Source organism: Mesorhizobium vachelliae, assembly GCF_033977325.1.
Lineage (GTDB): Bacteria > Pseudomonadota > Alphaproteobacteria > Rhizobiales > Rhizobiaceae > Mesorhizobium > Mesorhizobium vachelliae.
Window position 1 is genome coordinate 168,807 of the sequence record NZ_JAVIIR010000006.1, and the last position, 57,671, is coordinate 226,477.

Annotated in this window: 47 protein-coding genes (2 of these 47 cut by a window edge); 28 read left to right on the forward strand and 19 right to left on the reverse strand. The window is 60.8% G+C overall.

The window, feature by feature from the left end; translation table 11 throughout:
- The 14 genes from RFM41_RS15060 to RFM41_RS15125 form a co-directional block, all read left to right on the forward strand.
- On the forward strand, positions 1-274 hold the final stretch of the coding sequence (locus tag RFM41_RS15060) for a basic amino acid/polyamine antiporter (protein ID WP_430708736.1). 1,094 nt of this gene lie to the left of the window's left edge; the window shows 274 of its 1,368 coding nt (coding positions 1,095-1,368); its start codon lies beyond the left edge, outside the window; it ends in the stop codon at positions 272-274.
- A 559-nt stretch (positions 275-833) separates the two neighbouring features.
- Entirely contained in the window at positions 834-2,033 is a 1,200-nt protein-coding gene (locus RFM41_RS15065; RefSeq protein WP_320249856.1) for a M14 family metallopeptidase, read from the forward strand.
- A 36-nt stretch (positions 2,034-2,069) separates the two neighbouring features.
- The gene (locus RFM41_RS15070) at positions 2,070-3,512 is read left to right on the forward strand and encodes a metal-dependent hydrolase family protein (protein ID WP_320250154.1); all 1,443 of its coding nucleotides are present in this window, start codon (positions 2,070-2,072) and stop codon (positions 3,510-3,512) included.
- A 267-nt stretch (positions 3,513-3,779) separates the two neighbouring features.
- Positions 3,780-4,361 carry an HdeD family acid-resistance protein gene (locus tag RFM41_RS15075; protein ID WP_320249857.1) on the forward strand — a complete coding sequence of 194 codons (582 nt, stop codon included), beginning with the start codon at positions 3,780-3,782 and terminating at the stop codon, positions 4,359-4,361.
- Between the two features lie 54 nt (positions 4,362-4,415).
- Entirely contained in the window at positions 4,416-5,519 is a 1,104-nt protein-coding gene (locus tag RFM41_RS15080; protein ID WP_320249859.1) for an efflux RND transporter periplasmic adaptor subunit, read from the forward strand.
- Entirely contained in the window at positions 5,516-8,677 is a 3,162-nt protein-coding gene (locus RFM41_RS15085) for an efflux RND transporter permease subunit (protein ID WP_320249861.1), read from the forward strand. The genes RFM41_RS15080 and RFM41_RS15085 overlap by 4 nt, the downstream gene beginning before the upstream one ends.
- 236 nt (positions 8,678-8,913) lie before the next feature.
- The gene (locus tag RFM41_RS15090; protein WP_320249863.1) at positions 8,914-9,621 is read left to right on the forward strand and encodes an META domain-containing protein; all 708 of its coding nucleotides are present in this window, start codon (positions 8,914-8,916) and stop codon (positions 9,619-9,621) included.
- A gap of 18 nt (positions 9,622-9,639) precedes the next feature.
- Positions 9,640-10,818, forward strand: a complete 1,179-nt coding sequence (locus tag RFM41_RS15095) for an alpha/beta hydrolase (protein WP_320249864.1) — start codon at positions 9,640-9,642, stop codon at positions 10,816-10,818.
- Between the two features lie 38 nt (positions 10,819-10,856).
- Positions 10,857-11,564 carry an MgtC/SapB family protein gene (locus RFM41_RS15100; protein WP_320249865.1) on the forward strand — a complete coding sequence of 236 codons (708 nt, stop codon included), beginning with the start codon at positions 10,857-10,859 and terminating at the stop codon, positions 11,562-11,564.
- A gap of 61 nt (positions 11,565-11,625) precedes the next feature.
- Positions 11,626-11,826, forward strand: a complete 201-nt coding sequence (locus RFM41_RS15105; RefSeq protein WP_320249866.1) for a hypothetical protein — start codon at positions 11,626-11,628, stop codon at positions 11,824-11,826.
- Positions 11,827-11,937: 111 nt separating this feature from the next.
- A complete protein-coding gene (locus tag RFM41_RS15110) occupies positions 11,938-12,177 on the forward strand; it encodes a hypothetical protein (RefSeq protein WP_320249867.1) in 240 nt (79 codons plus the stop codon).
- A gap of 152 nt (positions 12,178-12,329) precedes the next feature.
- On the forward strand, positions 12,330-13,400 hold the full coding sequence (locus RFM41_RS15115) for a helix-turn-helix domain-containing protein (protein ID WP_320249868.1): 1,071 nt from the start codon (positions 12,330-12,332) through the stop codon (positions 13,398-13,400).
- Positions 13,401-13,936: 536 nt separating this feature from the next.
- Positions 13,937-14,995 (forward strand): helix-turn-helix domain-containing protein, encoded by a 1,059-nt coding sequence (locus RFM41_RS15120; RefSeq protein ID WP_320249869.1) that lies wholly within the window; start codon positions 13,937-13,939, stop codon positions 14,993-14,995.
- A gap of 78 nt (positions 14,996-15,073) precedes the next feature.
- Complete coding sequence (locus RFM41_RS15125) at positions 15,074-15,439, forward strand: L,D-transpeptidase (protein WP_320249871.1); 366 nt, start codon at positions 15,074-15,076, stop codon at positions 15,437-15,439.
- A 62-nt stretch (positions 15,440-15,501) separates the two neighbouring features.
- Here RFM41_RS15125 and RFM41_RS15130 read toward each other — a convergent pair whose 3' ends face one another.
- Entirely contained in the window at positions 15,502-15,954 is a 453-nt protein-coding gene (locus RFM41_RS15130; protein ID WP_320250156.1) for a universal stress protein, read from the reverse strand.
- Between the two features lie 849 nt (positions 15,955-16,803).
- Here RFM41_RS15130 and RFM41_RS15135 point away from each other — a divergent pair.
- From RFM41_RS15135 to RFM41_RS15170, 8 genes are all read left to right on the forward strand, one after another.
- Positions 16,804-17,811, forward strand: a complete 1,008-nt coding sequence (locus RFM41_RS15135) for a helix-turn-helix domain-containing protein (protein WP_320249872.1) — start codon at positions 16,804-16,806, stop codon at positions 17,809-17,811.
- Positions 17,812-18,458: 647 nt separating this feature from the next.
- The gene (locus RFM41_RS15140) at positions 18,459-23,462 is read left to right on the forward strand and encodes an AAA domain-containing protein (RefSeq protein ID WP_320249874.1); all 5,004 of its coding nucleotides are present in this window, start codon (positions 18,459-18,461) and stop codon (positions 23,460-23,462) included.
- On the forward strand, positions 23,449-24,888 hold the full coding sequence (locus RFM41_RS15145; protein WP_320249876.1) for a hypothetical protein: 1,440 nt from the start codon (positions 23,449-23,451) through the stop codon (positions 24,886-24,888). The genes RFM41_RS15140 and RFM41_RS15145 overlap by 14 nt, the downstream gene beginning before the upstream one ends.
- Positions 24,889-25,330: 442 nt before the next feature.
- Positions 25,331-26,857 (forward strand): Wadjet anti-phage system protein JetA family protein, encoded by a 1,527-nt coding sequence (locus RFM41_RS15150; protein WP_320249877.1) that lies wholly within the window; start codon positions 25,331-25,333, stop codon positions 26,855-26,857.
- The gene (locus tag RFM41_RS15155; protein ID WP_320249878.1) at positions 26,847-27,497 is read left to right on the forward strand and encodes a DUF4194 domain-containing protein; all 651 of its coding nucleotides are present in this window, start codon (positions 26,847-26,849) and stop codon (positions 27,495-27,497) included. Before RFM41_RS15150 ends, RFM41_RS15155 begins: the two co-directional genes overlap by 11 nt.
- Entirely contained in the window at positions 27,494-30,958 is a 3,465-nt protein-coding gene (locus RFM41_RS15160) for an SbcC/MukB-like Walker B domain-containing protein (RefSeq protein ID WP_320249880.1), read from the forward strand. The genes RFM41_RS15155 and RFM41_RS15160 overlap by 4 nt, the downstream gene beginning before the upstream one ends.
- Positions 30,955-32,136 carry a Wadjet anti-phage system protein JetD domain-containing protein gene (locus tag RFM41_RS15165; RefSeq protein WP_320249881.1) on the forward strand — a complete coding sequence of 394 codons (1,182 nt, stop codon included), beginning with the start codon at positions 30,955-30,957 and terminating at the stop codon, positions 32,134-32,136. The genes RFM41_RS15160 and RFM41_RS15165 overlap by 4 nt, the downstream gene beginning before the upstream one ends.
- Positions 32,137-32,504: 368 nt before the next feature.
- On the forward strand, positions 32,505-32,759 hold the full coding sequence (locus tag RFM41_RS15170; protein ID WP_083354661.1) for a helix-turn-helix transcriptional regulator: 255 nt from the start codon (positions 32,505-32,507) through the stop codon (positions 32,757-32,759).
- Here RFM41_RS15170 and RFM41_RS15175 read toward each other — a convergent pair.
- From RFM41_RS15175 to RFM41_RS15195, 5 genes are all read right to left on the reverse strand, one after another.
- Positions 32,740-33,993 (reverse strand): tyrosine-type recombinase/integrase, encoded by a 1,254-nt coding sequence (locus tag RFM41_RS15175; RefSeq protein ID WP_320249882.1) that lies wholly within the window; start codon positions 33,991-33,993, stop codon positions 32,740-32,742. The two genes, RFM41_RS15170 and RFM41_RS15175, sit on opposite strands and share 20 nt — an antisense overlap.
- A 316-nt stretch (positions 33,994-34,309) precedes the next feature.
- On the reverse strand, positions 34,310-35,875 hold the full coding sequence (gene guaA, locus RFM41_RS15180; protein WP_320249883.1) for a glutamine-hydrolyzing GMP synthase: 1,566 nt from the start codon (positions 35,873-35,875) through the stop codon (positions 34,310-34,312).
- A 173-nt stretch (positions 35,876-36,048) separates the two neighbouring features.
- Positions 36,049-36,690: a 5'-methylthioadenosine/S-adenosylhomocysteine nucleosidase gene (locus tag RFM41_RS15185; RefSeq protein WP_320249884.1), complete on the reverse strand. Its 642-nt coding sequence runs from the start codon at positions 36,688-36,690 to the stop codon at positions 36,049-36,051.
- 140 nt (positions 36,691-36,830) lie between these two features.
- Positions 36,831-37,289, reverse strand: a complete 459-nt coding sequence (locus tag RFM41_RS15190) for a PaaI family thioesterase (protein WP_040990706.1) — start codon at positions 37,287-37,289, stop codon at positions 36,831-36,833.
- A gap of 93 nt (positions 37,290-37,382) precedes the next feature.
- Positions 37,383-38,672 carry an RsmB/NOP family class I SAM-dependent RNA methyltransferase gene (locus tag RFM41_RS15195; RefSeq protein WP_320249885.1) on the reverse strand — a complete coding sequence of 430 codons (1,290 nt, stop codon included), beginning with the start codon at positions 38,670-38,672 and terminating at the stop codon, positions 37,383-37,385.
- Between the two features lie 331 nt (positions 38,673-39,003).
- On the opposite strand from RFM41_RS15195, the gene RFM41_RS15200 reads away from it, so the two are divergent.
- A complete protein-coding gene (locus RFM41_RS15200) occupies positions 39,004-39,681 on the forward strand; it encodes an MIP family channel protein (protein ID WP_040997556.1) in 678 nt (225 codons plus the stop codon).
- Positions 39,682-39,747: 66 nt separating this feature from the next.
- Here the strand turns inward: RFM41_RS15200 and katG are convergent, their stop codons facing one another.
- A complete protein-coding gene (katG, locus tag RFM41_RS15205) occupies positions 39,748-41,958 on the reverse strand; it encodes a catalase/peroxidase HPI (RefSeq protein ID WP_320249886.1) in 2,211 nt (736 codons plus the stop codon).
- 161 nt (positions 41,959-42,119) lie between these two features.
- Between katG and RFM41_RS15210 the strand changes: the two genes are divergently transcribed.
- Positions 42,120-43,028 carry a hydrogen peroxide-inducible genes activator gene (locus RFM41_RS15210; protein ID WP_320249888.1) on the forward strand — a complete coding sequence of 303 codons (909 nt, stop codon included), beginning with the start codon at positions 42,120-42,122 and terminating at the stop codon, positions 43,026-43,028.
- A gap of 32 nt (positions 43,029-43,060) precedes the next feature.
- On the opposite strand, the gene RFM41_RS15215 is transcribed toward RFM41_RS15210, so the two are convergent.
- From RFM41_RS15215 to hisS, 6 genes are all read right to left on the reverse strand, one after another.
- A complete protein-coding gene (locus tag RFM41_RS15215; RefSeq protein WP_320319275.1) occupies positions 43,061-44,017 on the reverse strand; it encodes a calcium:cation antiporter in 957 nt (318 codons plus the stop codon).
- Between the two features lie 241 nt (positions 44,018-44,258).
- On the reverse strand, positions 44,259-44,882 hold the full coding sequence (locus RFM41_RS15220; protein WP_320249892.1) for a poly-gamma-glutamate hydrolase family protein: 624 nt from the start codon (positions 44,880-44,882) through the stop codon (positions 44,259-44,261).
- A gap of 10 nt (positions 44,883-44,892) precedes the next feature.
- Positions 44,893-46,659 carry an AMP-binding protein gene (locus RFM41_RS15225; RefSeq protein ID WP_320249894.1) on the reverse strand — a complete coding sequence of 589 codons (1,767 nt, stop codon included), beginning with the start codon at positions 46,657-46,659 and terminating at the stop codon, positions 44,893-44,895.
- Between the two features lie 71 nt (positions 46,660-46,730).
- Complete coding sequence (gene hisG, locus RFM41_RS15230) at positions 46,731-47,429, reverse strand: ATP phosphoribosyltransferase (RefSeq protein WP_320249896.1); 699 nt, start codon at positions 47,427-47,429, stop codon at positions 46,731-46,733.
- Positions 47,426-48,544 (reverse strand): ATP phosphoribosyltransferase regulatory subunit, encoded by a 1,119-nt coding sequence (locus RFM41_RS15235; RefSeq protein WP_320249898.1) that lies wholly within the window; start codon positions 48,542-48,544, stop codon positions 47,426-47,428. The genes hisG and RFM41_RS15235 overlap by 4 nt, the downstream gene beginning before the upstream one ends.
- A 279-nt stretch (positions 48,545-48,823) precedes the next feature.
- Positions 48,824-50,389 (reverse strand): histidine--tRNA ligase, encoded by a 1,566-nt coding sequence (hisS, locus tag RFM41_RS15240; protein ID WP_320249900.1) that lies wholly within the window; start codon positions 50,387-50,389, stop codon positions 48,824-48,826.
- Between the two features lie 212 nt (positions 50,390-50,601).
- Between hisS and RFM41_RS15245 the strand changes: the two genes are divergently transcribed.
- A complete protein-coding gene (locus tag RFM41_RS15245; RefSeq protein ID WP_320249902.1) occupies positions 50,602-50,829 on the forward strand; it encodes a hypothetical protein in 228 nt (75 codons plus the stop codon).
- Between the two features lie 27 nt (positions 50,830-50,856).
- The gene (locus RFM41_RS15250; protein WP_320249903.1) at positions 50,857-51,240 is read left to right on the forward strand and encodes a hypothetical protein; all 384 of its coding nucleotides are present in this window, start codon (positions 50,857-50,859) and stop codon (positions 51,238-51,240) included.
- A gap of 124 nt (positions 51,241-51,364) precedes the next feature.
- Here the strand turns inward: RFM41_RS15250 and RFM41_RS15255 are convergent, their stop codons facing one another.
- Together RFM41_RS15255 and RFM41_RS15260 are read right to left on the reverse strand one after the other, a co-directional pair.
- A complete protein-coding gene (locus RFM41_RS15255; RefSeq protein ID WP_320249905.1) occupies positions 51,365-52,003 on the reverse strand; it encodes a DNA-3-methyladenine glycosylase I in 639 nt (212 codons plus the stop codon).
- A 39-nt stretch (positions 52,004-52,042) separates the two neighbouring features.
- The gene (locus tag RFM41_RS15260; RefSeq protein WP_320249907.1) at positions 52,043-52,204 is read right to left on the reverse strand and encodes a hypothetical protein; all 162 of its coding nucleotides are present in this window, start codon (positions 52,202-52,204) and stop codon (positions 52,043-52,045) included.
- An 11-nt stretch (positions 52,205-52,215) separates the two neighbouring features.
- Between RFM41_RS15260 and RFM41_RS15265 the strand changes: the two genes are divergently transcribed.
- Positions 52,216-52,956 carry a L,D-transpeptidase gene (locus tag RFM41_RS15265; RefSeq protein ID WP_320249908.1) on the forward strand — a complete coding sequence of 247 codons (741 nt, stop codon included), beginning with the start codon at positions 52,216-52,218 and terminating at the stop codon, positions 52,954-52,956.
- 366 nt (positions 52,957-53,322) lie between these two features.
- Positions 53,323-54,243, forward strand: a complete 921-nt coding sequence (locus RFM41_RS15270; RefSeq protein WP_320249909.1) for a bifunctional 5,10-methylenetetrahydrofolate dehydrogenase/5,10-methenyltetrahydrofolate cyclohydrolase — start codon at positions 53,323-53,325, stop codon at positions 54,241-54,243.
- A gap of 142 nt (positions 54,244-54,385) precedes the next feature.
- Here the strand turns inward: RFM41_RS15270 and glcF are convergent, their stop codons facing one another.
- From glcF to RFM41_RS15290, 4 genes are all read right to left on the reverse strand, one after another.
- Positions 54,386-55,711, reverse strand: coding sequence for a glycolate oxidase subunit GlcF (gene glcF / locus RFM41_RS15275; protein WP_320249910.1), 1,326 nt, complete (start codon positions 55,709-55,711; stop codon positions 54,386-54,388).
- 9 nt (positions 55,712-55,720) lie between these two features.
- Positions 55,721-56,926 carry an FAD-binding protein gene (locus RFM41_RS15280; protein ID WP_320249912.1) on the reverse strand — a complete coding sequence of 402 codons (1,206 nt, stop codon included), beginning with the start codon at positions 56,924-56,926 and terminating at the stop codon, positions 55,721-55,723.
- A 223-nt stretch (positions 56,927-57,149) separates the two neighbouring features.
- Positions 57,150-57,662 (reverse strand): endonuclease domain-containing protein, encoded by a 513-nt coding sequence (locus tag RFM41_RS15285; RefSeq protein WP_320249914.1) that lies wholly within the window; start codon positions 57,660-57,662, stop codon positions 57,150-57,152.
- Positions 57,662-57,671, reverse strand: partial view of an FAD-linked oxidase C-terminal domain-containing protein gene (locus RFM41_RS15290; protein WP_320249916.1) — the end only. 1,487 nt of this gene lie beyond the right edge of the window; the window shows 10 of its 1,497 coding nt (coding positions 1,488-1,497); the start codon falls outside the window, past its right edge; it ends in the stop codon at positions 57,662-57,664. The genes RFM41_RS15285 and RFM41_RS15290 overlap by 1 nt, the downstream gene beginning before the upstream one ends.

Genomic DNA, 57,671 nt, shown 5'->3' on the forward strand with positions numbered 1-57,671 from the left:
AAGCTATGAGAACGACACCTCGTCCCGTCGTGCCGACTTTGCGATAGCGGCGATAGCACTGGTCTACACGGCTGGCCTCATCCTGGCCGCCGGCACCAAGCATCTGCTGCTCTCAGCCGCGCTTTACGGGCCAAGCACCATCCTGTTTTTCATGGCGAGAAGGGAGCAAGGGCAAGAGACGTTCATGCCTGCTGAAAAGGTGGTGTTCTTCGTTGTCGCACTTGGCGCAATCGCCGCGATCTACGGCATTGCCACCAGCCTTCTTGTTTTCTAGGCCGCGCCATTCGCCCCGATGGCTCGCCAAAGGTCGCACAAGAGAATGCCGGTTCATCATTGACGTTAACAATATTGGTCGCGCATCTGATGATCTAATGAACTTACGTGACATTCGGTTGCTGTAAGATTTGAGATCACGCGGTAAATTTGCCTCTTCTCTTTTGTGCCGATTATCCCGGCTCTTGGCAATACGTCCCTTTCTTGATCCGCCGGCCCCGCATACTGAAACAGGGCGTGGACTAACGCCCGGACATGGTTCATTTCAAACGAAGCGGACGCGAAATGAGCTCGCTTCATCAGGCGCGATCATCGGAGATCCAGGAATAATCCCCATCCGAAGCAGCCCTCCGCCGGCAAGATTTGAGGTCGGAGTTTGCGGCGTAAAAAACCCCGCTGGATCGGAATTTCGGCATCTTCCGTGACGCGGCGAATGCCGGCCGTCTGATTCTCGTGGACGCTGACAGGGACGGCTTCTACCGGCGCCAAGAGGCATAGCCTCCAGCGCCCTGGAACCGATCCGTTGAATGATTGAGGACCACGCGCCGAGGATCGCGACGATGACGACTGGAAGCAACGAAAGGCTGGATCGCCGCGATTTTATGCTCGCTTCCGTGGCCACCGTCGGGGGCGCCGCTACATTGATGGCGGCATCGGCGACGCAAGCCGGCACGGTCGCGGCGCCGGCAGACGCTGCAGCCGCCGCCAAAAAAGGAACCGTCTTCACTGGCGACGTCGTCGACGGCAAACGGGTGATCAGCGCACTGGACGTATCCGATCTCGAGTCCGGCAAGAAGCATAGCTTTTATTTCCAGGGCGTGGCGATGCCGGGCGGCCAACCCTGGTACGTAGCCGTCACGGTGGCGAAAGGTGCTTCTCCGGGCAAACGGCTGGGGTTGATCAGCGGCGTGCACGGCGACGAAATGAGCTCGATACACGCGGTCCAATCGGTAATGAACGCGCTCGACCCGACCGCCATGTCGGGAACCGTGATGGCCGTGTTCGACGTCTCGCGTCCGGCGATCGAGAACATGGCGCGGCGATGGCCGAATTCCGGACGCGGTATCGACCTCATCGACATCAATCGCCTGTTCCCCGGCAACGAGGACGCCCCCGACGCGCCAGTGCGGCATGCGGGCCTGATCTTCAACAGGCTGCTGAAGCCCAATCTCGATTACGGACTTGATTTTCACACGGCCGGGACCGGCATGGACGCGACGTCATTCCATCTCGCGCGCATGGAGTTGCCGGAGGTGCGGGCGATGGCGGAACTGTATCCCATCAGGCAGATCTTCGACAATCAGGCGTATCCCGGGCTCCTCGCTAACGCCCTCATCGACGCCGGGATCCCGGCGCTCACGCCCGAGATCGGCCGTCCCCGGATTTTCGACCACGAGATGATCGGCCTGTTCGTCGAAGGCACGATGAACGTCATCAAGCATCACGGCATTCTTCCCGGCCCGATGGGCAGGACCAGCAAGGATTCGGGCATCTTCGTCGCCGACGGACTGTTTCCGGTGATCACCACCCATGGCGGCTTCGTGGAACTCCTGGTCGAGCTCAACCAGGCGGTCACGGCCGGCCAGAAAGTCGCCATCCAGAGGAACGCATTTGGTGAAACCGTGACGGAGTACACCGCGATACGCGGCGGCGAGGTTGGCGCGCGACGCACCGACGCGATGGCCGAACCAGGTACGCCGATCGTGTTTCTCCTCTTCGACAGCGCAGCGCCCGTGGGAGGCGACGTCCTGGTTGAGTGAGCTCTCAATCCAATGTCGGTCAAGGGAATGAAGCAGATGCTGCGGCTTGGCTCGAAATACGGTCACCTCGTCCACAATATCGGTTGCGGTTGTGTCAATCCCGATCTTCAACGAGCGTCTCGTCGTCTGGAGGCCTTTTCCCGGCGTAGTTTTCTTTCCAGCATCGGGGCTGCTGCCATTGCCGGGGTGCTGACAAAGCCGTCCTTCGCGCAGACGGCCGCTCCTCCTTCCAAGATCCTGTTTCGCGAGGTCCGACTGTTCGACGGCAAGTTGGGTACAGTGAAGGACGGGGCGCAAATCCTGGTGGAGGACGGCAGGATTTCCGAAGTCGACATGACGAATGCCCCTCCCCCGGAGGATACCACCGTCATCAAATGCCGCAACGGCGTCCTCATGCCGGGCCTGATCGACGCGCACTGGCATGCGATCTTTGCCGCGGTCCCCGTCAACATCCTGCTTAACGGCGACCCGGGTATTATCTTCGCCGCGTCCACCGCCGAGGCGGATCGCACGCTCAGTCGCGGCTTCACCACCATACGCGATCTGGGAGGCCCCTCCTTCTCCTTCAAGCAGGCCATCGACACCGGGCTGATCCCTGGCCCGCGCATCTATCCCTCCGGCGCGATGATCACGACCTCCGGGGGCCACGCCGATCTTCGCCTGCCGGGCGAGATTCCGCGCGACGGCGGCAAGCTCAGCAAAGGCGAACTTTTTGGGGGAGCGGCCATCGTCGACGATATCGGCGACCTGAAGATGCGGATCCGGGAGCAGCTTCTCCAAGGCGCCTCACAGATAAAGTTGGTGGGCGGCGGTGGCGTATCGTCGCCACGCAGTCCGCTGGACGTGGTTACCTTCAGCGAAGAAGAGTTGCGGGCGGGCGTCGAGGTGGCACAGGATTGGAACACCTACGTTACTGTGCACGCCTATACGTCTCGCGCGATACGGCGCGCTCTGGCAGCCGGGGTGCAGTCGATCGAGCACGCGCATCTGATGGATGAGGACACGGCGGCGATGATCGCCGAGAAGGGCGCATGGCTCAGCACCCAGCCCTTCCTGACAGCGGAGGACACCGGCCCGCTGACGGGACCTAGCGCAGACCGCGCCCAGCAGCTTTTCTTAGGCACGCCCAGGATATATGCCTTCGCTCGCAAGCACGGCATCAAGACGGCCTGGGGCTCCGACGTGCTGTTCTCGCCTGCGTTGGGCCCGCGCCAGAGCATGATGCTCACGCATTTGGCCAACTGGTACAAGAACGCCGAAGTCCTGCAGATGGCTACCTCCGGCAATGCCGAACTGCTCGCACTGTCCAATCTGCGCGACCCTTATCCGGGCAAGCTCGGCGTCATCGAGGAAGGAGCTTTCGCGGACCTCTTGGTCGTGGACGGCAATCCGCTCGACGACATCCGGCTGATCGAGGATCCACACAAGAACTTCGTCGTCATCATGAAGGACGGCCGGCTTCACAAGAGCACCCTTTGAGAGCCAGCGGAAGACTATGCCGCATCCACTTCGCAGCAATCAGTTAATCCGACACGGCCTCATGGTCCTGATGAAGCAAGGCCGCGAGAAAATCTCGACCAGGCAGCCGTCGTCATCGGGAAATCTCGCAGCGAGGCAACCAGACAGGATCCTGACGCCCCGTCCGGCAGACTTCTTCCTGATACTCTCCATTGAGCGCTCGCAGCTCCCTTCCTCCCTGTCCGCAGGGTGCGAGATCGATATTTAGAACCTGCATGGAACGGGGAAATGCCAGAAAAACCGGATTACCCGCCTGCAACGCCAAATGAACGGGCCGAAATCGAGCAGAGCAAGTGGCGCAGGTTTCTGCTCTTTGGGATCCTCCTGCTTGCGGGCGGAGTTTTTTCGGTCGCAGTTCCCACTGTTTCCAATTTCGCATCCAACGTCGTGTTCGCGGTGGCCCTAATGGCAGTCGGCGTCATCAAGGTCATCCAATCTCTCTGGATCAAAAGTTGGGCGGGCTTCGTGTGGCAGGAACTGACCGGCTTCTTCGAGCTCATCGGCGGCATCATGATTTACTTCAACCCTATAAAAGCATCGGCCGCAATATCACTGTTCATAGCGTTTGTAATATTCGTCCACGGTATTCTTCAGTTATTAATCGCCATTGAAGTCAGGCAAGTTAGCGGCTGGTATTGGTTCGCCGTTTCCGGAATCGTCGCCATATTTGCAGCCCTTTCCATAGTGCTGAAGTGGCCAATCGTCAGAGAGATGCCGACTGGCTTAGTAGCCGGATTTTCAATGATGATTGCCGGGCTGGCGTATCTCGTCATTGCGCTGAGCGTGCGCAAAGCGAAGGTTTTGTCTTGAGAACGGGATGCGAGGCCCAAGATGAAAAGCAACTTTGATTTTCGAGCAAAGATTGTGGCGGTCGCACTGCTGGTCGGCGTGGTCGGCTTCGCGGGCGCGGCACGTACGCAGACCGCGCAGCCGGCGCCAGTGCCGGTGGTCGTGCAGAAAGTCCAGTCCGGCCCGGCAAACGCACCGCTGACATACAACGCGCAGGTCGAGGCGATCGACGCAGTCGACATTCAGGCGCGCGTCTCCGGCCTGTTGAAGGAGATCCGGTTTTCGGAAGGACAGCGTGTGAAGGAGGGCGACCTGCTTTTCGAAATCGAGCCGGATCAACTGTCGGCGGCGGTGATGTCCGCCCAGGCACAGGTGGCGCGGGCCGAAGCCACCCGCAACGCCGCGCAACAAAGCCTGTCACGTGCCAGGGACCTGCTCAACCGCAGGACCATTGCCCAGGCCACGTTGGACGACGCGCAGGCTGCATTCGACGTCGCCGCGGCAGATGTCCAAAGCGCCAATGCAGCCCTCAACACAGCCGAGCTCAATCTCTCCTATGCTCAGATCAGGTCTCCGATCGACGGCACCATCGGCCGCTCCCTGGCGACGCGTGGCAATCTCGTGGGCCCCGGCTCCGGGCCATTGGCGCGCATCGTGCAGCTCGATCCTATCCGCGTCGCGTTTTCGATCGCCGACAGCACTTTGGTCGACATCAGGCAGAAACTGGCCGGCGGCCAGAAAATCGATCCGAACGGATTTCGCTTGAGCCTGTTGCTTGCCAACGGCACCGAGTTCGCTTCGCCGGGGCGGGTGCAGTTCATAGATAATGAGGTCAATCAGCAGACCGGCACCGTCGCCGTCCGTGCGCTGTTCCCCAACCCCGACCATATATTGGCGCCTGGCCAATTCGTCCGGCTGACCGTCGTCGACGAAGAAGCCAAGGAATTGCCGATGGTTCCGATGGCGTCCGTTCTTCAGGACCGCCAGGGCAAATTCGTCTTCGTGCTCAACGACAACAATACCGTGACGAGGCAGGCTATCACGACCGGTGCGCGCATCGACAATCGCTGGGCAGCGACGAGCGGATTGAATGGCGGCGAGACGATCGTCGTCGACGGGCTGCAGCGCGTTTCCGATGGTCAGCAGGTCACCCCGCGCGAAGCCGGGGGCACGCAATGATCTCGGACCTCTTCATCACCCGCACCCGGCTCGCGATCGTTATCTCGATCATTATTTCGATCGCCGGTGCGATCGCGGTATTTTCCCTTCCCATACAGCAGTATCCGCAGATCACCCCTCCAACGGTGACGGTGTCGGCCTCCTATCCGGGAGCAAGCGCGGAAGTCATCGCCGACGTCGTCGGTGGCCCCCTCGAGACAGCCATCAATGGCGTGGATCGCATGATGTACATGTCGTCCACCAGCTCCAACGCCGGCCAATACACGCTGTCGGTGACCTTTGAAGTCGGAACCGACCCCGAGGCGGCGCAGATCAACGTGCAGAACCGTGCCCAGCTGGCTATTTCGCGCCTGCCGGCGGCGGTGGCGCAGCAAGGTGTGTCGGTGCGTGCCCGCTCGCCGGATTTTATCCTTGGCATCGCTTTCTATTCGCCGGACGACAGCCTCGATGCGCTGGCGATCACGAATTTCATCACCACGACCGTCGCCGACGCGGTATCGCGCGTGCGGGGCGTCGGCGAGGCTTCGGTCGCCGGGGCATCGGAATACTCGATGAGGGTGTGGCTCAACCCACAGCGCATGGACGCGCTTGGGCTTACGCCCGACGATGTCTCGGCCGCCATCCAGCGGCAGAACATCCAGGCGACGCTCGGGCAAGCGGGCGCGCCGCCTCAGGCGCAAGGCTCGGAGCTGCAATATACGCTGGTCGCGCAGGGGCGGCTGAGGAGCGTCGAGGAGTTCGGCGACATCGTCGTGCGCACGGGCTCGTCGGGGGCCAAGGTCTACCTGCGCGATATCGCGCGGCTCGAGCTCGGCGCGCTAAGCTATGCTTCGAGCGCCAGCTTTGCCGGACACGCATCGGCGATGATGCAGATCAACCAGTCGCCCGGCGCCAACGCCATCCAGACCGCGGCCTCGGTACGCGCCGAACTGGAGCGTCTTTCGTCGCGCTTTCCCAAAGGCATGCAGTATCACATCGTCTACGATGCGACCCGCTTCGTGAATGCCAGCATCTCGCTGACGGCCCGAACCCTGCTTGAAGCGTTCCTGATTGTTCTCGCGGTCACCTACGTCTTCCTGCAGGATTGGCGCGCCACGTTCATCTCGGCGCTTGCCATTCCGGTTTCCATGCTCGGCGCCTTGGCGGTGCTGTTTGCCGCCGGCTATTCGCTGAACATGATTTCTCTTCTGGCGCTGGTGCTGGCAATCGGCCTGGTGGTGGACGATGCCATCCTTGTCGTCGAGAACGTCAAGCATGTCCTGGAGGATAAGCCGGACATCGGGGTCGCCGATGCCACGCGCAAGGCGATGTACCAGATCACCGGGCCGATCATATCCACGACCCTGGTGCTGCTTGCCGTGGTGACGCCGACAGCGTTTCTCGGCGGCATCGGTGGCCAGCTCTACCGGCAGTTCGCCGTGACGCTGTCTTCGGCGCTGGTCATTTCCTCATTTGTCGGATTGACCCTGAGCCCGGCCCTGGCCGCATTGCTTCTGCGGCGCGATGCGGGCCATTTCAAGCGTGGCCCGCTGGCCTGGTTCACGGCATTCATGAACAAGACGCGCGACGGCTATGGACGCCTCGTCGGCTTTCTGGTGCGGCATTGGTACGTGCCGTTGGCGGCATTGCTTGCCTGTTTTGCCGCCGCCTATCTGATCTTCACCGGGCTGCCGTCGACTTTCCTGCCCGACGAGGACCAGGGCGCGCTGTTCGTCGACATCCAGTTGCCCAATGCCGCTTCACTCGACCGAACGAAAGCGATCGTGGAGGACGTGCGCAAGATTCTGGCCGACACCGGCGGCGTGCAAGACGTCATCACAGTCGCGGGATTCAGCATCCTTCAGTCGACAAGTTCGCCAAGCGGCGCAATGGCTGTCGCGGCGCTGAAGCCTTGGGACGAGCGAACGTCCAGGGAACTGCAACTCGCCAGCATCCTGCAGGCGCTGCGGATGAAGTTCTCCCAGATCCCGGGCGCGAATGTCGCCGTGTTCGCGCCGCCGGCGATTGCCGGCATCGGCTCGGTCGGTGGCCTGGACTTCCGCCTGCAGGCACTTGAAGGACAGCCCCCACACGAGATCGCGCAGGTCGTTGGCGCCCTGCTTGGCGCCTTCAATCACCTGCACGAGCTCGGCGGGGCCGCCACCACCTTTAGCGCCAATGTCCCGCAGGTCTATGTCGACGTCGACAGAACGCGTGCCGAGGCGCTCGGGGTAAGCGTGGCGGACGTCTATTCCACAATCGGCGCCGCCTTCGGATCGCGCTACGTAAATGATTTTACGCTCAACGGTCGCGTGTTCCAGGTCAATCTGCAGGCCGATGCCGATTTCCGTGCCCATGCGGAAGACATCTTGAACCTGCATGTGCGCAGCCGGAACGCCACCATGGTGCCCTTGAACAATCTGGCGTCGTTGACGACGATCCTGTCGCCGTTCGCCATTCAGCGCTACAACCTGTCGGTCGCCGCTCCCATAAACGCCATTACCGCACCTGGAAGCAGCAGCGGCGGCGCCATGGACGCAATGGAGAAGACAGCGGCACAGGTTTTGCCGAACGGCTATGGTTTCGAGTGGTCAGGCCTGTCGTTTCAAGAACGCCGCGGCAGTGGCCAGGAGGGTCTGGTCTTCGCGCTGGCGTTCCTCTTTGCCTATCTCTTCCTTGTCGCCCAATACGAGAGCTGGTCGCTTCCGTTGATCGTCATACTTTCGCTCGGAGCGGCTCTCTTCGGCGCGATAGCGGCGTTGAGAGTCTTCGGGTTGCAAAACAGCCTCTACGTGCAGATCGCCATCGTGCTGCTGATCGGGCTGGCAGCGAAGAATGCCATCCTGATCGTGGAATTCGCCAAGGAGCGGCGCGACGAAGGGCTAAGCATAATGGAGGCCGCGCAGACAGGGGCCGAGCAGCGCTTCAGGGCCGTCATGATGACCGCGGTTTCCTTTATCCTCGGGATCATTCCTCTTGTCGTGTCGACCGGCGCTGGCGCGGGGGCGCGGCGCGCTGTTGGCGTCACAATCTTCGGGGGCATGGCCGCGGCTACGACGATTGGCCTGTTGATCATCCCCTCCGTCTATTTTTTCGTCCAGAAAATAACCGAGTACCTGGCGCCCCGGCTTCCGGCCGATCGTGCGGAACGCATCGATACGATCGAACCATCACATTGAGGTTCGTCCTCGCAAAAGGGCGTTCGAGATGATCCGCCGCCATTTATATTCTTGGAATCTCAATTCTTGGCTTTGCGTCCATTTTTCGCCGAGTGGACTCGTTCTCCGAACCGCGGCGATAGACTGACGGCCGGATGTAAGTACATTCGGCGCAATATCTGGCGAAGCTGCCCCGCCAGAAGCTGGTTTCCGGGCGGCCTTCGAATTCAGTGACGCATCGTCTGGAGGCTGCATTCGTGAGCCCGGATTCCTGCCCATCCCTGCCATTGGCCGCTTCGCTTGCGGTGTTGTCGATGTGCGCTACAGCGACGAGCAACGCGGCGGCTGCGTCGCTGACCGCACGCGGCAACGAGCCAGGCTGGCAGATCACGATCTCGGACACCGCGCTCAGCTTTAACGCCTTAGGGGGCGAGACCTTCACAGTTCAACCGGCTCCGCACCCCACAAGGCAAGGCGACGCCGACACCTATCTGGCGACGGTCGACGGCCGGCAACTCGCGCTGACCATTGCTGCCAGAATCTGCGTCGATACCATGAGCGGAATGCCATATCCCCAAACCGCCACCGTCATCCTGGGAGACCGCAAATTTGAGGGATGCGCCGGAGAGCCGGGTGACCTCCTTCACGGAGACTGGCTCGTGGACGAGATTCGAGAAAAAGCCACAGTCGAGGGTTCGAAACCCACCCTTGCCTTCGAGCCGGATGGACGCATTCATGGGAACGGTTCGTGCAATCGGTTCTTTGGCAACTTCGCCTTGACCGGAGAAGCGCTGACGATCTCGGAAACTGGCGCGGCCATGATGATGTGCGATCAGCAGCTCATGGATCAAGAACGCAATCTTCTGAAAGCCCTCGGGTCCGTCCATCGTTTTGAAGCTCTACAGACAAGACGCGTGCAACTGTTGGACAAGGATGGTCAAAGGCTGGTGAGTTTACGAAGATAAGCCGGCGCGGCCAGCAGCATGCAGAACTCCGCAAGACGACTTGTGTTGGTTATCTCGCTGGCGTTGCTGGTGCAAAGTTGCGCCGGTCCAAGAGCCGTGACGGGCCTTGCCTCGCCTGTACAAATTAGCAACCAAATGTCAGCCATCCCCTTTCTCGTCGCCACCACGCGCTCAAGGTCCCCTACCACCGAACCGCCCTATTCGCGGAATCGTTCCCCGACATTGAGTTTTTCACAGTTGACTGTCGTTGTGCCGGCCACACACCGGCCGGGCGTCGTCGAGGCGTCATCGACATCCCCCGATCCAAAGCGCCATTTTTCCGCCCGTGATCTTGTCCGCTTCGAGAACAGGGCGTCCTTCGCAGGTCGGTTGAACGGTATGCTGGCCAAGCGTCCGCCTTCGGAGCGCGAGGTGTTCATCTTCGTGCATGGCTACAACAACAATTTCGCCGAAGGCCTGTTTCGCAATGCCCAAGTCGTCCACGACTACCATATCTCCTCGGTGCCGGTTCATTTCTCCTGGGCGTCGGCGGGATCTATCGGCGGCTATCTTTTCGATCGCGATAGCGCTCTGCAGGCGCGGGACGGCTTGGCCGAAACGATCGAAATCGCAGCTCGATCGAACGCTAGCGGTGTTTTCATCGTCGGCCACTCCATGGGCGCGTATGTTGTGATGGAGGCGCTTCGCACCCTTGCATTGCAAGGCAAAGCGGAGGTGACTTCGAGAATCCGCGGCGTCTTGCTTGCCGCGCCCGACATCGATCCGGATGTCTTCAGCAGTCAGGTTAGGGACATAACCCGATTGCCACACCCCTTCACGATCATTGTCTCTCGGCGAGATCGTGCCTTGAGCGTGTCGCGGCGCATCGCCGGTGGCCGGCCACGAGTCGGCAGCGGCTTCGAGATCCCGCTCCTTCAGAAAAAGAACATCCAGGTTATCGACATTTCCGACGTGGAAGGCGGCGGACACAGCGGCTTTGCAACGTCGGAAACACTGATGAAGCTATTGGGTTCCGGGCGCCTGCTGCGCCGTCTCATCGTGAACGAAGATGTACCCGAAGACAATGCCGCAGAAACCCGGCAGATCATCTTCGATAGTGCCTCCCTCGTTTTACATCTGCCGCTCAGAATCCTGAACCCGTCGGCATCCCAGCAATCCGTGCCCCAGCAGCCAGCGTCCGAGGTTGGCGCCATGTGATGAAAGCCCGTTGATCTTGAACCAGACGGAATGAACATTTGGAAGCTGAAGTCACCATAGCTCAATCAATCCTGCTGAAGCTTGTGCTTGCGTTGCTGCTCGGGGCGCTTATCGGAGCGGAGCGCCAGTACCGGCAACAGTATACAGGGCTTGTGACGCACGCGCTGGTCGCACTGGGCGCGGCGGCATATTCCTCGTTGCCGGGCGCCCTTGGCTCAGGTCTCGATCTTCGAATGGGGGCTCAGGTCGTAACCGGCATTGGCTTCCTTGGAGCCGGCCTGATCATCAGGGACGGTTCCAACATAAGAGGGTTGAGTACATCCGCGACGATCTGGAGCACTGGCTCTGTCGGAGTGTTCGTAGGCTTTGGCTTTCTGCTACTGGCCGCAGAAACCGCAATGCTCATTATCATTCTGAATTCACTTCTTCCCAATTTCTCAAGGTTCTTTCGAAGGCACTTACAGGAACAACGCGCTGTCGAATACACGTACACGATAGAGGTCGTATGCTCACGGGATAATGTTTATTTTCTTAGATCGATCCTGCTTCAGACCATCAATACAAACCTCCTCCGCCTACGCTCCCTTGACAGCCATCCCACCAAGGAGGGTGACGCCATCAGAATAGAAGCAACCTTGTTCAGCAACCGTGATGATGCGCAATCAGTCGAACGGGTCGTCGCTCACCTCGCGCTCGACTCGAATGTTCAGTCGGCCTCCTGGGAGGCAGAAGAAAAGACCGAATAGAGCGGAAGCCAGAAAACTCTCGACATCAACTCGAAACGTCAAATTTTAAGGAGCTGCGACAATGGACGGAACCACCAAGGCCCTGTTGGCAAATAAGTTGATAGCTATCGGCCTCTTGGTCATAGGCTTTCTGATTTTCGCATCGGGCTATCGCTACGGCTCTCCATCGAGCATCGTGGTTGGCTGTCTTCTCGTTGCCATCGGAATCATTCTTCTGATTCTAAAGATCGCCCGCAGAAACAGGCCGGACTCGGCTGCTTGACTTGTCGAGTTGGACGAAAGCGATCGCGTCCAGCCCCAGTCCGGACAAACAACCTTGGACAGGCCCTCATCATCGGAGGCTCCGAACTGGTACGCCCGCCAGTATAGTTCCGTGGTCGCCCGCACCCGCGAGTCCGATCCCAACGCGGAGTTCCATATCCGGCAGATTGGCGAGCAGCGCCATGCATCGAGCCTTGCAACGATAGACTATGGCGACGCGTTCGTCCTCGATGTGCGGGACAAGGGTGGCATCGCGATGTCCGGGGCGATCAATAACGATCCGCAAAACGCCGGCCAGCTTCTGCAAGAAATAAACGCAGTGTCTACGTTTGGGATTTCCAGCCCACTCTAAGGGCGCATCTCGGGCTTAAGATTGTCTCAATTCAATCTCATCCGCGGCGGCAGGTTGAGTGTGTTCTATTGTCGGTTTTCCTTGCTGGAAACGACCTGCCGACCCTTGAGCTGCCTATACTTCGGCGGCTCTTGCACGGACAGGAGTTTGTCATGGACGCAAGAGTAACCGCAGTCGGCATTCCCACCGATCCTTTTGGGGACGAGCCCCTAAGATGCGCCATCGACGCAAGTACCTTGTCGGCGACCCCAGCCGAGCAGTTTGATCTCTATCGATCATGGTTTTCCGGGGTTGCCGAAATACAGCTTCTTCGAGCCGGGCACGCCGTGTTCCCGGCTCGTCATCGGGTATGGCAGCTGGGCGATCTGGCGTTGAGTTCAATCGAAATTCCAGGCTCCGGCTACGAGATACAATGGGAACATCGCAGACGACCGCTTTTGGATCACTGGATGCTGTCGGTGCCGTTCTCGCGGTCTGCTGCCGGCGAGATGGTATCTCGTCGGCCCCGCATGAGGTGTCTGGCGCTGCCCGATGTTGGAGTGAGCGACGATGACCTGTTCGTCACACTTTTTCTGCCGCGCACATGGCCGGCAACCAGATCATCGAAAATCGAAACCAGCGACGCGTCGTTGGATTTTCTTGCGCACTACGCGGTTCTGCTGCACCGCGCGCTTCCTCATTTGAGAGAAGCGGATCTACCCCATATCGTCACTGCCACTGCCAACATTTCCGCAGCGGCTCTTATGCCGACAAAAGATCACCTGGCGGAGGCGCAAGGGCCTGTGAACGCCGTGTCTGCCGCTCGGATTGCCAAGCGCATCGCGGAGAGGCTGAGCGATCCCGACTTGACGCCCAACAAGCTCTGCCGTGCGGTCGGCGTCTCGCGCTCCCGTCTCTACCGGATCTTCGAGCCGGTGGGCGGTGTGTCCAACTATGTGCGGCGCAAGCGGCTGCTGAAAACGCGCGACGCTTTAGCGGACAGTTCAGACAGGCGAACGATCTCCAGCATTGCCGAAACATGGGGCTTCCACGATCCCTCTACCTACAGCCGGATGTTCAAAACAGAGTTCGGCATCTCTCCAAGGGAAGCGCGCGAACTCGGGTGGCAGGGCGTCAGGCACTCCGCCTGGCTGACTGTGGATCAGCCAGTCGAAGCTGCTGGCATCCTGAGCAATCTTCTGATCAACAATTCATTGGGATTGTCACTTTCTTCAAGACAGTGACGAAACCTTGACAGAGGTAGGGCGCCTGAAGCTCGCACGTCGGAGTTCCAAGAAATATACGTCAAACCCATATTCTGGATTCTTCGCATATTTTCAAAAATCGATGACGGTTTAATCTCGGCCGCGTTTTCGTCATCGGAGTCACGATTTTTCGAACCCCTGCTCTGGCCTTCTAATTATCAGGCCGTCTCGTTGCGAAAGGCACAGTCTACATTTGTTGATCTGCCTACCTCGATAGGAGCTTATGATGGAGGTAAGAGTACGAAGCGACATTGTTGGCGAGCCCATCGCCGGTGCGGTCCCCAAATGCGCTATCGACGCCCGCACATCGTCGATTCTGCTTCTTGGACGAGATGTTCTTGCCAACTGGCGTTCCGACGTCTCCCAAGCAGGTGCGGGATCTGGAGTCTCAAGCCCCATACCCTCCATCTGGTTGCGGATATATCCGCGGAGGGGGATGAGCCCGACACGTCTGGACACTAGATGGAGAATCCCCCGGGTTGTCGTCGCCCTCTTCCAAGCAATGAGTTTGCCTCATGCAGGACAAGGCATCAATTATCAGCAAAAGCGATGCGATCGGGACCGCTGAACCTCTGAGATGCGTCGTAGACATCGACACTTCGGCGGCGCCACCTGCCGAGCAATTCGACCTCTTTCGGAGCTGGCACTCAAATATTGCCGACGTTGAATTGCTCCGAGGCAAGTTCGGCTCGTTCGCGGCGCGCGAGCGGGCGTGGCAGTTGGACAGCCTTGTGCTTGCTTTCATCGAATATCCCGGGATGGGGTACCGTCGCCGGTGGAAAAGCAGAAAGAATCCGGTGTTCGACCATTGGGTTCTCTCCGTGCCGCAGACAATCTCCGCGGCCAGCGGCCAGCTACGAACGGGACAGCTACGCTGGCAATGTCTGGGAGCGTCCCATGAAGACCAGGGCGAGGATGATGGTGTTCTTGCGCTGTTCCTCCCACGGGATTTCGCCTTCTCGCAACCCCTCGCGCTCGATATCCGGCCCGAGATGGCCGCGTTCGTCGCCGACTATGTCATGCTGCTCTATGATTCCCTCCCCGATCGCACGGAAAATGACGTTCCGCATATCGCATCGGCGACCACCAGCTTGCTTGCCGCTTGCATTTCCCCGACCCGGGATCACTTTTTCGAAGCGCAGGAGCCGATCGACGCGGTCATCATGGCCCGTGCAAACAAGATCATAGCAGCCAACTTGGCCGACCGGAATCTGACACCGGGAAAGCTCTCTCAAGAGCTCGGCATTTCACGCTCTCGCCTCTACCGGATTTTCGAACCAGCCGGAGGGATCTCGCATTACATCCGGCGCCACCGGCTGCTGAAAACGCGGGACGCGCTCGGGAATGTCGCGGATGGACGCCCGATTTCCAGCATTGCCGAGGAGTGGGGCTTTATGGATCCCTCGACGTATAGCCGGACATTCAGGCGCGAGTTCGGAATTTCACCCAAAGAGGCGCGAGAGACGGGTTGGCTAGGCCTCAAGCGCCCTCCTTTGCCGGAGCGGTCGAACAACGGCAAACCTTCCCTAAACAGCCTCCTGGCTAACAACTGCCTTCTCAGCCATCAGCTTTAGGCCGGCAAATGGTGCCTTACTTGGGTAAGGAAACTGCAGGAACAATCCTTATCAACAAGCAAGAGCGCTTCCTGTACCATGTCGAAGACGCCGGCAGGGGCGATCCGCTTCGGCATCGCAGTCGGTCGGGACGGACAGAGATGGGGTGGAGAGGCAATCGTTGGACGAAGAGCCCAATGGCCGACGTGGACCCCCACTGCCAACATGCGACGCCGTAATCCGAGCTTGCCGCAGCGCGTTCCGGGAGGCCCAAATAATCCTCTCGGCGCCCGGGCGCTGTATCTGTATCGCAATGGCCAGGACACGCTATATCGCATCCATGGGACCAATGAGCCCTGGACGATTGGAAAAGCTGCATCATCCGGCTGCACCCGAATGTTGAACGAGCACATTTTCGAACTCTTCGGGACAGTGCGCAACGGCGCGCGCGTTATCGTTCTCTAGCGCCAATCCAGCCGGGGGCGTTGAGCAGCAAAGGAAGCTGGCACTTCTCCGGTTCCGTTTGGCTACCGCACGACCAACACAGGCACGCTTCCGTCCGCGAGAACCTCTGACGTCTGGCTTCCCAGCAAAAGCTTTCTGATGCCACGACGACCATGGGAGGCCATCACAATCAGGTCGCAGCCTCGTGATTTGGCGGTTTCGATAATCGCCTTGGCCGGGTACGCGTCCGGAATATGTAGAAATTCCGCGGATACCCCCATCCGGTCAGCCGCCTCCCTGACTTGATCGAGGACTTTCCCTGCGAACTCCTTGCTCGCGGCTTCAAAACTATCAACCTCCTCCTGCGAAGGGATAGACCCGGAGGCGAACCCGGTTCCATAGTCAATCAGCATTGGCTCGGTGACCGTGACAATTGTCGCCTTGGCAGCCAGGGCTTTCGCCAAGGCTATTCCATGCCTAACGCCCTTCGTGGCGACGTCCGAGCCATCCGTGCTCACGAGAATATTTGTGTACATCTGAGTTCTCCCTGCCTGGTCGATCACGGTTCCAGCAACACCAATATCCGCCGCAATGTCCATGTTGGCACACTGCAAGCCATCTCTTCCGGATATCCAACTCAAGCCGCTTGCATCGAAACGCAGAGGCACGTTCGGGGGCGGACACATGATCTTCAAACCGCGGAGGAATAGAGATCGCCCGGTCGTCCGGTCACCAATTGCCTTCTCGTGCGCCAGATATGGTTAAATCACGGGAGAGACGATAGGCGTTCGCAATGCCTTTGCTGCCTGCCCAACTTACAATCCATCGAGGCCACGGCGTTATGTGCAATTTATCCCGATGAATTGCATCTCGTCCAATTATTACCATCGCGATGGAAGATATTTGAGATTCCCTTTTCGACATCGAAACCGAACAGGACATGGCGAACGGTAGCGGCCTACGGGGAAGCCCGCGGCCCTCAGGAGTCAAACTCGGTGGCCACTGACGCGCCCGGCTCCCCTTTCCGCGACGGCTTGGCGACGGACACCATTGCGCAAAGAGTCGTTGGCTGAGCGTGCCGCGCAGCCCTTCCAATTGGCGCGACACCTTGGGAGAACTCATTCGAAATCAATGGCATTCTTGATTTCCAGGGATATTCGAAATGCCAAAGATTAAAATAGAGAAATGAGAAAACATTAAGCAATTAATACGTCTTTTCGGAATATATTCCCACAACCAAGGATATATATGACGTTGTTCAAAGTTTACATAACGCCGATGAGATCGATGATTAATTGACAAAAACATATACTATAGTATTATATTTTGCAACAATCAGGAGAGTAGCATTTCGTTTGCACCTCTGTTTGGGCTCTCATTGAATCATGGACTCAGTGCGCTTCTCTACCCGCGAGTTGACAAAGCGCCACCAGCTTGAGGCTTGGCAGGAATGGTATGTCGGCATCAACGAGATAGCCATTGACGCTCCCGATCACGGGTTTGCCGGGGACACAGAGGTTTGGACGTTGGATGGATTGGCATTCGTGAGGGTGTCGACGCCGTCACTACGCGCCACAAGGACAAGGCAGATGATCAGGCGAGACCCGACTGATCACTGGGTCGTGACGATCGGAAAGCGCACCGCTGCCGACCTGATATTGGAAGATGATCAACTATCTATCCCGGCAGGCGTGCCATATGTGTGGTCTCTCAGCAGCTTTTCCGATAGCCAGATGAGCTCGGACACGCGGCTCCATCTTTGCATCGCACGAGACAAGTTCAGCACATTCGCCCCGGCCCTTGATGCCACACGGGGCAGGGTTGTGAGCACGCCTCTTGGAGATTTGCTGGCAGGTTACATCTTGCTGCTGGAGCGAAAGTTGCCGGCCTTGTCGGAGGAAGACAGGCATAGTCTGCCGCAGGCGATTGCCGCCATGGTCGCCGCGTGCGTAGCGCCCTCCGCTGAGCGATTGGCCGTAGCCCACGGGCAAGTGACTGCGAGCCTCAAGGATAAGGCTCGGCGTTTTATCTTGCGTAACCTGAACTCGCCTCATCTTGGACCGGAAGAACTGTGCCGGGAACTGGGAGTGTCACGATCGAAACTCTACCGTTTACTTGAAGCGGACGGCGGAGTTGCGCGCTACGTCCAGCATTTGCGCCTGTTGGAAGGCTTTGCACAACTGAGCGATCCATCCAATAGAAAGCCGATTGTCAAGATTGCCGATGAATCAGGGATGCAGGACCATTCGCAGTTCAGTCGAGCGTTCCGTCGAGAATTCGGCATCAGCCCAACCGACGCGCGCGAGGCCGCACAGGCCGGATTGGTTCCCTCAATCATTCATGCGCATCCAGTTGCCGCCCGTAGCATCGGCGGCCTGTTGTCCAGCCTTTGAAGCTTCTCTCATCTTGAATTGGGCGGATAGGGCAATTGGTCAGCGTCGGATGGGTGAGCACGAGCGGATCATTGCAGGCTTTGTGTTCGATGAGGCGCAGGCGGTTTTGGCATCCCAGGCATCGCGCCGCAGGAGCAAATCGAACGCTGACCGTCGACATTGATTGCGGGGCACTGTCTGAACATGTGGTCGATAGAGCTTTGCCATCTGGTGACGGCGCTGAGACGCTGTCGATCAGAATTGCCGAACGGTCACGGATTTCACGGCCTCGCCCCGGTTACGCGGGCGAGCATCTCAGATCGCCCTGATCGTAGTTCGTAGTTACAGGGTGCATTCTGGTGGGCCCGGAGGGCGCATTAAGGCGATTGATTTTATTGCCTTTTTCGTGGGCTGAAACCGGGCGTCTTACCGTATCGTTCCGTATGACCCCGTCTTCGGGTTTACTCCCCTAGTCCCCTAACTGGGCCCCAGGCCGGATAGAGCGACCGTCGGGAGCCACATTGCGAAATGGCCGCCGCAGGTCAGCTTTGGCGGCAGAAATTGCGATGAGCTGCCATTCTCCCAAACCTCCAGCACATTTATGGAAAGATATTCCGTGATGGAGAACACCTGTTTATATTCCCTCCGTTAAACGGGGGCGAGGGTAGATGCAGGTCACAAACTGCGGCCGTGGCGTTCATTCGCGTGAGGTAAAAGGCCTTGAGCGGCTCAAAAAGGAGCTGCCGTCGAATTGGTATGCCTTCACGAATCTCGATCTGACGCTGGGTCTTGGGAAATCACGCGAGATCGACGTCATCATCGTGTCCGATCACCGCATATTCCTGATCGACATCAAGGACTGGAACGGCAAGATCGAAAACAGGGACGGGCGCTGGCACAACAATGGCAGGGACTGCGGCCCCTCCCCGGTCCAGAAGATTGGCGACATCGGGCGCGAGGTTCTTGGCCCCCTGGCCAGCCACCTGAAAAGCAGGACTGAGACCCGCCGCGAGCCAGTGCCATTCATCGTTGGTCTTGTCGTACTCACGGGGCTGGCGACCAATGCCCATCTCGATGGCCTGGAGAAAGAAAAGGTCCTTGCCGTTGATGATTTTATCAAGCTCGCAACGAATACGCGCAAGCTAAACGAGACCTTTGGCGACCCTCTCGCCACGTTCCTCCACAGGCCCCTCACAGACGGTTTTTGGAAGGATAAGCTAAGCAGGTTCTTTAACGTTGGTCCCAATTCGCCGTTCAAACCTGGGCGGCGTCGATTCCAGAGGTATGTTGCCGAGGATATTTTCAGCTACGCGCATCCCAGTGACATCTACCGGGAATATGAAGCGACGGACGAAGCCAACAAGAACAATCTCGGAATCTTGAGATTGTGGGACTTCACCAAGTGCAACGATGGCCGCTTCCAGACGGAAGAGGGCCGGCTGGAAATCGCCGGGCGCGAGCAGCAGGTTTATCACTGGCTCCGCGACCGGGATCAGGAGCTTGAGCGAACTCTTCTCACGCCGCGGCTGGATGATCCCGACCGTGGAGTCAACTACTGGGAAATTTACGATCGCAGGCGCCGCATGCGACGCCTCAATGAATTTTCCATCAGTGAGGCTTCCACGACTCTTCCCGGTCAGAAGATCGAACTGGCGCGACAGATCGTATCGTCCGTTGCGGCGCTGCATCGTCAGAATGCGTCACATCTTGATATCGGCGGCCACAGCATCTGGCTGGAACTGCCAACATCGGTCAGGCTGTCTCATTTGCTGGCGGCGCGTATTCCCGAAGGAAAATCCCTCGGGCCTTCCCGTTATCAATTTCTTTCTGGAGTTACGGTGCCCGAGGACGTGCTGGGCGTGGACAGCGGTCCGAAGCGCCGGGACGTCTTTCTGCTTGGCGTCGCGGTGCACAAGCTGCTTTTCGGTCGACTGCCATCAGGCGAGCCGGCGGAATGGAAGGCCACAGTCGATGGCGCAAACGAGTATGCCGCACTCCATGACTGGTTCGCGGAGGCTCTGGAAATCAGCCCTGATCAGAGATTCGCGGACGCGGCAATCGCCCTCGAATCTTTCAACAAGGCAACGGCGTCGAGGCCAACACCTGACGAAATATTCGCGGGGCTCGAATCGTTCAGAACGACGATCCGCTCACAACGCCAGTTATTCACGACTTTCCCCGTTGAAGGGGAGATGGTCATTGAAAGCGACCGTATGGACGCATGGCGAAGTGTCGAGGATGACATCCCAGTCCTGGTCAAGCAGTGGAAACAGTCGGCTTGGGGTGACGGGCAGAAGGAGGGAGGAAGCCTTCTTTCCTTCCTTCGTAGGGCTGCCGACATGAAGGCCGACAAACCGACAGGGATTGCTCCTGTCCGCGGCGTGCATTGGCTGGGTGACAGTCTTGTTCTTGTCCAAGCGTGGATCGAGGGCGCTGCGCTAGATACCGTTCTTGCCAATGGGCATGAGTTTAGCGACGCCACCAAAGCCCTGTCTTTGTGCAGCAACCTCGTCTCCATCATGGATGCCCTGCACGAGGAGGGAATCGGGCACGGTGACTTGAAACCGGCCAACATAGTGGTCAGTGAGGAAGGTCAACCGACCCTTATCGATGTGCTCGACTATTCGCCGCGTGTCGACGGCGAAGTCGTAAGTTCCGCGTACGCGCCCGATAGCGGAAACCGCATGGAGCGCGACCGGTTCGCACTTACAAAAATCACCGAAGAAATCTTGGCCGCGTCTGATCTTGATCCTGCGGACGGGGCCGACATTGCCTCCGCGATCAGGGACTGCCGCGAGAAACCGCCCGCACTGACCACCCTCCTTCCGTTACAAGAATCATTGGCAAAGACGATCGAATGGCTTCAGTCGAAGGGTCAAAAAGAAGCAATCGACGACAAAGCAATTTCGGTCTCCCTCGCTGGCCAGCAGACAGGCCCGATCGATTCTGACGAAGGCTTCCTCTTTCTTCGCGTCCGTCGTCACCCTCATCGTGGCTATCTGGCCCTCCACATTCGCGGAGCCTTCGAAGAACTCGAAGTCCGTCTTGACCCAGAGGGGCGAGCAACCGTTGCAACGAGGCGTAAGCTTGAACAGTGGCTTCTTGCCCTCGTGGCCAAACAGGAATTCCACAGGATCGGAGCAACCCTGAACGTTACGAGGTCTGATGTCACGGACCTATCGGCGCTGGAACCCATCTTGAATGATCCCTTGGTCAAGGCGAGGATCGAAAAAGAAATCTCTGGGCCTGCTTCGCCAGCCGCCTCCGAGACACCGGAAAGCGCCGATCTCGTGCCGCAAGAGGACGAGGCCGAAGACGCCCTTGCCGAAGAGATCGCCGACAGCGATACGCCGACCACCGACGTCGACGTGCCGGAGCTGTGGCGTGTACTTATGGAGGTTGAGAATGAACTTACCACCGAAGGCGTCGCCCAACTTGATAGCGCCTACGATCGCGGCATTGGCCGCCATAAGGTCATCATGGAGCTGGAAAGCGGTGAGTTCGACTTCTCCCGCAATGATACCGTGGGCGTTCAGAAGCAGGATAAAAAAGGAATCTGGCGGCGCATCGGTGATCTCGATCTGAACCGGTCGAAACCAGACATTGCTGTCATCGACGCACAGGGCGGATGGTCCTTCGGCCCACGGCTCGTTGAAGCTGGACAGCGCCTGCGCTTTCTCAGTCACTTCGAGGGCACCAGTCTCAAGCGCCGGACCGACGCCGTTGGCCGCATTCTGGCTGGCAACGGTCGCGCCAACGGCCTGCTGTCGGTCTTTGATACGCGCTCCGATGCGGCCCCGGACATGGCGGAGCAGCAAGCGAGCGACGAGGCATTGGCGCTGTACGGCCTCAATGATGACCAAACGCAAGCCTTTCGAAAAATCATCAATACCCGGCCAGTGGGTCTGCTCCAGGGGCCGCCTGGGACCGGAAAAACGAAGTTCATTGCCGCTCTTACCCACTATGCGATCACCAAAGGGCTCGTTCGGAACGTCCTTCTGTCCAGTCAGTCGCATGAGGCGGTAAACAATGCGGCAGAATCGGTACTGGCTCTATTCCGCAAAACCGGAGAGTTACCTAGTCTGCTCCGCGTCGGCATGGATGATGGGCAAGTTTCCCCGCTCCTACGCCCTTATCACACCTCCCGCGTCGAGCAGTCCTACAAGGATCGCTTCGGCGCCACATTCGGCGAGCGCATGGGCGTGGTGGGTAAGACTTTGGGAATTCCGCCCGACATCATTTCGCAAGTCGTTGTTCTCGAAACAACGGTAAGGCCAGTCGTCCAAAGAATCTACGAGCTGAACCGCGATGCTGAAGCGCAGGTGCAGCGGATCAACGGTCTAAAGGATACGCTTAAACAGCACTTGTCGCTGCTCGACATCGAGATTTCGCTGCCAGAATCCGGCTTCGAGGATGATTGGCGCGATTTTCTGGACGAAGCGGCCGCCGCCATAGCGCGACGCGCGGCGCGGCAACATGCGGTCGGTGCGGATAGGATCGACCGTTTGAGATCCATAGCGGGACTGGGCCGGGATTTTATCGGCAGTGTGTCTCGCGCCGAGCGGAGTTTCGATACGTTCCTTGCCGGCACACGCCAGATCGTTGTCGGAACATGCGTGGGACTCGGTCGATCATCACTGGGCTTAACGGCCACCGCATTTGACCTGGTGATTGTCGACGAAGCCGCTCGCTGTACGTCCGGCGAACTGCTGGTCCCGCTACAGGCTGCGCGCTGGGCCGTCTTGGTCGGCGACCATGCGCAGCTACAGCCGCAACATAAGCCCGAGGTCATCAATCTCGTCGCGGAACGCACTTCAATTGCGAAAAAGGAAATCAAGCGAAGCGATTTCGAGCGCACGTTCAAGACGGGGTATGGCCTCGCCGCCGGCTCGCGGCTGAAAACCCAGTACCGGATGCTTTCTCCCATAGGTCAGCTCGTGTCCGAGGTATTTTACCCCGACCTCACGCTGCTCGCCGGTCGCGCGGAACCTGTTGTCGATCCCCAGGTGCTGCCTGATGACCTGAAGTATCCGCTGACATGGGTGGAGACCGATGGTCTAGGCCCGATGGGCTACGAGCGTAGAGAAGCCAAGAGCAAGATCAATCCGGCAGAGGCCGATGCGGTCGTCCATTTGCTTGACCGGTGGTACGCGGATGACAGGTTTCGCGAATGGCTGCTTACACAGCAGGATCACCCGGTCGGCATCGGCGTGATCTGTATGTATGCTGCGCAGCGCAATCTGATCGAACGAAAGCTGAGACAGTCCGCGCTGGCTTTTCTGTTAGACAAGAACGTGAAGGTCGGCACGGTCGACAGCTATCAAGGGAAGGAAAATCCCATCGTCATTCTGTCGCTTGTCCGCAACAACGAGTTGGGCGGAATCGAATCTGGCGTCAAAACCATAAAGGATGGCTTTCTCGTTACACCAAACCGCATCAATGTCGCTGTGAGCCGCGCGATGGACAGACTAGTGATCGTTGGGTCGCGCCATAGATGGAGAGCCAACAGACCCATGGGGCAATTATCGGCGGGATTTGGACGACGTACGGATGAAAGCGTTGCTTCAGTCATCGCGGTGGAGGATTTACTGGAAGCTCAGGCAGACAGAGAAACGGAAAACTCATCTCGGGGCAGCTCAATGAAAAAGCGAGGCGTCCATGGGAAAGCTTAGTCGGCCGCTATTGCGACTAAAGGGCCACGAACTGGTGCCGCCGGAGGAAGATCGCCGCGTTGACCTCGACATTTTTGATGTGCTGTTACCCTGCCGCATTTACGAGGTTAGTTACAAGGTGGCCTCATTGGGGCAGGTAAGTCCGACACTTGAGTTCTTGCTCCGCCTCGCCAAAGCGGCCCCTGGGATCGCTGACGAAGAGGCGGCCGCCTTCTTCGGCTACAGCCAGACCGAAATGGCGTATGTCCTGGAGGAAGCCATTGGTCCAGGATATTTGGAGCGCAGGGCCGGAAAGCTCTGGTTGACGATATCAGGTGAGGGCCTTTTCAAGGCAGACGACGAACAGCCGTCCATCTACACCGTCGAGGCACGACGCCGTTCGTTCGGTTTCGACCTCATGGCGATAGCTCCCCAAGTCAAACGCTTCCTTGATGAGCTTGAGCGGCTTCTGCCCGAGCTGCCCTCAGAAGACCCGGCAGGCACAGGCCGAGTTGCGGAGCGCGTCCCGGCTCGTTTCAAGCAATTCTTCAGGGAACTCGCAGATCAAGCGGATCGCGGCAAGACCGAGCGCCGTGACATCTATTCGATCGATCCGGTGGTTACGCCGGGCGAAAGATACCAGATGCCTCTTCGCTTCGTGACGTTCGCCCAGGCGTCCAATCCCAGCGCCGCTGAAATCGACTTGTCCTCGTGGAGGATGGATCACGAGGTCGCTGACCGACCTGAGATCGAGCGCGCCGTAGCTCTGTTTGTGAAAGATCAGCAGACGTCGGCCGCTCACCTCGACGCTGCCTCCGGGTATCAAACGCTGATCGATATGGCCCCGGAATTCCTGAAAGAGTTTACGACTCGGAATGGTCTATCCGAAATCCGTTACTGGAGGGAAGCGGTCAGCCGTGCTGGCGAACCCAGAACCGACCGAAAAACCATTCCGATCGTAGGCTCGTTACTTTTGCCGGGCAACATCGAGCGCGTGCAGGCGGTGCTCGACTACGGTCTGCGCAACGTGACTGAAGTACCGGTGAACATATACGCGGTCGCGCCGCAGACCCGCAGGTGGGGAGCCACGACCCAGCAGCGAGACCTTTTGACTTTGATACAGGAGAAGACCGCGCTCATCTTGCCCGGTGATAAGCCGGATATGAAATCCGTCTGCCTCTACGCATGGGACAAGCCTGCACAGTACACGGCGAAAACGTTCGATGAAATTCAGGTTGTCCGCGTCGGGGACTTCCCGAAATCACTAGAGCTCTTGCTGGTGCCCGGAGTCATGGTGGCGGCGATCGTTCATGCTCCGCTCGGTGCATCCACCGGCAATCCGGTGCCGCTTGGACTGGCCTCCTTTGACCCGCTAGTCATCGACCGGGCGTATGCCTACTTTCTGGAACGCTATCAGTTTTACCAAAGCAAAGGCCGTCCCGACTGAACACCTAAGAAGCTTCAATACTCGGGATTGTGACCCCTTCCAACCCTCGTTCCAGCACCAGAAAAGGACATGTTGGCCGCCTAGATCGGCGCAAGGGCGGCGACTATGTCCGCTTTTTGGTGGAGGGACGCAGATGTGCAAATGACCACCTTGCGGCGCAAAGCGGCCATCGCGTCCGGACTTGAGTGCGCTGTCATCATGGGCGCGGAGAACGTCTCGCTCGCCACCCCGAGGCTCGGTTGCTGTGGCCGGAGTTCGCGCTGGGTTCTGTGGGTTCCGACGGACTCCTCAGCTCACTTGAGACGACAATTGGCGGCCCGGTAAGTAAAGATGTTGCTTCGAAAACCGTCAAATATTGTTCTTTACGTGCCTTTCTCGGGTTGTTTGACTCACTAAGCAGTGGCATAAAAATGACCGGGCAGCTTGGGGGTAAACGCCACAAATGGCACTTTTTCGTTATCTTAATGATGACGCGTTTCTGATCTTTTCGCGCAAATTCCGGTTCCTCTATGAGGCGGCGTTACTAGATACCTACGAGCGATTCTTCTCTCGTGGAGCATCCTTCCCTACCCCTCAGGAAGTTGTCCACGCAATCTACGATCTCATCAAGCGAAAGCCTGAGCTTCTTGCCGAGGGCGACGATGTTGGTGAAGGCCTTCCCGACCTGGTGTCAAAGCGCCGTCGGCGTCTGAAGTTCGCAGGGGAGGCGAACGAGGCTGCGGAAACAGCGTTGCGGGTCGCGAGCGTTGCTTACCAAAAACTCATCCAGACCGGTTGGCTCGAAGAGGAAGAATTTGGCCTGAGGGTGACCGTAGATATGCCCATGGGGGCAAGCTTGGTCATGCAGCTCCTGTCCAGCCTGAAATCCGACGTGAGCCAGCGCTTTGGTGGGATTGTCGTCAATGTGAAACAAAGTTTGGAACTGGCGGCGAGACTCCAGCCGGACTCGTCAGGAAAGGACGCAGTGGATGCTGCATATGCTGTGGTGCAAGCGCGAGAACATTCCACCGCCTTTCTCAAGACGCTTAGGGCCATCCTCTCCGATCTGAGGCGAATCCGCCGGACCATTATGGAATCGCGGAGCATGCGTGAGAGAGTAGACGCTTACTTTCAGGAATTCATCGGCGAGTTGGTCCTGAAGGACTTCCAAGCCATTCACACCTTCAATCATCCCTTTAGATTCAAAGATCACATCCTTGATTTGGCTCGCGCGATCTCTGTCGATCCCGAAATCATGAATACGATCGCCGGGGGCTACATCGAGAGCGGGATGGCTGACATCCTCGATAACGGGCTTAGAACCGCAGAGAGCGACCTCCTGTCGATTCAGGAAGTCTTTGATGGCATCGGCGAGATGTTCGATCGGATCGCCATCTTTCGCAGGCAGCTTGAACAGCGACTTCGCAACACGGTCAAATACGCGGAACAAGGGAGCAGTGGCATTTCAAGCCGGGCTGCATCGCTCATTCATCGGCTCCACAAGGTGATGGATCAGCGCCCCGCTCTTTCTGAGTTCGCTTGGGTACCCCTCCCGGTCGAACCGACGCGTACGCCTTGGTCGGAAAGGCATCTCGCGCAACCGCGGCAACCACGTAAGGCGCTGGAGTCAATGGCGGTCCCACCCAAAGTGGTGGATCCATTGCTGGCGCTGCGTAAGAAACTCAAGAAGCAATACTTGGAACGAATCATTCCAGACGAAAGACAACTACTGCGATGGCTGCGTGACCAAGTTCCGTTCGCAGTAACGAAAGAGGCGCGCTTCTTGGAGATAGCAAACGTGGATTCCTTCATTGCATTCGATGTGATCCGACGGTTCACGAAACCCGGCGACCTGCCGGCTTATATCGCGGCCGAGTTTGAGATCACGAATGACGCTGAAGGACCGGAGCACGATAGCGATTGGCTGAGGTGCGGTAACTTCCTCATCCGGAGAAGGGCTGTCGCGGCTGGAGGCGTCGATGCTGACTGAGTTCGAAGAGCTAGAATCCCGGTATGGCTCGGACAAGGGTGCCGATCTCAGAAAAGCTTGCCGATACCTCCTCCGTCATCAATTCGTTTATTCGGGAGATCGGGGTGTGGCGACCGTCTATGATGTAATTATGGATAGTCGCTTCAGAAGAGTGATCGACAATTTCTTTGATTGTATCGGCTACCGCGTCCACCGCGAGCAAGACGAACAATGGGCGGGGATCGTGCTGGAGGACGAGGAGATGTCGTCAACCCCAAAAATGAAGGCTGACGAAACTATCGTGCTTCTGGTGGCAGCTGCTCATTGGCAGGACGAAGCGAACCAGGGCAACGTGGAAGAACGTGCGACGGTCTTGACCACATTTAACGTCCTCTATGAGAAATACAGGGAAATGGCTGAAAGGGGCACAAAGATGCTTGTGTCCCAGTCCAGGTTCCAAGACATTCTTGAGGATCTTGCTGCGCGTAACCTGATCTGGCTCGGAGAGTTCGATCGTGTCCTTCAGGATCGGGAGGTGGTGGTTCGGCCGATAATCAAGCTTGTTTCCGGATCCGACGCGTTGAGGCGCATTGAGGAGCAGGTTGCGCTAGAAGACTATGAGCCCCGCCAGCTCGGTCCCGTCGAGGAAAAAGTGCAATGATGGAACTCGTGCATCTCACGCTGGTGAATTGGCATTCATTCACTGTCGAAGATATTCCGGTTGGCGGCCACGTCGGTTTCCTTGGCGAAAACGCGTCGGGCAAATCAACAATCCTGGACATGATCCAGGTGGTGCTCACCGGCGCCAGCGGACGCTACATGAACCTAAACCCAGTCGCTGGTGAGAGTCGTCGCAGAAGCGGTCCGAGGCGCACGGTACAGGGGTACTGCCTCGGTGCCCGTGGAGAGGGCGATTTTCGGCGCGAAGCCTGCCTTACCTACGTGGCGATTAGTTTTCGCGACGCCGATGGAGTGAAGCCCGACTTGACGATAGGCCTCGCCATGGAGGCAAGGAAGACACAACCAGCCGAGACCGTACTTGGCCGTTTCGTCGTCCGCGGCAAAGTATTGACTACGGCCGATTTCCTGCGCGAGCGGGAAGGACGGCAAGAATTCGCGCAATGGGAGGACGTAAGACAAGCACTGGAGAGGGAATGCGGTGGCGGCTTCGTAAACCATCGCGACAGCGCCACGGACCACATCCGGGAATATATGCGTGACTTGGTTCCACGATCGGCACCGACTTCCGGAAACGCCGCCGCGCTTGCAAAGGCGATTGTGAACGGCATGACGCTCAATCAGGGCCTGTCCGCAACTGACTTCGTCAGGAACTATATCCTCGAGGAGTCTCCGATGAGGATCGGTGAACTGCGAGAGTCACTGAAGACTTACCGGCAAGTCAACCAGACCATCAAGAACATGCGGGAGCGTGCGAAGCGCCTGAAAGTGGTCAAGGCGCGAGCGGAAGATTTTAGAAACTCCCTCAACGAACACGTCGAGGAGGATTGGATCAGTCGCAAGGCGAGGTACCTCGCGGCCTCGGCGGCGATGCGGGCACTCGAAGAAGAGGTCAAGGAAGCCGAGGCATCTCTTCTGGCAGAGAGCGAGGAAATCAACGATCTGAACAGTTCGATCACCGAAGCGACCCAGGATGTGCACCGCATCATCAAGCAGATCGAAGCGATCAAAGCCAAGGTGGGCATCGACGATCTTACGAAGATGGCCGAAAGTCATTCCTTTTCCGCCGCAGATTGCCTCAAACGGGTCTCTGAAAGAGTGAAGCACATGCAGCGGATCGCAGCCGCGGCCGAAGCACTCGGAAAGGGTGATGTAAGCTCCCGCGAATTGGCTGCTCACGCCTCCGCGGTGGCCGAGGCGGTCAAGCGCGGGAACACGGAAGCCACCACAGTGATCGAACAAGCGTTCCTGGCTTCGCTCCCCGTCATCGCCGAGAGAATTGGCAGGGCGCGCAGCGAGGCGGAAGCCGCTTGGCATACCAAGAATGAGGAGGTCGACAAGCTGTCTCGATCTATCGAGGCGGCCGCTTCCGGTTCACGGGATTCTCACCTCGGCGACCATACCCGAGAGTTGATGAGGCTCCTTCGCATGGCCGGGATGGTTCCGAGAGCGCTTTGCGACATCATAGACCTTACCGACAAGGACTGGGGACAAGCGGCTGAAGGTCTTCTCGGTCGAGATAGGGAAGCGATCTTCGTCGATCGCGACCATATCCACATGGCGACGACGATCCTGAGAGAAAACAGGCGGGATCTACGCCAGGCTTCCCTGGTCAGCCTAAACAAGCTCGAGCGATACAAAGATCCTGTCGAGTCAGGTTGGTTCCCTTCGCTTTTCAGGTCCGATGACAAAGACGCAGTCGCCTTCCTGCAGCGCAGATATGGCAATGTGCGACTGGCCCGCACCATGGAGGAGTTTAACCAACCCGGCCGTGCCCTCATGGCTGATGGCCTTTATGATGATGGACTATTACGAGGGACCCGCCTGGAGGAAGCCGACCGCCTCAAGATCGGTAGGGCGGCGCAGGAGCAACTTTTCCTGGAGCAGAAAAGGCGGTTGGAAGTGCTGCAGGAAGAAATCGAAACCCTATCCCAGCGCAGGCGCATCCTTTCCGAGGTTGACCGCTCCGCCGCTTTCGTAGCTTCGCCTGCGGACAGTGAGACAGTTGCACGCCTGCTTGAAAGAGCACAAGCGCAGGAGAGGCTGGCAGGAGAGGCTCGATCCAGGCTGGAGGCGGTCGATCAAGGCGACCTGAAACGCCTATATGAGCTTGAGGAGAAGAAGAAGGTTCAGCAGGCCTATGTCCAGGCCAGAAATGTCGAGCTCAACTCAATCCAGAAGAGGCAGGGCGCTTACCAGAAACAAGCTGAAACCGCGAGAAAGACGCTCACGGGCCTTACCAACCAAGAGGGTTCGCGCCATTCGCGGAATCTCGCCCGCCGCATGTTCCAACACAACTGGCGCTTGACGGCCCCACTCCCGGCCAACCGCAGGTACCGGGAGAGGATCGCCGGTAAACAAATCCCAACTGATCCATCCGCCCGTTACGAAGCACTAGCCGCGATCCATCGTGCGATTGGGCAGCGCGCGGAGGATCGCTCCAAACAGGCAAAAGACAGAATGATGGAGGCCGACAGGAATGTGCGGGCCGCCATGAGGAGCTATTTTGACATCGCTCCCATAAGCTCGGAGGTCGGAGCTGAAAGCGACATCCTGAAGGATATACTGCCCTGGGTGGAGGCCACGCTTCGCGATATCGAAGAGAACGAGCTCACGCGGCATGAAGCACTGGCAGCTGAAGCTTCCGAGCGAGTCTCGTCTATCTTTCGCGGCGAGTTCGTCAACTCTCTCCACTCACGCATCTCCAAACTGAAGAGAGATATCGACTCGCTGAACTATAGCCTCCGTAATCACACATTCCATGGCGAGCGATATTCGTTCAGCAGGACGCAAGTGGCTCAGTTCGCGCCGATCTTGAAAGCGGTCGAGATTTACGTGACTTCAGAGGATGCGCTAGATCTTCTGTTCAAGGGCGAGATACCCGATGGCTCCCCCCACAAACCCGTGCTCGACGAGGTGAAGCGCATCCTGGAGGATCCCGATACAGACTTCGACAGCTTTGAGGATTATCGGAGCTTTTTCGTTTTCGAGATTCACATGGAGAATCTCGATACCGGGCATAAGACACGGTGGGAAACTCGCCGCGGCACGGGCTCTGGCGCCGAGCAACAAGTCCCGCTCTATGTGGCCATCGGTGCCTCGCTGGCCTCCGTTTATGGGACCGCCGAAGGAAGATCGGGATCGCAACTTGGAATGGCACTCGCCGTCTTCGATGAAGCCTTTGCCAAGTTGGACGGCAAGAACCAGCGGCAGATGATGAGTTTCTATGAGAGTCTTGGCCTGCAGGTGATCGTCGCTGCACCACCAGAACGGAGGCCTTCTTTGCTTGGCTACATGCATGCCATCGTCGAAGTGGATAATATTGGCAACGGACAATCGGAAACGACAGTAGTTCAGGTGAAGGAAAAAGCTCGCAAGGAGCTGCAGCGGATCAATCCCGAACTTATGGATGAGGAAGCGCTGCGTAGGATGGCAGCCGAGTGAAATTCACCGATCCGATTGCGCTTCTTTCCCATCTGCTGGATAGGCACGAGGACGGCCGAACAGGCGCACGTGCTTATCCTGACAACGGCGCTTTTTCGAATATCGTGGAGGCTGACCGTTTTCGGAAGAAGTTGGAAGAGGCAAGCCGGGCGGGTGCAATCGAGCTTCGAATGGAGATGGGGCGCCGGCGAGCCGGCGAAATCAAGTTCGTGCGCATCGCCGACGTGGCGAGGCTCTACTGTTTCGTCGAACGAATACCTTCCAGCGAGCGCTCGGCGTCAGCGCTCGAGGATCTATTTCGTCGGACCGAGCTGTCTGCCCCGTTCGCTGAGCATGCGCGGGAAGCTGCTCAAGCCTGGTCCAGAAATCGGCGGTGGACGGGCATTGCTCCCGGCGACATAGATTCGCTTGAGCGAGCGCTACTCCTCGCGCAAGCGATATACAGACGGCAACATTTAGGACTGGACTATCGCACTTTCTCCAGAAGGGCCGTTTCCGATAGCAAAGCATTGGAACGGCTGGAGGCAGCCGTCGCAAAGGTCCTTCGAGGTGTTGGCGCGGACATCCCGGAGGGCGCCACGCCCCGGGAAGCACTCGGTGCACTTGGGCTGGAAAAGGTGCCTCCTCCCCTCCTCCTTTCAGGACCGATCACTTTTGGAGCATCCCAACCTGGCGTATCCTTCCTCGGCGTCCCCGCAGATGCCATCAGCACCGTCGGCTTCAGCCGCACGCCGGAATACGTCCTCGTAGTAGAGAACTACACGAGCTTCGTCAGGCACGTGACTGAGGCAGATCCGGACCGCCGAGGACTTGTCATCTACGGCGGCGGCTATCCGTCGACGGGAGTTCAGAAGGCATTCGGCTTGATCGCCGGTCGCATTCCCGACGCCGTACCCTTTTACCACTGGTCTGACATCGATCCCGATGGCATCTGGATCTTCCTGACAGTTGAGAGAGCATTCGGCCGCAGGCTACTCCCGCACCTCATGACCGTCGACTTGGCCGAAAAGCACGGTAGTAAACCAGATCAAACGGCAAGCAGAGTAGCCAAGGCTGAAGGATCGGTCCTCTTTGATTTGATCGCGTACCTTGCAAAGCCTGATGCAAAACACTTAGAGCAGGAAGAACTCGATCCTATTATCCCACGCCTACACCAGAGCGAGTGGCGAGCCTCGTGATGCAAACCAATTTTTGTCCTCGCCCAGTTGATCGGCATAGCTGGCGAAGGCGCTCCGCTTCCAAAACTGACCATTGCGCGGGGCGTCCGAAGACCTGAACGGGCAGATGAACTGGCGGTACTGGTTTGCTGGTGCGGTCGAGACATATCTACAAACTGTAAGGCGTTTCGCTAGCGGGGATATCAGGTCGTAATTGAAGGCTATACGAGACTTCGGATATTTGCGTGACTGTTGACCGACAACCAACCCTTCGGGTGTCGCAAATGGTCAAACAGCAACAGTCTTCTGAGTTCGACAAACCGGAGGATACCACAAATCGCCAGCAGGGCCTGCTTCCGACTCTGCCCCACATTGCGACGAGTAGGGTAATGCGAACCATACGCCGGCCGCAGCTGAGAGAGATCGTTCCGCTGTCCGACACGACAATCTATGAGATGGAGCAACGCGGCGAATTCCCGCGCCGCTTCAATCTCAGCCCGCGCTGTGTTGTCTGGGACTTGGAAGAAGTCGAAGCTTGGATCGAAGAGCGGCGGAACGCGTCAAATGCGGGAAAAAGCGAGAGCCGGCCAGCTCCCAACGTAAGACTACGAAAGACCCGACCGGTCAAATCGGATCGAGAGTAATCGCTGCTCCTGTAGGCGGCTGAAGTGCAGGCGTATGCTTCCTGCCTGCCGTCCACGAGTCCACCATATCAGCCCACTCCTGCAGCATATGACGACGCTGCAACTCATATTCAGCCCTGTTGTAGACACCGCGCGATGAGCGGCCGTCTTCGTGGGCAAGACATTTTTCAATCCAGTCGCGATTGAACCCGATTTCGTTCAAAAGTGTAGACCCGGTGCGCCGGAGATCGTGCACCGTGAAAGGCGCAAGTGGAAGATCTTGCTTCCTTGCCCGCTCGACAATCGCTGCAGTTACGCGATTGAAGGTCGCGCGTGATATGGTTTCATCGGCATCGTAGCGAGACGGCAGCACATACCGCGAATTAGCCGCGCAAGTTTTAAGCGCTATCATGATGTCGAGTGATTGCCGTGACAGGTACACATTATGCGGCTTCTTCCGCTTCATGCGTTCTTTTGGGATATTCCAGACGGCGTTCTCGAAATCGACCTCGTCCCACGTTGCGTCGAGCAGTTCACCCTTGCGGACCATCGTGAGCAAGATAAGCTTTAGGCCAAGCCGAATGGTCGGCAGCGTTGGCACATTCTCCAACTCTTTCAGCATGATCCGGATCTCTGCGGGCGATAGTGCCCTATCTTTCGCCTCGAACGTGGCTATCGAGGCCGGCCCCACTTCGTCCGCAGGATTGCTAATCTTTTTGCCATGCAGAATGGCGTGACCATAGATCTGCTTAACGATATCCCGGATATGAATGGCTGTGGCAGGCGCACCGCGGTCCTTCACCCTCACGCAGAGTGCCCGCAGGTCGTCAGATGTGATCTCGGTTAGGAGCCTTTTCTGCCAAATCGGCAAAATGTCTCGATCGAAAATCGCTTTCCGCATCGAACGGGTGCTCTCCGCCATCTTTGCGTCCTTGAACCAGCGTCTACTTGCATCGCCGAACGTCGCCGTGGCTGACAGGCGATGCTTTTCGCGCTGCTTTTCCTGCGCGGGAGACTTTCCGGCTGCCACCATCTTCCGCGCTGCGATGCAGCGGTCGCGCGCCTCCGCCAGCGTGATACCTCCCTCACCGTAGCGGCCCAGCGTCAGAGTCTCCCGCCGGCCGTTCATCCGGTAGTCATACCGAAATGCAATCTGCCCCGTTGGAGAAACCGTCGCGTACATACCGTCGCGATCGGAAACCTTGTACATTTTCTCCTTTGGTTTCAGCTTCTTAAGTGCAATGTCGGTTAACATGGCTCCACAAAAAATTGGGAAAAACAAATCGAGCTAACGTCAATTTTACCGTCAATGATTTTACCGTCAACCTTTGAAGGTAATCCTTGTATTTCAAACGGTTGGTGGGAAAAATTAGGATGACCTAGAAATCGGCGCCATGACGGTATTGGGCGGCAAGAGGGAGGACAGAAAAGAGCGTACCGTCAGATTTACCGTCAGATGCTTCCGCTTAGGGGTGATAGTTGGCGATAGACCCGGAAGGAAAAATTAATTTACTTCAGAGGTTTACGGAGCTTTCCTAGATAGCCACCGAAAGCCAGAGAACGATGCCGCCTCATTCCCACTCGATTGTGCCGGGCGGCTTCGACGTAACGTCGTAGACGACCCGGTTGATGCCCTTGACCTCGTTGATGATGCGGGTGGCGGCGGCGGCGAGGAAGTTCATGTCGTAGTGGTAGAAATCGGCCGTCATGCCGTCGACGGAAGTCACGGCGCGCAGCGCGCAGACGAATTCATAGGTGCGGCCATCGCCCATCACGCCGACGGTCTGCACCGGAAGCAGCACCGCGAAGGCCTGCCAGATGGCGTCGTAGAGGCCGGCCTTGCGGATCTCGTCGAGATAGATGGCGTCGGCCTCGCGCAGGATCTCCAGCTTCTCGCGGGTGATGCCGCCGGGGCAGCGAATGGCCAGGCCCGGCCCCGGGAAGGGATGGCGGCCGATGAAGCTTTCGGGCAGGCCGAGTTCCTTGCCCAGCGCCCTCACCTCGTCCTTGAACAGTTCGCGCAGCGGCTCGACCAGCTTCATGTTCATGCGCTCGGGCAGGCCGCCGACATTGTGGTGCGACTTGATCGTCACCGACGGGCCGCCGGAGAAGGAGACGCTCTCGATGACGTCGGGATAGAGCGTGCCCTGAGCCAGGAAATCGGCGCCGCCGAGTTTCTTCGCCTCTTCCTCGAACACTTCGATGAACAGGCGCCCAATGGTCTTGCGCTTCTTTTCGGGGTCGGCCTCGCCTTCCAGCGCCGAGATGAAGCGGTCGGAGGCGTCGACCAGGATCAGCGGCAAATTGTAATGCTGGCGGAACATCTCCACCACGCCCTTGGCCTCGTCCTTGCGCATCAGGCCGTGGTCGACGAGGATGCAGGTCAGCTGGTCGCCGACCGCCTCATGGATCAAGAGCGCCGCGACGGAGGAGTCGACGCCGCCCGAGAGCGCGCAGATGACCTTGCCCTTGCCGACCTGCTTGCGGATCGTCTCCACCGCGTGCTCGCGATAGGCGCGCATCGTCCAGTCGCCCTCGATGCCGGCGATGTTGTGGACGAAGTTCCGGAGCAGCCTGGCGCCGTCCGGCGTATGCACCACCTCGGGGTGGAACATGATGCCGTACATCTTGCGCTCGATATCGCCGAAGATGGCGAAGGGCGAGCTTTCCGACTTGCCAAGCACCTTGAAGCCCGGCGGCAATTCGATGACGCGGTCGCCATGGCTCATCCACACCTGGTGGCGCTGGCCGGGCGCCCACAGGCCTTCGAACAGCGGGCTCTCCTTCTCGATCTCGACGAAGGCGCGGCCGAACTCGCGATGGTTGGAGCTTTCGGCGATGCCGCCCATCTGCACGCAGAGCGCCATCTGGCCATAGCAGATGCCGAGCACCGGCACGCCGGCGTCGAAGACGATCTGCGGCGCGCGCGGGCTGCCGATGTCGGTGGTCGAGGCCGGACCGCCCGACAGGATCACCGCTTTGGGATTGATGCGCTTGAAGGCCGCTTCGGCCGATTGGAACGGCACGATCTCGGAAAAGACGCCGGCCTCGCGGATGCGGCGGGCGATGAGCTGCGTGAACTGGCTGCCGAAATCGACAATCAGAACGGTGTCGGAATGATTGGCTGTCGTCGTCATGGCGAGCCTTTAGAGAAAGAAACGAGTCGGCGCAATGGGCTCCGCGCTGCGGCTTTCGGTCCCCTGAAGCAGGTCTCCCGAAGTGGGAACCGGTTTCGGGATAAAGACATGCGTAAAATCAAAAACCTAAAGCGCACGGAGCGAATCTGAAGGATCGCGACGCGCTTTTGAGCCTAACCCAGTCGGATCGCGCCGGATTCGATCGCCTGCTCCAGCAAGCCCACCGCCGCAGCCAGCTTCTCATCGATCACATGCAGATATTCCGTCCAGTCGTTGACATGCCTGAGATCGGCCGCGCCGTCGGAAATGCCGCGGAGGCCGATCAGCGGCACACCGAACAGCTGGCAGGCGCGCAGGCAGGCGAAGGTCTCCATGTCGACCATGTCGGCGTCGATGGCGTCATAGGCGGCGCCGGAAATGATCGCGCCGCCGGTCGAGAGCGAGGCGGTCTTGATGCCCGGGATGACGAAAGGCAGCGGCACCGTCACCGGCAGGTCGAGGAAAGGCGTCGCCCCCTTCTCGAAGCCGAGCGGCGAAGCGTCCATGTCGCGATAGCCCACCGACACGGCCTGGTAGATTTCGGCCTGCTCCAGCTTGCGGCTGCCGGCCGAGCCCAACGAGACGACCAGGTCCGGCAGCGCCCCCTCGGCCTTCAGCACGGCCAGCTCGGCGCCCAGCCGGACACCGGCCTCGACCGGACCGACACCGGTCATCAGCGGCGTGAACAGGTTTTTCAGATGCGGGCCGTATTCAGCCTCCGCCGCCATGACGAAGAGAACGGATTTTTGCGACAGGCGTGACACTTCGACAGTCATCAGCTTTACCCCTATTTGCTACGACGAAGAGAAAGGGGGCAACGTGCCCTCGCCGCCAACCGGCCCTTCGCTATGGCTCCGGGCGTTCGTCGCTCGAAAAGCCCATTTTAGGGCTTTTCGTCCGCTGCGCGGACCGCTCCTCACCCCTCGATCCCGTCGCGGCCGACCACCGTCATCATCGTGCCGGTCATGGTGGCGATCAGCTTCGCCTCGCCATCGGCGGCGAAGGCGTAGGCCTGGCCGTCGGCGACGATGATGGTGCGGCCGGGCTTCGTCACGGAGCCGCGGAACAGGAAACGCTCGCCCCTGCCCGGCGCGAGCAGGTTCACCTTGAACTCGATGGTCAGCACGCCGGAATTCTCCGGCATGAGCGAGAAAGCAGCGTAGCCGCAGGCGGAGTCCAGCGCCGTGGATATGACGCCGGCATGCAGGAAACCGTGCTGCTGGGTGAGTGCGGCCGAGTAAGGCATCTCGATCTCGATGATGCCGGGCGTCACCACCGTCAGCTCGGCGCCGATCGTCGCCATCGCCTTCTGCCGGGCGAAGGAGGCCCTGACACGTTCCTCGAAGTCGGGAGCGGGTACGATCTTGGCTGCCATGGAGCTTCGCCTCCTATTTGCTGGCGAAGCTTATTGCAGAGGCCGGCAAGACAGGCAATCTCTTATGTTGCAGCGCAGCAAAAGCCGACGTCCTCAGGCAGCCCTGCGCAAGGCTTGGAAATAGAAGCCGTCGGTGCCGCTCAGCGCCGGCGACAGCGAGATGCCGCCGGCGCCGGCAATGCGCGCGGCTCCTGCGTGGTCGGGGAAGCGGTTATCCCAGAGCTGGCGATGATCGACCGGCGCGAAGCCTTCATGGCGTTCGCGGAACGCCGCGACCTGCTCGCCGTTCTCGGCATCGAACACCGAACAGGTGATATAGACCAGCAGACCGCCCGGTTTGACGAAGGCCTGCGCGGTGTCGAGGATCGCCTGCTGCTCGCCCTTTCGGGCATCGAGCTGTCGCTCGGTCAAACGCCATTTGGCGTCGGGGCGGCGACGCCAGGTGCCGCTGCCGGTGCAGGGCGCATCGATCAGCACGAGGTCCATATGCCCGGTGAGCGGCGCAAGCTCCGCTGGCTTGCTGACGACCTGGACGTTGCGGTTGTGCGAGCGGCGGATGCGCTCGAAGATCGGCGCCAGCCGCACCTTTTCCGAGTCATGGGCAAAGAGCTGGCCGCGATTGTCCATCTCGGCCGACAGCGCCAGCGTCTTGCCGCCGGCGCCGGCACAATAGTCGAGCACCTGCATGCCCGGCGCAGCCCCTGCGAGCGCCGCGGCAAGCTGCGAGCCCTCGTCCTGCACCTCGAACCAGCCTTTCTGGAAGGCGGGCTCGGCCTGCACGTTCGGATGCCTGCCGTCGCCGTCGATCGGCGGGATACGGATGCCGTTCGGCGCGATCGCGGCAGGCGCGGCACCCGTACCCTGGAGCTCGGCCAGCACCTTGGCGCGATCGGCCTGGAGCGTGTTGACCCTGAGATCCAGCGGCGGGCGCTGGGCGAGCGCGGCGCCTTCCTCGACCCAGGCGTCGCCATAGGCTTGCTCGAGCAGCGGCGCGCACCAGTCCGGAACATCCGCCCGCACGGCATCAGGGGCGTCGCCAAGCCTGCGCTCGGCCACCGCCTTCAACTCGGACGCGCTGAGCAGCGGCGGCGCGAATTTGTCTCCGTCCAGCGCGTCATTCAGCGATTGCGCCGTCTGTCCCCACTCCAGCAGAAGCGCGCCGAAGCCTATGGCGCGCGCGGTGTCGTCGCCAAACAGCCAGCCGGCTGAGCGTTTTCGGCGCAGCGCGTCATAGACGATGTTGCCGATCGCCGCGCGGTCGCCGCCGCCGGCGAAGCGATGCGACAGGCCCCAGTCGCGCAAAGCGTCGGCCACCGGCCGATGGCGCCGGCCGATGTCTTCAAGAACCTCTATGGCCGCCGCCAGCCTTCCGCCCAGTCGCATCCCGTTTTCCGTAGCTGTTACAAATCGGTTCCAGCCCGCTCATAAAGCCTTTCAGGCCGGGATTGAAACAGTTCCGTTCGATTTGCCGATGAAATGACGTTTCAAGACCGGGCGATTTAGCCGAACGCTTTTTCCATGGCGAGCGGCGCAGCCGGCAAACAAGAACAATCGACCAGAACATGAAAGATTTCTAATGTTTTGATTGATACTTTCAAGAAAGACCACCGGCTTAACCTCTGAGCTTTCCAAGTGTTTCCGGCCGGAATACTCTTCCGGCGGTGATTCGCGACGCGGGAAATGCGATTTCGACGGATCCTATGAGGAGAGGGCAATGAAGACTTATCTGGCAGAAGTTCTCGGCACGTTTTTGTTGGTGTTCATCGGCACGGCCTCCGTGGTCACGGGCGGTTTCGGCGGCGCATTGCCGCTCGGTCAGGAAGGCATCGGCCTGGCGTTCGGCATCGGCCTGATCGCCGCGGCCTATGCGATCGGCCCGATCTCGGGCGCGCATCTCAATCCGGCGGTGACGCTCGGCGTGTTCCTGGCAGGGCGGATGCCGGCCAAGGACGTCGTCCCCTACTGGATCGCGCAGATCATCGGCGCCATCATCGCATCGCTGGCGCTGTGGATCATCGTTTCCGGCCAGGCGGGCGGCCACACCGGCGGCTTCGGCGCCAATGGCTGGGACGAAACGAAATGGGGCATGAGCTCGGCCTTCCTGTGGGAGCTGATCGGCACCTTCACCTTCGTCACGGTGATCCTCGGGGTCACCAACGCCAAGCACACCACCGCCTTCGCCGGCCTGGTCATCGGCCTCACTCTGGCAGGCATCCACTTCGCCATGATTCCGGTGACCGGCACCTCGGTCAATCCGGCCCGCTCCATCGGCCCGGCGCTGTTTTCGGGCGGTGCCGCGCTCAGCCAGCTCTGGCTGTTCATCGTCGCGCCACTGATCGGCGGGGCGATCGCCGGCGTGGTCGCCAAGGCCGGCATCTTCGAAAAAGACTGATCGCAGTTCGACAAGAAGCAAAAAGGCGCGGGCATGACCCGCGCCTTTTTCTTGGGAGGCACGACCTTACTTCGCGATGTCGAAGCGGTCGGCGTTCATCACCTTCGTCCAGGCCTTGACGAAGTCCTTGACGAATTTCGCCTTGGCGTCGGCCGAGCCGTAAACCTCGGAGAGCGCGCGCAGCTGCGCGTGCGAGCCGAAGATGAGGTCGGCGCGGGTGCCGGTCCACTTCACCTCTCTGGTCTTGCGGTCGTGCGCTTCGTAGACCTCTTCCGAGCCCGGCTCGGAACCGGACGTCGGATTCCAGACGGTCGCCATCGAGAGCAGGTTGACGAAGAAGTCGTTGGTGAGCTGGCCCGGCCTGTCGGTGAAGACGCCATGCTTCGATCCGCCGGCATTGGCGCCGAGCACGCGCAGGCCGCCGACCAGCACGGTCATCTCCGGCGCCGTCAGCGTCAGCAACTGGGCACGGTCGACCAGCATCGCTTCGACCGACATCGGCAGCTTGCCGCGTGCATAATTGCGGAAGCCGTCGACTTTCGGTTCCAGCGCCGCGAAGGAGGCGACATCGGTCTGCTCCTGCGAAGCATCCATACGGCCAGGTGTGAAGGGCACCTTGACCTCGTTGCCGCCGTCCTTCGCCGCCTTCTCGACCGCGGCGACGCCGCCAAGCACGATGAGGTCGGCAAGCGAGACCTTCTTGTCGCCGGTCTGTGCCGCGTTGAACTCCTTCTGGATCGCTTCCAGCTTGGCCAGCACCTTGGCGAGCTGAGCCGGCTCGTTGACCTCCCAGTTCTTCTGCGGCTCAAGCCGGATGCGGCCGCCATTGGCGCCGCCGCGCTTGTCGGAACCGCGGAAGGTCGAGGCCGAGGCCCAGGCGGTCGAGACCAGCTCGGAGACGGAGAGGCCGGAAGCCAGGACTTTCGACTTGAGCGAAGCGATGTCGGCCTCGCTCACCAATTCATGGTTGATGGCCGGGATCGGATCCTGCCAGATCAGCTCTTCCTTCGGCACGAGCGGGCCGAGATAGCGAACGACCGGACCCATGTCGCGGTGGGTAAGCTTGAACCAGGCGCGGGCGAAGGCGTCGGCGAACTGGTCCGGGTTCTGTTGGAAGCGGCGCGTGATCTTCTCATAGGCCGGGTCGAAACGCAGCGCGAGGTCGGTGGTGAGCATCGCCGGCGCATGCCGCTTGGAGGCGTTGTGCGCGTCCGGCACGGTGCCTGCTCCGGCGCCGCCCTTCGGCGTCCATTGATAGGCGCCGGCCGGGCTCTTCGTCAGTTCCCATTCATAGTTGAGCAGGTTGTCGAGGAAGTTGTTGCTCCATTTGGTCGGCGTCGTCGTCCAGATGACCTCGAGACCCGAGGTGATGGCGTCGCCGGCAATACCGGAAGCGTATTTGCTCGACCAGCCGAGACCCTGCGCCTCGATGCCAGCGCCTTCCGGCTCGGCGCCCACCAGCGAGGCGTCACCGGCGCCGTGCGTCTTGCCGAAGGTGTGGCCGCCGGCGATCAGCGCCACGGTTTCCTCGTCATTCATGGCCATGCGGCCGAAGGTCTCGCGAATGTCGCGCGCGGCGGCAATCGGATCCGGTTTGCCGTTCGGGCCTTCCGGGTTGACGTAGATGAGGCCCATCTGCACGGCGCCGAGATTGCCTCGAAGCTCACGGTCGCCCGAATAGCGCTCGTCACCGAGCCACTTGGCTTCGGAGCCCCAGTCCACGTCCTGCTCAGGCTCCCACACATCAGCGCGGCCGCCGGCAAAGCCGAAGGTCTTGAAGCCCATCGATTCCAGCGCGACGTTGCCGGTGAGGATCAGAAGGTCGGCCCAGGAGATCTTGCGGCCGTATTTCTGCTTGACCGGCCACAGCAGCCGGCGCGCCTTGTCCAGGTTGGCGTTGTCCGGCCAGCTGTTCAGCGGCGCGAAACGCTGCTGACCGGCGCCGGCACCCCCGCGGCCGTCGCCGATGCGATAGGTGCCGGCGCTGTGCCATGCCATGCGGATGAAGAGCGGCCCGTAATGGCCGAAGTCGGCCGGCCACCAGTCCTGCGAATCCGTCATGACCTTGTGCAGGTCCTTGATCACCGCCTCGAGGTCGAGGCTTGCGAACTCCTTGGCGTAGTCGAAATCTTCGCCCATCGGGTCCGAGAGGTTCGACTGCTGATGCAGGACAGCAAGGTCGAGCTGGTTCGGCCACCAGTCACGGTTGGTCCGGCCGGCGGATCCATGCGCCACGGGGCATTTGCCAGCGCTGTTATCGTCAGTTTTGGCGTCCATCTTAGTCTCCGATTCTGCCGAGGTTGAATTTTGTCGAGGTTGATTCTTCCCGAATTTCGGGAGGCAGCCATTGGCCGCGCCAACCTGGAATGATTCCAGACTAGGCCAGCCTGCCGATAAAGACAAATTGCCTTTCCTGTTTCATTTGATAGGATTTCCTTATGATTGGCCTCACTGTCCGGCAGATGCAATATTTCGACGCGCTGGCGCAGGCGCTGCATTTCGGCCGCGCCGCGAAGCTTGCCGGCGTCAGCCAGCCGGCCCTTTCCGCGCAGATCGCCGAAATGGAAGAGCGGCTGAACTGCCTGCTGTTCGAGCGCGGCGGCAAGACGGTGCGCATGACCGACGAGGCGCTTGCCCTGCAGCCGCGTATCGAGCGCATTCTGGCCGACATACGTGACGTCGAGACGACTGCCCGGCGCGGCCGCCCGACCATGGAAGGGCGCTTCCGGCTGGGCATCATTCCGACCGTCGCGCCTTACCTCCTGCCGCATGTGCTGCCGGAGCTGAAGAAGCACTATCCGGCCCTCCAGCTCGAACTGCGCGAGGCGGTGACCGCGTCCCTGGTCGAGGATGCGACGTCGGGCCGGCTCGACGCCTTCATCGCGGCCTTGCCGCTCGATCAGCCGGCGATTGTCACCGAAGGGCTTTTTCCCGACCGCTTCTTCCTAGCCGTTCCCGCCGGCGATCCGGCCTTCGCCTCGCCACCGGTGCCGCCGGAGAGCCCGGCGCTGGAGCGGCTGATGCTTCTGGAGGAAGGCCACTGCCTGCGCGAGCAGGCGCTGGCGGTCTGCGGCAATGTGCGGCCGGTGGCGATGGCAAGCTACGGCGCCACCAGCCTGACGACGCTTTTGCAGATGGTGACGCATGGGCTCGGCGTCACGCTGGTGCCGGAAATGGCGGCAAGCGCCGCCGGCGTCATGCCGGACCTGAAGATCGTGCCGTTCCAGGAGCCGATGCCGCAGCGGATGATCTGCATGGCCTGGCGGAAGAACAAGGTGCGTCAGAACGAGTGCGTGGAGCTGGCGCGGATCATACGCGGGCTGAATCGGGCGGTGTTGGCGGCGTGAGGCGCCTCCGCGCCTGACGGCCCGCAACAGTTTCACGGCACAAAGATCAAAAACAAATAGGTGAAAAACACCACGATATGGACCATGCCGGTCAGGAACGTCGTTCTTTCGGTGCTGAAGCTCACGCTGCATATGAAAAGCGCCAGCACCAGAAGCACGGCATCGGAGGCCGGAAGCCCCAGGGTCAGTCCCCTGCCCGTCAGCAGGCTGGCGGCCGCGACCGCCGGTATCGTCAAACCGATCGTGGCGCAGGCCGAGCCCATCGCGATGTTCAGGCTTCGCTGCAGCTCATTCTTGAAGGAGGCGCGGATCGCCGAGATGGCCTCCGGCATCAAAACCAGTGCCGCGATCAATGCCCCCACGATGTTGTCGGCCTGGGTCACCTGGTAGGCGGCGAGCGCATCCTCGACACTTGCGGCGACCTGCTCGGCGAGCAGGACTATGCCGACGAGCCCGCTCATCAGTAACAGGGCGCTGACGGAAACGCTTTCGTGGGAGGCAATTCGCATGGCCGCGTCGTGCGCCTGTCCCTGGACGAAATCCTCCCGGTGGCGGACGGTCTGGGCGAACACGAAGCTCGCATAGAGCAGCACCGAAAGAACACTTACGAAACCAAGCTGAGCCGCCGAGAACGTGCCGGGGCCCGTGGCCTGGGTGTAGGTCGGAAGAATAAGCGTCATCACGGTCAGCGCGATCAGAACCGACAGGTAGGCGCTGGTGCCTTGCCGAAGGATCGCCTGCTTGCGATAGCGCCAGCCGCCAAGCGTGAGGCATATGCCGACGACGCCGGTGGAGGTGATCATCACCGTCGAGAAAACGGACTCGCGCGCCAGCGTCGGGTTGTTTTCTCCATGCAGCATCATGGAGACGATGATCGACACTTCGATCGCCGTCACCGCAAAAGTCAGCACCAATGTTCCGTAGGGCTCGCCCACGCGCCGGGCGACTGCCTCGGCATGGTCGAGCACCACGAAAATGGTGGTGAACATGATGACGCTTGACAGCGCTCCAACGAGGATCCTGGCGTTCAACGCTCCTTCGTCGACCGAAAGGCCGCTGGCCCTCACCGCGAGAGCCATCGCCAGCGCGGCCAACGGCATCGTGTAGGAAGTCACCGGCCGCCCGTAACCAGTCATTCAAGCCCCCGAACGCCACGCGTTTCCCGCGAACTTAGCGGAAAAGCGCGTGAGGAGCACCTCTCACGGACATCTTTGCGGCCAAGCGCACCGTTCAAAACACGATTGAGGGCCGGGCACCATTTCTGGCGTCGAATGCCTCGATGGCCCTGCGAACCGCCCCGCAGAATTTCTCCAGAAGCTCCGGCTCGTTCCCCAGTCGACGGCGCAGCGAGAAGGGCACTTCCAGCTGTGCTCCCTTCCCTGTCAGTCCTCGGTTGACGATGTTCGAATCCTGGATGCCTGGAAAAGGATGATCATCCTTTTTTGTCTGGAAGCCGGCCTCCTGCAGACGCCAGGCTATCTCTGAAACCAACGCGGCGTCCTTGCCGCCCATGTAGACTGTCGCGAGATCGTCCCGATCCTGGCGACCGTGGATGGCGACGACAGTGGACTTCGTCCGCAACAGCTCCAGCGCGGACTCTTCGTCGAAGTTCCTGGAGGTTATGTGCAGTTCCCGGTTGCTTTCCGGCATCAGCCCTTCAAAGCAATACATATCGAGATCGCCCCCGGCTATCGTCTCGGTGATCAGGGAGGTGCGGGGCTCGATCTTGCCGCCATGCGGGGCGATGACGATCGCGCCGCCGGTTCGCGCGCCACGCCGGACGACGATGCGATAATCTATGTTTTCGATTTTGGCGGCTTTCAGCGCCGCGAAATTTGGAAACTCGTTGTCCATGAATGCCGTTTCAAGCCGTCTTCTGCGCCACCAGCCCCAATTCCTCCACCATCGCCTCGCGCATCAGGAATTTCTGCGCTTTGCCGGTCACCGTCATCGGCAGCTCGGTGCGGAAGCGGATATAGCGCGGCACCTTGTAATGCGCGATCTGGCCGGCGCAGAAGGCCTTGATCTCCTCGGCGGTGGCGATCTGGCCAGGCTTCAGCACGATCCAGGCGCAGAGCTCCTCACCATATTTGTCGTCCGGGATGCCGAAGACCTGCACTTCCTTGACCTTGGGGTGGCGATAGAGGAATTCCTCCACTTCGCGCGGATAGACGTTCTCGCCACCGCGGATGACCATATCCTTCACCCGGCCGACGATGTTGCAGTAGCCCTCGGCGTCTATTGTTGCGAGATCGCCGGTGTGCATCCAACCGTCGGCGTCGACCGTCTCGCGGGTTTTTTCGATGTCGTCCCAATAACCCTTCATCACCGAATAGCCGCGCGTGCAGAGCTCTCCAGGCTCGCCGACCGCGACGGTGGCGCCGTCGGCGGCGATCGCCTTCACCTCGACATGCGGATGGATGCGGCCGACAGTGGAGACGCGCTTTTCCAATGGATCGTCGACGCTGCTCTGGAAAGAGACGGGACTGGTCTCGGTCATGCCATAGGCGATGGTCACTTGCGCCATATTCATGAGCGACACCACCTTCTTCATCACCTCGATCGGGCATGGCGAGCCGGCCATGATGCCGGTGCGCAGGCTGGAGAGGTCGAAAGTGGAAAAATCGGCATGGTCGAGCATGGCGACGAACATGGTCGGCACGCCGTAGAGGCCGGTGCAGCGCTCCTGCGCTACCGCCTTCAGCGTCGCGCCAGCGTCAAAACCTTCGCCCGGGAAGACCATCGTCGCGCCTTTCGACACGCAGCCCATCGTGCCCATCGACATGCCGAAACAGTGGTAGAGCGGCACCGGAATGCAGAGCCGGTCGTCGGCGGTGAGTTTTATGGCCGAGGTGACGAAATTGCCGTTGTTGACGATGTTGGAATGCGTCAGCGTCGCGCCCTTCGGCGCGCCGGTGGTGCCGCTGGTGAACTGGATGTTGATGGCGTCGCCGGGCTTCAGTCCTTCGGAGATGCGGTCGAGGCTGTCATGCTCGTCGCGGCCGGCCATGGCCAGCACGTCGCCGAAATTGAACATGCCGGGCGAGTTGTCGTCGCCCATACGGATGACGATCTTCAGCGCCGGCAGCTTCTTGGCCTTCAGCTTGCCGGGCTCGGCCGTGGCGAGCTCCGGCGCCAGCGTCTCGATCATGCCTAGATAGTCGGAGGTCTTGAATTGGGCCGCCGTGACCAGCGCCTTGCAGCCCACTTTGTTCAGCGCGTATTCCAGCTCGGTCAGCCGGTAGGCCGGGTTGATGTTGACGAGGATCAGGCCGATGCGCGCGGTGGCGAACTGTGTCACCAGCCACTCCCAGCGGTTCGGCGACCAGATGCCGACGCGGTCGCCTTTTGCCAACCCCAGCGCCAGGAAACCGGCCGCCAGGGCGTCGACCGCATCCGACAGCTCGCTCCAGGTGAAACGCTTGTCCTGGCCGACGAACACGGCGGCGTCGAGCGTGGCGTATCTGCCCACCGTGTCGGAAAACAACTCAGGGATGGTCTTGTCGAGCAGGGCCACCGAGCGGTCGCCCGATACATGCGCCTTGCCGCCAACCGGAGCGATGAAGGTGCCGCTGGCGCCGCGCCCGCGCAGATTGGTGGCGTTCATGAGCTCGTCGAGTTTGATCGCCATCGCCGTCTCCTCCCGGGATAAGCCAGCCTATCAGCCTGTCGGGATGGTGGAAACCCGCCGAAGGTATGGGATTAGGCGATGAGCGCGGCCATCTTCGCGGCGATTTCCCGCAACTGCCCCTCGTCCGCCGCGGCACGCTGCTTCCTCGAAGCGACGAGACAGGCCTGCGATTTCAGGATCGTGCCGTCGCCGAGCACCTTGAGGTGGTTGGCGCGAAGCGTCGAGCCGGTGGTGGTGATGTCGACGATGACATCCGCCAGGCCTGCCGCCGGGGCGCCTTCGGTGGCGCCGAGGCTTTCGACGATGCGATAGACCTGGATGCCGTGCTTGAGCGAAAAGAACTGCTGCGTCAGCCGCCAGTATTTGGTGGCGATCCTGAGCCGCCGGCCGTGGCGCTGGCGGAAATCGGCGGCGACGTCGTCGAGGTCGGTCATGCTGTCGACGTCGAGCCAGATGTCCGGCACCGCCACGACAACATCGGCATGGCCGAAGCCGAGGCGCGCGACGATCTCGGCGCGCGCGTCCCAGTCGGCGAGGTTCTCGCGCAAGAGATCTTCGCCGGTGATGCCCAGATCGACCGCGCCCTGGCCGATCTCGCCGGCGATCTCGGATGCGGAAAGAAATGCCACCTCGACATTGTCGAGACCATCGATGCGGGCGCGATATTTGCGGTCGTCCTCAGGCAAGGTGACGGCAAGGCCGGCCTTGGCCAGCACTTCGAGCGACTGCTCCTTGAGACGGCCTTTCGACGGGATCGCCAGCGTGATCATTTGGCGTTCTCCCGCAAGGCTTCGATGCGGTCGAGCCAGACCGAGAAGCCGACGCCGGGAATCGGCTTCTTCGCGCCAAGCAGCGTCAGCAGCCGGTCGTAGCGGCCGCCGCCGACCAGCGGGCGGTCGCCATCGCCCGCGGCAATCTCGAAGACGAGGCCGGTATAATAGTCGAGCGGACGGCCGAAGGCGGCATCGTAGCGGATTTGCGCCGCGGACAGGCCATGCGCCTCGATCGCCTTGGCGCGCGCAGCGAAATTCTCCAGCGCCGGTCCCAGCGACAGGCCGGCATCGGCGGCGAATTTTTCCAGCGCCGAGGTCGCGCCGTCGAGCGCAACGTCGATCTCGAGAAAACCCTTCAGCGCCGAAAAGGCGTCATCGGACAGCCGCACGCTGCGCAGCTGCGCCTTCTCGATCAGGCGCCGCGCGATGTCGGCCGGGGCGCGCCCGGACGACGCCGACAGCCCCGCCTCCTCCATACCTTCGGCAATATGCGCGGCGAGGCCTTCCGCATCGCCGTCGAGCGCCAGCAGGGCGACAGGACCGGAGAGCTGGCTGTTGCGCGGCGGGTTGGCGAGATCGGCAAGGGCTGCTTCCAGCATCGGTGCCGAGCCGAAGGCACGGGCAAGGCGCATGCGCCAGCCGCGCGGCAGGCCGAGCGCCGCCAGCACCGCCTCGAACAGGGTCTGGTCGCCCAGAGTGATCGCCAGCGACTTTCCGGGCAACACCAGCGACAGCAGCGCGTGCGCGTCTGCCAGCGAGCGGGCGTCGGCGGCGGCCGTGTCGCGGTCGCCGAGATCCTCGATGCCGGCCTGGAAGAACTCGTTGCCGCCGTCGCGGCGCTGGCGGAACACTTCGCCCAGATAGGAATAGCGGCGCGGCGTGCCGGCCTGGCTGGCGATGTGGTCGAGGCAGACCGGAATGGTGAATTCGGGCCGCAGGCACAGCGTCTTGCCGGTCTCGCTCTCGGTCAGGAAGATACGGCGGCGCAGGTCCTCCCCCGCCATGTCGAGGAACGGGTCGGCCGGCTGCAGCACGGCGACCTCGACCGCGTGGGTGTCGCGGGTGGCGAAGAGGTTTGCGATGTCGGCGGCGATGGCGGGGCGGGTGGTCATGAAGCGCCACCTCCCCTTCTCCCCTTGTGGGAGAAGGTGGATCGGCGCGCAGCGCCGAGACGGATGAGGGGTGGGTGCCAGAACGCCAAAGCAAGCGCTCTACGGCGCCCCCCTCTGTCCTGCCGGACATCTCCCCCTCTGAGGGGGAGATTGGCAGCTTGGGCGCCACGCCTCTTCCTGCAACGCTGAAGGTTAGCGAAAGCCGGCGTGACATCTGATCTCCCCCCTAGAGGGGGAGATGTCCGGCAGGACAGAGGGGGGCGCGACAGAACGCGACCTCTACTTCCCACGTGCCCGCTCCTCGGCCTGCGCCGCCAGGATCTTCTTCACCTCACCAACCAGCTCGCTCTCCGCCACCGTCACCTGCGCCGGTCGCGCTGCGCGCCACTCGGCATTGTCGGTAATCTCGGCCGACAGACGCGCGCCTTCGATCAGGTCCTTGATCTGCACCTCGCCCCTGGCGCGCTCGTCGCCACCCTGGATAATGGCGACCGGGCTGCCGCGACGGTCGGCATATTTCAGCTGCGCCTTCATGCCGGCGCCACCGAGATACATTTCTGAGCGGATGCCGGCGGCGCGCAGGTCGGCGACCATCTTCTGGTAGCGACCGAGGCTTTCCGTATCCTTGTCCATAACCAGCACGACGACCGGCGCGACGACATCGGAGATGTCGAGCTTGCCGAGATTCTTCAGCGCCGTCATCAGCCGGGAGACGCCGATGGAGAAGCCGGTCGCCGGCACCGGCTCGCCGCGGAAGCGCGAGACCAGCCCATCATAACGGCCGCCGCCGCCGACCGAGCCGAAGCGCACGATCTGGCCTTCATCATTGGGGATCTCGGCCAGCAGCTCGGCCTCGAAGACCGGGCCGGTGTAGTATTCGAGGCCGCGCACGACGGAGGTGTCGATGAGCACGCGGCCCGCGTAGCCGGCGGCATCCGCCATGGCCGCGATCGCCGCCAATTCCTCGACGCCTTCGCGGCCGGTATCGGCGAAATAGTCCAGCGTCTTCAGCCAGCGGATCTGAGCGGCATTCGGCGAAATGTCGGTGGCGGCTTCCAGCTTGCGCCATTCGCCGGCCGCCGAGCCGGGTTCGCAATTCATGAAATAGAGAACCGTTTCGATCGCCTTGCGTTCGAGGCCGGCGCCCTTGGTGAAGTCGCCGCTTTCGTCCTTGCGGCCTGCGCCCAACAACTGCGCGATGCCTTCGGGTCCGATCTTGTCGAGCTTATCTATGGCGCGCAGCACCGTTAGCCGACGGCCCGCATTCTGGTCGCCGCCGAGGCCGATCGCCTCCAGCACGCCGTCCAGCACTTTGCGGTTGTTGACGCGGATGATGTAGTCGCCGCGCTTGATGCCGAGCGCCTCCATGACATCGGCCATCATCATCGCCATCTCGGCATCTGCGGCGACGCCCGCCACACCATTCGGCGTGCCGATCGTGTCGGCGTCGAACTGCATGAACTGGCGGAAGCGGCCGGGGCCGGGCTTCTCGTTGCGGAACACCCAGCCGGAACGATAGCTGCGATAGGGCTTCGGCAGCTTGTCATAATTCTCGGCGACGAACCGCGCCGTCGGCGCGGTGAGATCATAGCGCAGCGACAGCCACTGGTCATCGTCATCCTGGAAGGAGAACACGCCTTCGTTCGGCCGGTCCTGGTCGGGCAGGAACTTGCCCAACGCATCGGTGTATTCGATCATCGGCTGGTCGGCCGGTTCGAAACCGTAAAGCTCATAGACCGAGCGGATGGTCGCCATCATCTTCTCGACGGCGCGGATGTCTTCGGCGCTGCGGTCGGCAAAACCGCGCGGCAGCCGCGCTTTCGTCTTTTCGGATTTGTCGGCCATGGGATGATCTTCTCTAGTAATGGGCGGGCGTTTCCTAAACGATGCGGCTTGGAGCGGCAAGGGTTAGCGCCTCTCCTTCCCCCTTGCGGGAGAAGGGAAAGCCGCATCGGAAACAAAACCGCGCCAAAAACGAAACAATTCCGCCATCGGCACGGCATGCTGCCGACACAATCGACGGCCATAAAGCCCACCGAAACAAGGGGTTCGGGGCCATGACGACGGCTGAAGACATTACCGACGGCGGCAGGCTGCGGCCTGCCGGTGGGTTTGCGCTCAAGCCAGCGCAGCAGCCGGCCGGGCCGTTCGACGTCGCGGCCGAGGCACGCAAGCCGACCGTGCGCGACGCGCTGGTGACCGGCCTGCTGGTCATCTATCCAGCCTTCGCGGCCGTGGCGGCGATCATTGCCGGGCTGTTCCTGGCCGGCGCCGGGAACGTGTGACTTTCATCCAACGATCGGGGGATCATCATGCGGTTGCGATTTGCGGGCGTGCTCGCCGGCGCGCTTTTCTGTGGCTTGCCCGTCGCGGCCAACGCCTGCCAGCCGGGCGATGCCCGCCTCGCCGGCCATTATTACCTGAACGGCGTCATGGAAGTCGGCTCGGAACTGCTGTTGAAGAAAGACGGCAGCTTCGAATTCGCGCTCGCCTATGGCGCCAACGACCAGTACGGCAAGGGCTGCTGGGTGCGGAAGGGTTCGACGGTCGAGGTCATCCCGGCCGGCCGCAGCTCGGCCTCCACGCATCACACGCCCGACGACCGCGGCTTCAGCGGGCTGGTGCTGACGGTGTCCGGCTCCAGCCTGGTCTGGGACATCAATGGCAGCGGCCATAAGGGCCGGTTCGAGAAGTGAGGGCTTACCCTCCCCCTTGCGGGGAGGGTCGACGCGCAGCGTCGGGGTGGGGTCTGGAAGACTTCTCCTACCCCCACCCGCGCCTTCGGCGCGACCTCCCCACAAGGGGGAGGTAGGGGTGACGCTACTTCGGCCGCTTCAACTTCTTGCGCTCTTTCTCCACCTCGGCGCGGCAGTAGCAGCCTTCGAGGTGGTCGTTGACCAGGCCCATCGCCTGCATGAAGGCATAGACAGTCGTCGGGCCGACAAAGCTCCAGCCACGCTTCTTCAATTCCTTCGATATCCTGACCGACACCGCTGTCGTCGGATTGGCGCGCAGATGGGCCAGATCGACGATTTCGGGCCGCTCCTCCCGCCCCGGCTCGAATTTCCAGAACCAGGCGGCTAAAGAGCCGAACTCGTCCACCATCTCGCGGGCGCGCTTGGCGTTGTTGATGGTCGAGACGATCTTGCCGCGATGACGGATGATGCCGGCATTGCCAAGCAGGCGCTCGACATCCTGGTCGGTGAAGGCCGCCACCTTGTCGAAGTCGAAGCCGGCGAAGGCCTCGCGAAAATTCTCGCGCTTGCGCAGGATGGTCAGCCACGACAGGCCCGACTGAAACCCTTCCAGGCAGATCTTTTCGAACAGCCGGCGATCATCCGTCACCGGCCGGCCCCATTCATGGTCGTGGTAATGAAGATAGTCCGGCAGGTTGCCATGCCAGAAGCAACGCGCCTTGCCGTCGGGGCCATCGAGAATACCGGCATTTTCAGTCGCCATCGTCAGCAAATCCATCCGTTAACGCGCTTCAGCGCCGTTTTACCGTGGCTTTACCAGATTCCTGAACCGGCCGGTAACCACACCAAAAGGTTTACTGACAAAGCGGCATTTTACGCGTTCCGATTCATGTTTTGCTTGCCGCTCCGCGCCAAGGATCGCGAAACCGAGGGCGCCTTCTCCGCCCCGGATCAGTTCGATCAAGGTGCGTTCCGATGAAGACAGCGTTTTGTTCCCTGCTAGGGGCTGCGGCGATCCTTGCCGCCGGCGCCACGACCTCCCTTGCCAATGACCGCTATGCCGACGTGCCGCCGGTGATGGTGAGCCCCGACCTTTCGGCGCCCTGGGTGCTGCAGCTTGGCCACGCGCCGGGCATCGTCCGGCCGACCCGGCGGGTGACGCAGCAGCCGCTGCAGCGCCTGTTCCAGCCGCAGCCCGACCGGCAGAAGACGGCGGCTGTGCAGCAGCCGGCCAGGCGCATGGTGATGCGGCCGCAGATCAATCCGATCTACCTGCCGCAGGAAGTCGCCTATGACGGCCCGGCGAAGCCAGGCACCATCGTCATCGATACGCACCAGAACTTCCTCTTCCTGGTCGAGAAGGACGGCAAGGCGCGACGTTACGGCGTCGGCACCGGCAAGCCAGGCTTCGAATGGTCGGGCACGCACAAGATCACCAACAAGCGCGAGTGGCCGGACTGGCGCCCGCCGGCGGAGATGATCAAGCGCGAGGCTGCCAAGGGCCGCTACCTGCCGACCTACCTGGCCGGCGGCATCGAGAACCCGCTTGGCGCCCGCGCGCTTTATCTTGGCACCACCGAATACCGCATCCATGGCACCAACCAGCCCTGGACGATCGGCGGCGCGGTGTCTTCCGGCTGCATCCGCATGCGCAACGAAGATGTCGTCGACCTTTACGAACGCGTGAATGTCGGAACCACAGTCGAGGTGATATAGTCGCAGCGAATCAGCCGGTTAGACGGCGCAGCATTTTTAGTCTCCTGCTGTTGCAGCCAAGTCATAGTGCGATCCCGCGGGATGTGCTTAAACCGGTGACAGAGTTTACGGGGGACGGGCCGTGTGGGGATACGGCCGGTCACGAAAGGGCAGCGCGGGCAACCGCGCTGCCCTTTTCATTTCGAGTCTTCTTTCAATGTATGGCGCGTCAAGTCGCCCTGAAAGCAGGCGGTTTCGCTTTCGGGGCTGATTTCCCGGCGCGCCTCTGCTATTGCAGCGCACAAATCCTGATCGTTACGCAGTTCCGGACGAAACGCCGCTTACGCGCTTTTCCTTGAATTGCTTCAGAAGGCAGAGGTGCCGCCCATGACCCGAACCGACGATAGCCGCTACCTGAAAGGCGGCCCGGTCGCCCAGCGCATCATCGCTTCGGTGCGCGAGGATGCCGCGATCGCCACGGCCGAAGGTTTTCCGCCGAAGCTGGTTTCGATCACCGTCGGCGACATCGCCGCGGTCGATGTCTATGTGCGCAACCAGCGTGCCAAGGCGGCCCTTGCCGGCATCGGCTTCGAGGAACGGCGCTTCGCCGCCGACACCACCGCCGGCGAGTTGGAAGCGGCGATCCACGGCCTCAATGCCGACCCGCGCGTCACCGGCATCATCATCCAGCGGCCGGTGCCGGCACATATCCCGATCAAGACATTGCAGGCCGCCGTCCATCCGCTGAAGGACGTCGAGGGCATGCACCCGGCCTCGATCGGCAACATCGTCTACAACCAGCTCGACCTGGCGCCCTGCACGGCGGCGGCCTCAGTCGAATTGCTGAAGGAGACCGGGCTCGAGCTCAAGGGGCTCGAAGTGGTCGTCGTCGGCCATTCCGAGATCGTCGGCAAGCCGATTGCTTTCCTGCTGATGAGCGAGGGCGCGACGGTGACGGTGTGCCACCACATGACGCGCTCGCTGGCCGCGCATGCGCGGCGCGCCGATGCGCTGTTCGTCGCCGTCGGCAAGCCGCGGCTGATCAAGGCCGACATGGTGAAGCCGGGCGCCGCCGTCATCGATATCGGCATCAATTCGGAAATCGGCCCCGACGGCGAAACCCGCATCGTCGGCGACGTCGACACCGACAGCGTCAAGGAAGTGGCCTCCTGGATCACGCCGGTGCCCGGCGGCGTCGGCCCGCTCACGGTCGCGATCCTGTTGCGCAACACCATGGTTGCGCTCAACCGCCAGCGCGCGCTCTACCGAGCAACCTATGGCGTGCCGGATCAGATCGCGGCGGAGTAGCACGGACCCTCACCCGGCCTCCGCTTCGCTCGGCCGACCTCTCCCCAGGGGAGAGGAGATTGTCGGCACTGGCGCCAGCCTCTTCCCCTCGGGGAGAAGGTGGCCGCGAAGCGGCCGGATGAGGGGGCGCCGACGACGAGGATCACTCTGCCGCCGCAAGCCCTTGTTCTGAAACGCCCTCCGGCTTCGGGCCGCCATAAGCCCAGTCCAGCAGCTTGATCGTATGCACCACCGGCAGCTTCGCGGCGGAGGCGATCTGGGTGATGCAGCCGATATTGCCGGTGGCCACGACCGAAGCGCCCGTCGCCTCGATGTTCTTCACCTTGCGGTCGCGCAGCTTGGCCGAAATGTCGGGCTGCAGGATGTTGTAGGTGCCGGCCGAGCCGCAGCATAGATGCCCTTCGCGCGGCTCGCGCACGACAAAGCCCGCCTTGGCCAGAAGCTCCTTCGGCTGGCGCGTGATCTTCTGGCCGTGCTGCATGGAGCAGGCGGAATGATAGGCGACGACCGTGCCCGGCTTGCGCACCGGCTCGGGCAGGTCGAGCGCGGCGAGATATTCGGTGACGTCCTTGGCCAGCGCCGAGACGCGGGCGGCCTTTTCGGCATAGGCCGGATCGAGGCGCAGCATGAAGCCGTAATCCTTGATCGTCGTGCCGCAGCCGGATGCGGTGATGATGATGGCATCGAGCCCGCCCTTCTCGATCGCGCGCGTCCAGGCGTCGACGTTCTGTCTTGCTGAAGCGAGCGCCTGATCCTCACGGCCCATGTGATGGACGAGCGCGCCGCAGCAGCCCTCGCCTTCCGGCACGACGACCTCGACGCCGAGCCGCGTCAGAAGCGAGATGGTGGTGTCGTTGATGGCCGGATCGAGCACGGATTGCGCACAGCCGGTGAGGATGGCGACACGACCTCGCTTTGCGCCCTGCCCGGCATGCGTGCCCGGTTTCGCCATTGGCGATGCCAATGGGATCGAGGACGGCGCGAGCTTCAGCATCGCGGCGACCGGCTTCAGCGCCGGCAATTTCTCGAACAGGCCCATGAACGGCCGGCCGAGCCCAGCGAGCTTCAGCGCGGCGCGGAAGCGGCTTGGGTAAGGCAGCACGGCCGCCAGCATGGCGCGCGTCAGCCGGTCGAGCAGCGGCCGCCTGTAGGTGTCCTGGATATGGGCGCGGGCATGGTCGACCAGATGCATGTAGTTCACGCCCGAGGGGCATGTCGTCATGCAGGCCAGGCAAGACAGGCAACGGTCGATATGGGTGACGATCTCCTTGTCGGCAGGCCGGCCATTCTCCAGCATGTCCTTGATGAGGTAGATGCGGCCGCGCGGCGAATCGAGCTCATTGCCCAAGGTCACATAGGTCGGGCAGGTGGCGGTGCAGAAGCCGCAATGCACGCATTTGCGCAGGATCTTTTCGGATTCCGCAACATGCGGATCGGCAAGCTGCGCGGCGGAGAAGTTGGTCTGCATGTCGCGGTCCTAACCCATGCGGCCGGGATTGAGAATCTGCTTGGGATCGAACTCGGCCTTGAGCCGCGCCGACAGCGCGGCGAGGTGCGGCGGCTGCGGCTCGAACACCGGCAGCGCCGCGCAATGCGGTGCGGACGCGCGCACAAGGGTCGCGTGGCCGCCGCCATGCTTGCGGATCAGCCCGCGCAGCAGCCCTGCCTCCGGATCGTCCTCGCGCATCGACAGCCAGACAAGGCCGCCCTGCCAGTCATAAAAGGCGTCGACCGCCGCCTGCATGCGCAACGCCATCACCATGTGATGCGCCTCGGACGGCGCCATCGAGACGCGCCAGACAGGCCGCGCGCCGCCATCGGCAAAGGGCACGCAATCGCGAATGTCGCGCCAGATGGTTTTCGAGGCCTCTCCGGCGATCTCTTCCAGAGGGCCGGCCTTGCCTAGCAGCTGCTTGAGCGCCTCGACGCGATAGACGACCGATGGCCCAAAACCTTCGACGCGCAGCAGCGTCGCGGCGTCGCTGCCGTGCTTGCCGCCGGCGACCTTCGCGGCGATGCGCTCCGGCAGATGCGCCGCGCTCGACACTTCGGCGCTGGAACCCAGCGCCAGCGCCATGGCGGCGACCGCGGCATCGTCGAGCAGGCCGCGAATGGCCAAGGTCACTTCGGTTTCAGCGGCCGGCAGCACCTTGAAGGTGACATCGGTCAAGACGGCGAGCGTGCCCCAGCTGTTGGCCATCAGCTTGGAGAGATCGTAGCCGGTGACATTCTTGACGACGCGGCCGCCGGACTTGAAGGCTTCGCCACGGCCCGATACCGCCGATATGCCGAGGATATGGTCGCGTGCCGCACCCGCCTTCAACCGGCGTGGACCAGAGAGGTTCGAGGCCAGCACGCCACCGATCGTGCCCCTGCCTGGCGCGCCGCCAAGCAGCGGGCCGTAGTCCATTGGCTCGAAGGCGAATTGCTGGCCGTTTTCGGCAAGCAGTTGCTCGATCTCGGCGAGCGATGTGCCGGCACGAGCCGACAGCACCAGCTCGGCCGGCTCATAGAGCGTGACGCCGGTGAGCTTCGACATGTCGAGCGTGTGCTCGGTCTGCAGCGGACGGCCTATGCCGCGCTTGGAGCCGTGGCCGAGCATTTCAAGGGGGGTTTCTTCAGCCGCTGCCCATTGGACGGTGGGGAGAACTTCGGCGGGTGCTGTGGGGGTGAAGGTGGTCATTGTGACACCTGGTTCCTCGCCCCGACAAGGGGAGCAGGGCAATCGCATACGGCAACGCAGCCCCCTCTCCGTCTCGGGCTTTGCCCGAGCCACCTCTCCCCCATTTTATGGGGGCGAGGAAACGCCAATCGCCAAAGTCGCGACCTTGGAAAGCTTGGGTTCCTCGCCCCCGCAAAGCGGGGGAGAGGTGGCTCGGGCGAAGCCCGAGACGGAGAGGGGGCCATCATAGAGCGCTGTCTCCCGTCTTCCTGGTCGCGAGAACAAACCTGAGGTCCGGCGCGACGACGTCTTCCGCAAGCCGTCCTTCAAGAGCTGCGAGGACCGTCTCGCAAACGCTCCTCGTGTTCTTCAAAACATCGAAGCTCCAGAACCGCAAAACCGAGAAACCTTCGCTGCGCATGAACTCGTCGCGTCGCCTGTCGTAACTACTTCCGGCATGTTGGCTGCCATCCAGCTCTACGACCAGCTTTTGGCTCCTGCATGCAAAATCCGCGAAGTATGGGCCGATGGGCATTTGACGAACGAATTTGTATCCGCCCAGCTTTCTTGCCTTCAACTCGCTCCAGAGGATCGCTTCCGCCTGATTGTCACCGTGACGCAGCTCGCGCGCACGGGCGATCTTTTCGGGCGAGCGGCGGCTTGGCGGAGAGGGCGTCCCCCTCTCCGTCTCGGGCTTCGCCCGAGCCACCTCTCCCCCGCTTTGCGGGGGCGAGGAACTTTGATCCCGCGTGCCCATCAAAACCTC

Coding starts and splice junctions, on each gene's coding strand:
- RFM41_RS15065 (WP_320249856.1), top strand. CDS start 834: ATGACGACTGGAAGCAACGAAAGGCTGGATCGCCGCGATTTTATGCTC.
- RFM41_RS15070 (WP_320250154.1), top strand. CDS start 2,070: ATGCTGCGGCTTGGCTCGAAATACGGTCACCTCGTCCACAATATCGGT.
- RFM41_RS15075 (WP_320249857.1), top strand. CDS start 3,780: ATGCCAGAAAAACCGGATTACCCGCCTGCAACGCCAAATGAACGGGCC.
- RFM41_RS15085 (WP_320249861.1), top strand. CDS start 5,516: ATGATCTCGGACCTCTTCATCACCCGCACCCGGCTCGCGATCGTTATC.
- RFM41_RS15095 (WP_320249864.1), top strand. CDS start 9,640: ATGCAGAACTCCGCAAGACGACTTGTGTTGGTTATCTCGCTGGCGTTG.
- RFM41_RS15105 (WP_320249866.1), top strand. CDS start 11,626: ATGGACGGAACCACCAAGGCCCTGTTGGCAAATAAGTTGATAGCTATC.
- RFM41_RS15115 (WP_320249868.1), top strand. CDS start 12,330: ATGGACGCAAGAGTAACCGCAGTCGGCATTCCCACCGATCCTTTTGGG.
- RFM41_RS15120 (WP_320249869.1), top strand. CDS start 13,937: ATGCAGGACAAGGCATCAATTATCAGCAAAAGCGATGCGATCGGGACC.
- RFM41_RS15125 (WP_320249871.1), top strand. CDS start 15,074: ATGTCGAAGACGCCGGCAGGGGCGATCCGCTTCGGCATCGCAGTCGGT.
- RFM41_RS15130 (WP_320250156.1), bottom strand. CDS start 15,954: ATGTACACAAATATTCTCGTGAGCACGGATGGCTCGGACGTCGCCACG.
- RFM41_RS15135 (WP_320249872.1), top strand. CDS start 16,804: ATGGACTCAGTGCGCTTCTCTACCCGCGAGTTGACAAAGCGCCACCAG.
- RFM41_RS15140 (WP_320249874.1), top strand. CDS start 18,459: ATGCAGGTCACAAACTGCGGCCGTGGCGTTCATTCGCGTGAGGTAAAA.
- RFM41_RS15145 (WP_320249876.1), top strand. CDS start 23,449: ATGGGAAAGCTTAGTCGGCCGCTATTGCGACTAAAGGGCCACGAACTG.
- RFM41_RS15150 (WP_320249877.1), top strand. CDS start 25,331: ATGGCACTTTTTCGTTATCTTAATGATGACGCGTTTCTGATCTTTTCG.
- RFM41_RS15155 (WP_320249878.1), top strand. CDS start 26,847: ATGCTGACTGAGTTCGAAGAGCTAGAATCCCGGTATGGCTCGGACAAG.
- RFM41_RS15160 (WP_320249880.1), top strand. CDS start 27,494: ATGATGGAACTCGTGCATCTCACGCTGGTGAATTGGCATTCATTCACT.
- RFM41_RS15170 (WP_083354661.1), top strand. CDS start 32,505: ATGCGAACCATACGCCGGCCGCAGCTGAGAGAGATCGTTCCGCTGTCC.
- RFM41_RS15175 (WP_320249882.1), bottom strand. CDS start 33,993: ATGTTAACCGACATTGCACTTAAGAAGCTGAAACCAAAGGAGAAAATG.
- guaA (WP_320249883.1), bottom strand. CDS start 35,875: ATGACGACGACAGCCAATCATTCCGACACCGTTCTGATTGTCGATTTC.
- RFM41_RS15185 (WP_320249884.1), bottom strand. CDS start 36,690: ATGACTGTCGAAGTGTCACGCCTGTCGCAAAAATCCGTTCTCTTCGTC.
- RFM41_RS15190 (WP_040990706.1), bottom strand. CDS start 37,289: ATGGCAGCCAAGATCGTACCCGCTCCCGACTTCGAGGAACGTGTCAGG.
- RFM41_RS15195 (WP_320249885.1), bottom strand. CDS start 38,672: ATGCGACTGGGCGGAAGGCTGGCGGCGGCCATAGAGGTTCTTGAAGAC.
- RFM41_RS15200 (WP_040997556.1), top strand. CDS start 39,004: ATGAAGACTTATCTGGCAGAAGTTCTCGGCACGTTTTTGTTGGTGTTC.
- katG (WP_320249886.1), bottom strand. CDS start 41,958: ATGGACGCCAAAACTGACGATAACAGCGCTGGCAAATGCCCCGTGGCG.
- RFM41_RS15210 (WP_320249888.1), top strand. CDS start 42,120: ATGATTGGCCTCACTGTCCGGCAGATGCAATATTTCGACGCGCTGGCG.
- RFM41_RS15215 (WP_320319275.1), bottom strand. CDS start 44,017: ATGTTCACCACCATTTTCGTGGTGCTCGACCATGCCGAGGCAGTCGCC.
- RFM41_RS15220 (WP_320249892.1), bottom strand. CDS start 44,882: ATGGACAACGAGTTTCCAAATTTCGCGGCGCTGAAAGCCGCCAAAATC.
- RFM41_RS15225 (WP_320249894.1), bottom strand. CDS start 46,659: ATGGCGATCAAACTCGACGAGCTCATGAACGCCACCAATCTGCGCGGG.
- hisG (WP_320249896.1), bottom strand. CDS start 47,429: ATGATCACGCTGGCGATCCCGTCGAAAGGCCGTCTCAAGGAGCAGTCG.
- RFM41_RS15235 (WP_320249898.1), bottom strand. CDS start 48,544: ATGACCACCCGCCCCGCCATCGCCGCCGACATCGCAAACCTCTTCGCC.
- hisS (WP_320249900.1), bottom strand. CDS start 50,389: ATGGCCGACAAATCCGAAAAGACGAAAGCGCGGCTGCCGCGCGGTTTT.
- RFM41_RS15245 (WP_320249902.1), top strand. CDS start 50,602: ATGACGACGGCTGAAGACATTACCGACGGCGGCAGGCTGCGGCCTGCC.
- RFM41_RS15250 (WP_320249903.1), top strand. CDS start 50,857: ATGCGGTTGCGATTTGCGGGCGTGCTCGCCGGCGCGCTTTTCTGTGGC.
- RFM41_RS15255 (WP_320249905.1), bottom strand. CDS start 52,003: ATGGCGACTGAAAATGCCGGTATTCTCGATGGCCCCGACGGCAAGGCG.
- RFM41_RS15265 (WP_320249908.1), top strand. CDS start 52,216: ATGAAGACAGCGTTTTGTTCCCTGCTAGGGGCTGCGGCGATCCTTGCC.
- RFM41_RS15270 (WP_320249909.1), top strand. CDS start 53,323: ATGACCCGAACCGACGATAGCCGCTACCTGAAAGGCGGCCCGGTCGCC.
- glcF (WP_320249910.1), bottom strand. CDS start 55,711: ATGCAGACCAACTTCTCCGCCGCGCAGCTTGCCGATCCGCATGTTGCG.
- RFM41_RS15280 (WP_320249912.1), bottom strand. CDS start 56,926: ATGACCACCTTCACCCCCACAGCACCCGCCGAAGTTCTCCCCACCGTC.
- RFM41_RS15285 (WP_320249914.1), bottom strand. CDS start 57,662: ATGGGCACGCGGGATCAAAGTTCCTCGCCCCCGCAAAGCGGGGGAGAG.